The sequence below is a fragment of the Tardiphaga sp. 709 genome, assembly GCF_032401055.1.
Classification (GTDB): domain Bacteria; phylum Pseudomonadota; class Alphaproteobacteria; order Rhizobiales; family Xanthobacteraceae; genus Tardiphaga.
Genome location: NZ_CP135529.1, coordinates 2612274 through 2668509, shown reverse-complemented (window position 1 = coordinate 2668509; position 56236 = coordinate 2612274). Strand labels below are relative to the sequence as shown.

Sequence of the window (56236 nt, the reverse complement as noted above, 5' to 3'; positions counted from 1 at the left end):
ACCGTCTTCAACTCTTCGGGATAGACAAAATAAGTGTCGAGTTGAATCGAGTCCGACTCGCTGAAGAGCTGAACCAGGCGATCGTTTTCTTCGACCAGGTAGTCCGGCAATGCTGCAATGCCCAAGCCCTGCTGGCAGGCGCGCATCAAGCCCAGAATGTTGTTGACCTTGAAGTAGGGTTCGCGCGGGCCGGAGCCGTTGCGCCCGGCATCGATCAGCCAGCTGCGATTTTGCAGGTGCGGGGACACCTGGGCGTCGCTGAGCATGATGATGCGGTGCCCGTCGAGTTCGTCGAGGGTGCGCGGGGTGCCGAAATGCTTGATATATTCCGGCGAGCAATAAGCGTGGAATCCCATGGCGAACAGCTTGCGCTGGATCAGGTCCGGCTGGGTCGGCTTGCGGGTGCGGATGGCCACATCGGCCTCGCGCATCGACAGGTCGAGTTCCTCGTCGGTGACGATCAGCGAAATGCGGATTTCCGGATAGAGCGCGGTGAACTCGCCAAGGCGTGGGATCAGCCAGTTGATGCCGACGCCCGGGGTTGTGGTCACCTTGAGGTCGCCGCTCGGCCGCTCGCGGCTGTCGGTCAGCTTCGCGCGGGCCGCCTGGAGCTGCATGAACACATCATGGGCGGTGCGGAACAGCAGGTCGCCCTGTTCGGTAAGGATCAGGCCGCGGGCGTGGCGATGGAACAGCGAGACCGCCAGCTCCTGCTCCAGCGCGCTCACCTGTCGTGAGACTGCCGATTGCGACAGGCCCAGTTGCTCGCCTGCATGCGTGAAGCTCCCCGCTTCCGCTGCCGCGTGAAACACCTTCAGCTTGTCCCAGTCCATATCTGTAAATCCGTCGCGGGTTCGTTTGATCATCATTCGGCCGCTGCGCGGTCATGAGCATGCGCGGCGAGATAGCGCTCAGCTTCGAGGGCGGCCATGCAGCCCATGCCCGCGGCGGTGACCGCCTGCCGATAGGTTTCGTCCGCCACGTCGCCGGCGGCGAAGACGCCGGGCATCGAGGTTGCGGTGGAATTCGGAGCCACTTCGACATAGCCCGAGGGCTTCAGCTTGATCTGGCCCTTGATGAGTTCGGTCGCGGGCGCGTGGCCGATGGCAATGAAGACGCCGTCGGCTGGCACCTGGGTGATGGCGCCGGTCTTGACGTTCTTCAGGCGAACATGGGTGACCTTGGCCGGGCCTTCGGTGCCGCAGATCTCGTCGAGCGCCGAGTCCCAGACCACCTTGATCTTCGGGTGCTTGAACAATCGCTCCTGCAGGATGCGTTCGGCACGGAAATGGTCGCGGCGATGCACGATGGTGACCTGCGAGGCGAAATTGGTCAGGAACAAAGCTTCCTCGACGGCCGTGTTGCCGCCGCCGACCACGATCACTTCCTTGTTGCGATAGAAGAATCCGTCGCAGGTGGCGCAGGCGGATACGCCGCCGCCCTGGAATTTCTCTTCCGACGGGATGCCGAGCCAGCGCGCCTGCGCGCCGGTGGCCAGGATCACGGTTTCGGCGAGATAGACATCGCCGCTGTCGCAGGTCAGGCGGAACGGACGCTGGCTCAGATCCATGTCACTGACCAGATCGGTGACGATCTTGGTGCCGACATGATGCGCCTGTTTCTCCATCTGCTCCATCAGCCAGGGACCCTGGATGACGTCGGCGAAGCCCGGATAGTTTTCGACATCCGTGGTGATGGTGAGCTGGCCGCCGGGCTGGATCCCCTGGATCAGGACGGGCTCGAGCATCGCGCGTGCGGCGTAGATAGCGGCAGTGTAGCCAGCCGGGCCTGAGCCGATGATGACGACTTTGGCATGGATGGGGGCGGCCATGGTCGAGTCCCTTTCTGAAGGGAAATTGGTCATTGCTGAGGCGAAATGTGCCGGCGAACGCATCGCTGCGGCGTCGAAACTGTTGTCTGCTAGTCTAGAATATCTGGCGAGCCATGCAAGAATTGCAATTCGTCCCGGCAATTTTTCCCCCGGAGACACTTAATTTCTGCGATGCACGCGCAATAAAATTGCGCAGGTTGCGGCTCCTGCGCTAAGAGAGTCCAAACGGTTTCTTTGAATACCAGCCAGGATCCGCGCCGCGTGCCGAAAAGCCTAGACGACATCGACCTCAAAATTCTCAGCGAAATCCAGGCCGACGGCCGAATCACCAATGTGGAACTTGCCAAGCGCGTTGGCATCTCGCCGCCGCCTTGCCTGCGCCGGGTCCGGACCCTGGAAGAGGCCGGGTACATCCAGGGCTACCGCGGGTTGCTGGATCCCCGATTGCTCGGTTTCGACGTTACGGTGTTCGCCTCGGTCCACCTGTCGAGCCAGGCCGATGCCGATCTCAAGGCGTTCGAGGATTTCGTCCGCAAGGAGCCGTTGGTGCGGGAATGCTGGATGCTGTCGGGCGAGATCGACTTCATCCTGAAATGTGTGGCGCCTGATATGGCGACTTTTCAGGATTTCGTCGGTCATCTCACGGCTGCACCGCATGTCCGCAACGTCCGCACGTCCTTGGTCTTGCAGAACTCGAAATACGCTGCCGCGGTGCCGCTGGAATTGAAGACCGCGGACTAGACCGCGTTGCTAAAAGCGAAGGGCGCCCACCTTGCGGTGAGCGCCCTTTTTTATTGCCGTGATGTCGAGCTTAGCTCTTCTTGCGCATTATCGCGTCGAGGCTGATCGGGCCTCCGCCTGACGTCGCAAGATAGAGGCAGGAGAAGCAGAACAGGATGGCAGCGGTGCCGCCGTTCAGCAGCGGCAGGAAAACTGGATCCGCGCCTTTAAACATGTGGCCGAGGAAGTAAGCGAAAGCCATTTCACCGGCGAGGATGAACGCAACCGGGCGCGTGAACAGGCCGAGCAGCAGCAGCGCACCGCCGACGAGCTCAAGCCATGCCGCGACCTGGATCAACGGCGGAATATTCGCGAAATAGGGCAGAACCGGAAATTTGAAGATCTTGGCGATGCCATACTGCAGCAGCAGCAGGCCGGTGATGAAGCGGAAAAGGCTTAGTGCAGCAGGCTGAAATTTAGCGAAGGCTTGGTCCATGTCATTAGTCCCCCTGTGATGACCATCGTTTCTAGCATTACTGCAATGCAAAATGCTGGTCACTCTCGTGTGAAAACACGTGAGCTGTGGAAGTATTCCAGAAGTTTCCGTGAGTAGCGATGGCTGGATACCGCAATCAGGGGACAATAAAAAAAGCCGCGCATCATGCGCGGCTTTCTTGTTTCGCGTTGAGCGCTGTCGATCAGCGCCACTCGACCTTTGTGATCTCATACGCCTTGGCCCCGCCGGGAGCGACGACTTCGACCGATGCGCCCTTGCTCTTGCCGATCAGCGCACGCGCCAGTGGCGAGGTAATCGAGATACGACCTTTCTTGGCATCAGCCTCGGGCTCGCCGACGATCTGCCAGACCGCCTTCTTCTCGGTGTCCTCATCGATCAGCGTCACGGTCGCGCCGAACTTGATGGTGTCGCCGGACAGCTTCGAGATATCAATGATATCGGCGCGGGCGAGCTTGTCTTCGATATCGCTGATGCGGCCTTCATTATGCGACTGCTCTTCCTTGGCGGCGTGATACTCGGCATTTTCCGAGAGGTCGCCATGGGAGCGCGCTTCAGCGATCTGCTCGATGATCCGCGGACGGTGCACCGACTGACGTTCCTTCAGCTCGACCTCCAGCGCAGCGTAGCCACCTGCTGTCATCGGGACCTTCTCAACCATTCTCTTCGTCCTTTAACATCATGCGGCACGCGGCGGCGCGCGCATGAAACCATTTCGTTCTGCAAGATGTCGGCTTGGCTGCGCTTGCAGCCAGTTCAGACGCCGGCTTCGAGTGCCGAAACAAAACAAGACGCGACCGGTGAGTTCCGGTCGTGCCTTGCCCAGCTGATCTCGTCGGACCTGCAGTCCGCCCGAATTCAGGCTTCGGAAAAGTAACTCTGCAATGTGCGGACCTCAAGGTCCCCGCCCAGATAGGCCCGGACGCCCTGCGCGGCCGCCACGGCACCCGAAAGAGTGGTGTAATACGGTACTTTATGCAAGAGGGCAGCCCGCCGCAGTGAGCGGCTGTCGGCCAGGGCCTGCGGCCCGTCGGTGGTGTTCAGAACCAGCTGAATCTCGCCATTGGTGATGGCATCGACGATGTGCGGCCGGCCTTCCAGCACCTTGTTGATCTTCTCGGCGGGGACGCCGTTGTCGACCAGGAAGCGCTGGGTTCCCGACGTCGCAAGCACCTTGAAGCCGTTCGACGAGAGCAGCTTCACGGCATCGAGAATGCGCGTCTTGTCGCTTTCGCGCACGGACACGAACACGGTGCCACTGCGCGGCACGCGGGTGCCGCCGCCGAGCTGGCTCTTGGCGAAGGCGATTTCGAACGAGCGATCGATACCCATCACTTCGCCGGTGGAGCGCATCTCCGGGCCGAGCACCGTATCGACGCCGGGGAAGCGCGCGAACGGGAAGACCGATTCCTTGACGCCGACATGATCGAGCTTGCGCTTCTTGAGTTTGAAGTCGGCGAGCTTCTCGCCGGCCATGATACGCGCGGCGATCTTGGCCACCGGCATGCCCATCACCTTGGCAACGAAAGGCACGGTGCGCGACGCGCGCGGATTGACTTCAAGCACGTAGATGTCGCGATCCTTGACCGCGAACTGCACGTTCATCAGTCCGACCACGTCGAGGCCGAGCGCCATGTCGCGGGTCTGGCGTTCGAGTTCGGCGATCATGTCGTCGTCGAGCGAATGCGGCGGCAGCGAGCAGGCCGAGTCGCCGGAGTGAATGCCGGCTTCCTCGATATGCTCCATGATGCCGACGATGAAGGTATCCTTGCCATCGCACAGGCAGTCGACGTCGACTTCGATGGCATCCGACAGATAGCGATCGAACAGCAGCGGATTGGTGCCGAGCACCGTATTGATCTGGCCGGTCTTGTCGTTCGGATAGCGCGCCTTGACGTCGCCGGGCACCAGCTCTGGCAGCGTGCCGAGCAGGTAATCGCCGAGCTGGCTTTCCTCGCGAATGATCTGCATCGCGCGACCGCCGAGCACATAGGACGGACGCACCACCAGCGGCAGGCCGAGATCGGCTGCGACGAGGCGGGCCTGTTCGACCGAATAGGCGATGCCGTTCTTTGGCTGCTTCAGCTTGAGCTTGTCGAGGATGCGCTTGAAGCGATCGCGATCTTCGGCAAGATCGATGGCATCCGGCGAGGTACCGAGGATCGGCACGTCGGCGGCTTCCAACGCGCGCGCGAGCTTCAGCGGGGTCTGGCCGCCGAACTGCACGATCACGCCATGCAGCGTGCCGTTCTGACGTTCGGTGTCGATGATCTCGAGCACGTCTTCGGCAGTCAGGGGCTCGAAATACAGGCGATCCGCCGTGTCGTAGTCGGTCGACACGGTTTCCGGATTGCAGTTGACCATGATGGTCTCGTAGCCGGCGTCGGCGAGCGCGAAGCAGGCGTGACAGCAGCAATAGTCGAACTCGATGCCTTGGCCGATACGGTTCGGGCCGCCGCCAAGAATGATGACCTTGTTCTTGTCGGATGGCTGACTCTCGTCTGCGAAGGCGCCTGCGAAGGACGACTCATAGGTCGAATACATGTAAGCGGTCGGCGAGGCGAATTCGGCAGCGCAGGTGTCGATGCGCTTGAACACCGGGCGCACATCGAGCGAGCGGCGCAGTGCCTTGACGTCGGCCTCGGTCTTGCCGGCGAGCACGGCGAGGCGCGCGTCGGAGAAGCCCATGGCCTTCAGCGTCCGCATGCCGAAGGCGTTGGCGGGCAGGCCATTGGCCTTCACCTTGGCTTCCATTTCGACGATGCCACGCATCTCGGCGAGGAACCACGGATCGATCTTGCAGGAGTTGAAAATCTCCTCATCGGTCCAGCCCAGACGCATGGCCTGGCCGACTTGCAACAGACGGTCCGGCGTCGGTGTACCCAGGGCAGCGCGGATCGCGTTCTTGTCGTCGCCGCGGCCGAGATCCTCGATCTCGATTTCGTCGAGACCGGTCAGGCCGGTTTCAAGTCCGCGCAGCGCCTTCTGCAGCGACTCCTGGAATGTACGGCCGATGGCCATCACTTCGCCGACCGACTTCATCGATGTCGTCAGCGTGCGCGATGCGCCCGGGAATTTCTCGAAGGCGAAGCGGGGAATCTTGGTGACGACATAGTCGATGGTCGGCTCGAATGACGCAGGAGTTGCGCCGCCGGTGATGTCGTTGGCGATTTCATCGAGTGTGTAGCCGACGGCAAGCTTTGCCGCGACCTTGGCGATCGGGAAGCCGGTGGCCTTCGAGGCCAGCGCCGACGAGCGCGACACGCGCGGATTCATTTCGATCACGACCATGCGGCCGTCGGCAGGATTGACGCCGAACTGCACGTTGGAGCCGCCGGTCTCGACGCCGATCTCGCGCAGCACCGCCAGCGAGGCGTCGCGCATGATCTGGTATTCCTTGTCGGTCAACGTCAGCGCCGGCGCGACGGTGATGGAGTCACCGGTATGCACGCCCATCGGATCGAGATTCTCGATCGAGCAGATGATGATGCAGTTGTCCTTCTTGTCGCGGACGACTTCCATCTCGTACTCTTTCCAGCCGAGCACTGACTCTTCGATCAGCACTTCGTTGGTCGGAGACGCGTCGAGGCCGCGCTCGATGATGTCGAGGAATTCTTCGCGGTTATAGGCAATGCCGCCGCCGGTGCCGCCCATGGTGAAGGACGGGCGGATGATCGCGGGCAAACCAATTTCAGACAGCGCCATCAGCGCCTGGCCGAGAGCGTGCTCCTGATAACGCTTGCGGCGGTCGCCTTCATGCAACACCCACTGGCGCTCGTGCTCGGCCAGCGCGTCGCCCGTCAGCTTGGCTTTTTCGGCCTGGTGCTGCTCGCGATACTGCTTCTTCAGCGCGGATGCGTTGGCGAGCCGCGACTTCGGCGTCTCCAGGCCAATCTTCGTCATCGCCTCGCGGAACAGCTGGCGGTCTTCCGCCTTGTCGATGGCTTCTGCGGTGGCGCCGATCATCTCGACGTCGAACTTCTCCAGCGTGCCCTGCTGGCGCAGCGACAGCGCGCAGTTCAGCGCGGTCTGGCCGCCCATGGTCGGCAGCAGCGCAAAACCCTTGGAGCGGTCACCGCGCTCCTTCTCAATGATCTTGGCGACGATCTCGGGTGTGATCGGCTCGATATAGGTCGCGTCCGCCAGTTCCGGGTCCGTCATGATGGTGGCCGGATTGGAATTGACCAGAACGATCCGGTAGCCCTCTTCCTTGAGCGTCTTGACGGCTTGTGTGCCCGAATAGTCGAACTCGCAGGCCTGGCCGATCACGATAGGACCGGCGCCGATGATCAGGATGGTGGATATGTCGGTGCGTTTTGGCATTTAAACTCGCGGTGGTGACAAATCGGCACAAAAAAAGGGCGCGCATACGCGCGTCCCTCGGGCCCGGGCGCCAAACCAGCCATTGACCCCTCAGGGAGCCATAGGCCGATCCTCGCGCGCGGCTGTCTTTAGACCACTATAACGGGGCGGGGAAGGCTTTTGAAGGTGCCATCAACCGGCAATTTGGGCCGGTTTCGGGCGCTTCAGAAGGTGTCCGGCGAGGACGAGCGCGAGGGCTGCCGCCTCGGCGCAGCCGCCGATCCAGCCGAGGTGGTTGGAGCTCAAGGTCGACAGCACCACGCCGCCCAACGCGCTGCCGGCGGCAAAGCCGATATACATGGCGGAGGCGTTCAGCGAGAGCGCGATGACCGAGGCTTCCGGCGTGACGCGCACGAGATGCGCGACCTGTCCGGGATAGAACATCCAGCCGGCAATGCCCTGGGTAAAAATGAAGACCAGAAACAGCACACCCGCAGTGGCGGGCGGCGCGAATATCAGGGCCACCGATTGCAGCGTCAGTGACAGCATCATGCCGATCAGGCCCAGCGTCGAGGTTCGGAGCGGCCCGATACGGTCGGACATCGCGCCGCCCAGGGTGTTTCCGATGGCCGCGGCGACGCCGAAGACCAGCAGTGCCAGACTGATTCCGTTGGCGTCAAAGCCAAGTCGGTGCAGCGGCACAGCCAGATAGGTGAATGAGGTAAAGCCTCCGAGGCCCCACATGCAGGTCACAGCAAGGGTTTTCAGCACTTCGGGATGGCGCGCGACGGCAAGCCTCTGACCGAGTGTGGCAGCAGTGCGTGGCAAACCGCGGGGCAATCCCAGCAGCAGCCCGGCCAATGCGACGGCGCCGAGCGCGGCGACCATCACGAACGTCGACCGCCAGCCAAAATGACTGCCGACCCAGGTTCCGAGCGGCACGCCCAGAACCGTCGCCACCGTCAGGCCGGAGATCACCAGCGACGCGGCGCGGCCACGGCGTTCCGGTGCAGCGATCGCAATTGCGACGGCCATGGCGGTCGGCATGCACAGTCCGGCGCCGACGGCCATCAGCATGCGCGATAGCAGGAGAATGCCGAATGTGGTCGCGACGGCCGCCAAAAGGTTTCCGACGATGAAGCAGACCAGCGCCAGCGAGACGACGGTGCGACGGTCAAAATTGCTGAACAGCACGGCCAGGATCGGCGAGCCGATGGCATAGGTGATGGCGTAAACGGTGACCAATTGTCCCGTGGCCGCCAACGTGACATTCAGGTCCGCTGCCATGATTGGAAGAAGTCCAGCAATTACAAATGCTTCGGTTCCAATCGCAAATGCCGCCACGGCCAGCCAGAAGACGCTCATCGCCAAATCCTTAGTTCAATCTTCGTTGAACTATTGATGCGGCGGTGCAAAATGTCAAATGGTTCAAGAAATATTGAACATTGCGGCAACCGGTCGGAATCACTATTGAGGAGTCATGAGCCGCATTCTTCCGCATCCCACGCGCGAACAGATCGAATTGCCTGGCGTGATGGATTGCCTGAGCGATCCGATCCGGCTGGCGATCGTCTACAATCTGGCCAAACGCGAGAAAGAGGTCGGTGAATTGCGCTGCGGCGATTTCTACGGCCTCAGTGGCAAGTCCAATCTCGCCTATCATTTTGCGAAACTGCGCGAGTCCGGCCTGATGGAAACGCGCGCGGTTGGGACGGCGAGGTTGATGAAACTGCGCCGCGAAGATCTTGAGAGCAGATTTCCGGGTTTGCTGGATGCGGTGCTCGCATCGGCCGAGCGCGATGCCGAGCGCCTGCAACTGCCGGTGCTGGAATTCACCGAAGCCTGACAGCGCCGACCCACGGGTGGCCGACGCACTGGTGAATGTCTGAAAGGTTGGAGGCCCAGCCTGGACTTGAACCAGGATAAAGAGCGATGCATCGCCCCCGCGTAGACATTTCCGCCACCGGGCCGAGCACAATGTTACCGATCACGGCGTGGCGATCCACCTCAAGTTTTGTAAACCGTCTGTTAACCTTAACCGTCCGTTTGCCCGAGCCGATGCCTCAGAATGCGTGGTGGGCGACGAAGGTCATGCGCGACGAATTATGGCCGATATTGACCGGCGCCCGCGACGCGCGGAAACCGGCCGCGGTCAGCTTGGCCAGCATCTCCGCCTCGCTATAGCGCTGCAGGCCAACCTTGGTGCGCAACTGGCGATAGTCGGAGAGGGCCGTGCGCACGAGGCCGACGAAAGCATCCCAGAGAAAGCCGTGTTCCCGGGCGAGCTTCAACAGCGCCATGACATCGGTCGCCATGCCGACATCGGGCTGCAGGATGTCGCCGACCACCAGCTTGCCGCCAGGCGCCAGCAGCCGCTTGATGATTGCGAAGGCATCGTCGAGTTCGGGGCCGCTCATATACTGAGCCACCGAATTCATGACAGCCAGGTCGATCGACTGCGCCGTCATGTTGCGCAACTCTTCCAGCGACCGGACCCGAATTTTGGTGTTGGGCGCGAAGCGGGCGACCAGCCGGCCGCGAACGCCAGGCGCGGGCTCTGCCAGGATCAGCTTGCTGCAGGCATTGGCCACTTTGGCGGCCGAGAGTGCTTCGCCGCAGGCATAGTCGAGCACGACGGCATCCTGAGAGGCGATGTAGCCAATGATATCGCGGGCGATGACCTCAAAATGCACGTCACGATGCAGCTTGCTCGCATAAATCGTATGCGTGGAATCGTAATAATCGATCCAATCTTCCATCGTCTACCCGGCCCGATTGTTGTTCCCGTCGCGGGAACCCCTATATTTGTGATGCGTTGGAGACGGTCTAGAGCGTTTTCAGGCGCGTGGGAAACCGCCTTTCCTCAAGAACCGCAGTTTTCGGAAATTTGCAGTGCTTTCCGTCAAGACCACTCCGATTTTTCCTGAAATCTTCCGCCCTGACGACAATCCCCTCCAGCCATCACATCATCCGACACGGGAAGGTAAGTAACGTGAGCACCAAGACATCGAAAATCGCCGCCGAAATGAATACCCCGACTGACCTCTCAGCCGACGCCGTGGAGAAGGTGGCCAAGGCGCTGAACGGGTTGCTCGCCGACGCCTTCGCGCTCTACCTGAAGACCAAGAACTTTCATTGGCATCTCAGCGGGCGCCATTTCCGCGACTATCACCTGATGCTTGACGAGCAGTCCGACCAGATTTTTGCGACGACAGACCCGTTGGCGGAGCGCGTGCGCAAGATCGGCGGTCGCACGCTGCGTTCGATCGGCGAAGTCGCCAAGCTGCAGACCATCAAGGACAACGACGAAGCCTATGTGCCGCCGGTGGAGATGCTGCGCGAGCTGATGAACGACAACAAGAAGATGGCAGCGGCGATGCGCAAGGCCCACGATATTTGCGACGACGCCAAGGACGTCGCCAGCGCCAGCCTGCTGGAAAACTATATCGACGACACCGAGCGCCGCACCTGGTTCCTGTTCGAAGCGTCGCGTCAGGAAGGCGGCAACGAGGCGTAAGCCTCGTTCCCGATTGAATATGTCAAAGCGCCCGCTTCACAGCGGGCGTTTTCATGTGGAGATGTTGCCGTTGTTCGGCACCAAGCGCGGGGCCGCGGTTATTCAGGCTGAATGCCGAGTTCCTGAATCGTCTTGCCTGTGGCCACGAGCTCGGCGTCGAAAAAGCGCTTCGCGCCCGCAGGCGTCACCACGTCACCGGAGGCGACGTCGAAGCCGAGCACGGGCGCACGCTCCTGTACATCCGGCGATTTCAGTGCCTGCGCAATCTCGGCACTGAGCTTGTCGACGATCTCGGCAGGTGTCCCGGTCGGGGCCATCATCATGAACCAGCCTTGCAGATCCGCGCCCTTCAACGTCTCGGCAATCGCGGGCACATCCGACAGTGAATCGACGCGCTTGTTGCCGGCGATAGCGAGCGCGCGCAGCGTACCGGCCTTGATGAAGGACTCTGCCACCGATGCGGACTGGATTGTCACCTGGGTGCGTCCGGTCAGGCTGTCCTGGATCGCGTTGGTGATGGTGTTGTAGGGGACCAATACGAAACTGGTGCCCGCCTGTTTGTTGATGGTCTGTGCGATCAGGCCGGAAATGTTACGCGCGCCGTCGACCGCCATGCTCAGGGAGCCGGGAGTGGATTTTTCGAGCGCGATCAATTCCGCCAGCGTCTTTGCTTTCACGTCGGGATTGACGAGCAGGACGTGATTGCTTCGCGCTACCATCGCCACCGGCACGAAATCCTTCACGGGATCGTAGGGCAGTTTCTTGAACGTATAGGGATTGGTGACCAGCGCCGCCGACGTCGCGAACAGGAAGGTGTAGCCGTCGGGCGCGGCGCGCGCGACGGTCTGCGCGCCGACGAGGTTCGCGGCGCCCGGGCGGTTCTCAACGATGAACTGTTGTCCGAGCGCGCGGGAGAGTTTTTCGGCGACGATGCGGCACAGCACATCCGGGCTGTTGCCCGCCGCCTGCGGCACCACGATCGTCACCGGCTTTTGCGGCCATGATTGCGCATAGGCGGGCAGCGAGAGGCAAAGAATGGCGCCGGTCAACAAGATACGACGGGACAATGTGAGCATGGACTTCCTCCTGAAATGGTTGGCCTGCGATTTCTGATCGCTTGTTGAGGCGCGCTTTTTGAACGAGCGGGTCTTTGTCGTGAGAAGCAGCCCGCGGCGCTGGCGGCGCGGGCTGCCACTTGCATCAGGCTTCGTCGGCCACGCCGTTACGCAGCACGCCGAGCCGGTCGATCTCGACTTCGACGATATCGCCCGGCTTCAGCCAGAGCGGAGGCGTGCGCTTGGCGCCGACGCCGCCCGGCGTGCCGGTGGCGATCACATCGCCCGGCTCAAGGCGGGTAAAGGACGAGCAGTATTCAATCTGACGCGGGATATCGAAGATCATCTGATCGATGGTGGCGTCCTGCACGACCTGGCCGTTGACGCGGGTCTGCAGCCGCAGCGGCGCGACATCGCCGAGTTCGTCCGGCGTCATCATCCAGGGGCCGAAGCCGCCGGTCTCCGGAAAATTCTTGCCGGGCGTGAACTGATGGGTGTGACGTTGGAAATCACGCACGCTGCCTTCGTTGTAGCAGGCATAGCCGGCAATGTGGCTCCACGCATCAGCCTGCGTGATGTGGCGTCCAGGCTTGCCGATAATGATCGCGATTTCGCCTTCGAAGTCGAGATGGGTCGATACTTTCGGTCGGATGATATTGGTCAGATGTCCGGTCTGGCTGTTGGCAAAGCGGCCGAACACCGTGGGATTGTCGACCTCGGCGCGGCCGGTCTCCTTGCGGTGCATTTCGTAGTTCAGGCCGATGCAGAGGATCTTGTCCGGATTTGGAATCACCGGCAACCAGGTGATGTCGGCGGTCGGGATGCGCTTGGCCTTGCCGGCGGCGTCGCGTACGGCAGACAATGCGTCTGCCGCGATGACGGATTTGAGGTCGGGGAAACGATCGCCAAGCAGTGCGCCGACATCGAGCGCGTCATCGCCCTCGATCACGCCCCAGGTGGGTTTTCCGCCGATCTGAAAACTTGCCAATTTCATCGTGATGTCCTCGCTGTGGAAGCTGCATGTCCGTGGGGAATGCTGGTGTGGTGACGCTGTGCGGCCGGCGTGATCATTGGAGCCGCTCCGCAAGATCGGTGAGCAGCGCGTCGAGTGCGCTAACGTCGCTGGCGACACCGAAGACGTAGTGGTCGGGCCGCACGATTGCGGCGCGGCAGTCGTGACGGTCGAACCAGGCGGCGAGAACGCCGTCCTCTTCAGTAAGTACGCCATCGGCAGCGGGGCCGATGCGAATTGGCCTGATGTCCAGCCCAGTCATGATCGCTTGCAGATCGGGACCGGGCTCCAGTTCGTTGCGCATATCGAGCACAAGCCGCCATCCGGTGCCGGCAACGCTATCGAGACGGCGCTGTCCTTCTGCAGTCTTGATCCATGGCTGGGGGAACAGCGTGCCGTGTGCCGGGTGGAGGGGAAATGCCAGTAGTCCCGTCTGCAATGGCGGCACGATTTCCTGACGGGTGATGGTGCGGGGTTGGCCGCCACCCTCCGCAAGAATGCGCTCGTCGCGTGCTGCTGCGGCGTCGGGATCGCGCTCGCAGATCACATGGCCGATCGCCTTGATGCGCGAGGTGAGCTGGCGGACATGCTCGCTGCGTTCCTCGCCATAGGTGTCGAGCAGCGTCGCGCCGGATTGCCCCTTGAGAACGCGGTCGAGCTTCCAGATCAGGTTGCCGACATCGCGGATACCCTGGCACATGCCCTGACCGATGAAGGGCGGTTGCTGGTGCGCGGCATCGCCGGCAAGGAAGATGCGGCCACGTCGCCACTCCTGCGCGACCAGCGCGTGAAACCGGTAGCTTGCCGCACGCCACAACACGGCATCGTCAGGCGTGATCCAGTGCGCCAGCAACTGCCAGACCTGTGCCGCCGTCTCCATCTCGCGCGGATCTTCGCCGGGCAGCAGCATGATTTCGAAGCGGCGATGGTTGCCGGGACCGATGATGAAGGTCGTGGGCCGCGACGGATCGCAGAATTGCGCCGCGGTCTGCGGCAGCTTGCCGAGGGCCGCCTCGCTGACCTGGAGATCGACGACAAGCCAAGGCTCATCGAAGACGAGATCCTCGAACGCGATGCCAAGCTGTTGCCGCGTCCCGCTCGACGCGCCGTCGCAGGCGATCACATAGTCGGCCGTGACATCGCGCGTCACGCCGCGGTCGTTCCGCAACTGCAGCGTCACACGATCCGTCGATTGCGTGAAGCCAAGGAGCTCGGTGCCGAGTTCAACCGCGACACTGTCATAGGCTGCAGCATGTTCGCGCAGCGCGGCTTCCACCGGCGGCTGCGTGAATACCATGGTGGGCGTGTAACCGAGCGGATAGGGCTCCGCGACCATGTCGATGCGGCGGATCAACTGGCCCTTGGCACCAAAATGCTGCGAGGCCGGGAACGGCGCGATATAGGGTAGCACGCGTTCCGCGGCGCCGAGATTGTCGAGCAGGCGCAGGATCTCGTGATCGATCGCGATGGCGCGCGGCTTGTCATAGACCTCGCGCTGACGGTCGATGGCCAGTGTGCGGATGCCGCGGTCGCCGAGAAGGCTGGCGGCGATGGCGCCCGACGGGCCATGGCCGACCACGACGACCTGAAAGTCATTCTGCTGCTGTCCGGATGAAAGCGTCACGCGGCACTCTCGTCGGCATAGCCAATCGCGGTCTGTGCTGCCTTGACGTGATCGGCCTTGGGCGGGGCGATGCCCCAGTGATCGGTGCGGCCGGGTGGCCAGACCCATTCCGACGGGCCGCGCACCACATAGCTGTCATCGACCTGCAGAACTTCGGCGGTGTATTCGATGACGATCCCGACCGGATCGATGAAATAGGCAAACACATTGTCGCCGGGGCCGTGACGGCCGACGCCCCAGGCAATGGGAAATCCGGCATCGATCATGCGGCCCGAGCCCCGCATCACCGCTTCGAGATCCGGCATCAGGAAGGCGACATGATTGAGCCCGTTCACGGCAGCGTCGGCGATGACGATAGCGTGGTGGTCGCTGTTGCAGCGGACGAAGGCCATGATCTTCGAGCGGTCCGTCAGGCGAAAGCCGAGTACCTGTTCGTAGAACGCGGCGAGATCATCGACACCGGTGCTGTTGATGTTGACATGCGCGAGGCGTGTCGGACGGTTGGCCGATGACGGAGCTTCGGTATGTTGCAGGTCGCCATGAACGAAGCGCAGCACGCCGCCGTCCGGAGCGCGGATGGTCATCAGTGTGCCCCCATCTGGCGCCGGATTTGGTGCCGGGCCGGAGAGCAGCGTGGCCCCGTGTTTCACCGATGCTGCGGCGATCGTTTCGAATTCCGCATCCGAATGCAGTCGGAACGTGATGGCCCTCAGCGCGGGGCGATCGCCCTGCCGCAAGGCGACGACATGGTGATCGCTGCCGCTGGCCCGCAAGTAAGTGACGCCTTCGTGGCGTGTCACGAGGTCGAGTCCCCACACAGATGTGTAGAACTGCTCGGATCGCTGCAGATCGGGCGTGTCGAGATCGACGCTGCGCAGGGCGGAGATCGGGAAATGGGTCATTGCGAAGCCTGCTCGTCAAGGCCGAGGAAACGTCTTGCATTGGCATGAAGGACGAGATTGCGCGTGGCCTCGTCGCTGATAGCCGATGCGGCGCGCGCCGCCGGAGTGCGATCGTGGAACGCGAAGGGATAGTCGGTGCCGAGCATGAGCTGCGTTGCGCCGAACTTGCCGATCAGGTGCAGCAGCGTCGGGTCGTCATAGACCAGCGCATCGTAATAGAGCCGGCGTGCCTGCAGGGTCGGTGATTCCTGGATGCTCTCCTGCAATACAGGGAACACCTGATAGCCCTCCTGCAGCCGCGGCAGCAGCGACGCGAGCGTGCCGCCGCCGTGGCTGAACGCCATGCGCAAGCGCGGATGGCGCAGCAGGAGATTCGAGGTGATCACTGATGCTGCGGCAAGGCCGACATCGGTCGGATAGGCCAGCACCTGCTGCAATTGCGCCGGGCCGACGAGGCGATCCATGCCGCTCGGCCGCAGAGCATGGACGAACACCGCCATGTCGAGCTTCTCAACCTCGGCGAAGAATCCATCGAAGTCGGGAGACCCGATCGGCTTGCCGTTGATGTTGCTGCCGATCTCGATGCCGGCAAAGCCGAGTTCGTGCTTCAGCCGATGCAACTCGGCGATGGCGCGGTCGATGTCCTGCAGCGGTACCGCGCCGAGGGCGATCAGTCGGCCCCCGGAATGCGCGATCATCTCGGCCATCTGGTCGTTGATGTAGCGCAGCAGGTCAGTGGCCGGTTCGGGCGCCATCCAGTAGGACAGCAGCTCCGGCATCGGCGAGATCGCCTGCACGCCGAGCTCCATCTCCGCCATATCCGTGACGCGCTTGGCGACATCCCAGCAGCGATCCGACACCGTGCGATAGACGCGGCCGGCCATCATCACATGCTTGTGGCAGGGTTTGGCATCCGCCATCGACGGCCAGTCGGCCGGCACCGCTGCACCCATATAGGACGGGAAGGAGGCGGGCACGACATGCGCGTGGATATCGATCCCGCAGCCGCATCTGGCGATGGCACTCACGGCCGGGAACATCCCGCAAGGCGGGAGCCGTCCGTCGAAAGACCCGATGTCCCGGATATCTGGACTGTTTCGCCGAACATCGTCTCGCTCCCATGGCGGCATCTTGCCGTGCCACCGGGACCTCATAACCTATATAAACTTCCAATCGCAACGATAATTTATAGATTTTTTCATCCGCGCAAAAAGTGTATAGAAAAGAAAACCTTCTGGCGGGCGATTCCCGCGACCCAGATTCCTGAGACCCAGATTCCTGACCCATGAGCTTGGACACGATATCAGTGCTGGACCTGGCTTCTCCGCCGTCCTCGTCGACCCAGGCGAGCACGGTCTATGACCGGCTGCGCGAGGATTTGCTTTCCGGGCGGCTCGAGCCGGGCAGGAAATTGCAGATGCGGTTCCTGACCGACCTGTACCAGACCAGCCAGACGCCGCTGCGCGAGGCGCTGAATCGTCTGAGCGCCGATGGTCTGGTCGATTGCCGCGAGCAGCGCGGCTTTTATGTCGCGGAGATCAGCCGGAGCGAGCTCGCCGAACTCACCAAGACCCGTTGCTGGGTCGAGAGTCTGGCGCTGCGCGAATCCATGGCAGCGTCAACGCCGCAATGGGAGGAGCAGCTTCTCCTCGCGCAGCATCGCCTCGGGCGAACGCCGCGCTCGCTGAATGCCGAGCATTTCGAAGACAATCCGGAATGGGAGCGGCTGCACCGCATCTATCACCGCACCCTGATCGGCAATTGCGGGTCGCAGTCGCTGATCGCGTTCTGCGGACAACTTGCCGACCAGCTCTACCGCTATCGACGTCTGTCGATCCGCAAGGCCTTCCCGTCACGCCATGTGACCGACGAGCATCAGGCGATCATGACTGCAGTTCTGGGCGGGGACGCGGACCATGCAGTGGAACTGCTGACGGCGCATTACAGGCAGACGGCTGAAGTCATTCTCCAGGACAAGCAAATCTTCGCGGAACTGGACGGGGCCGAAGACGCTGCATCGTAGCGGACGCGGATACAGGCCGAGCCAACACCTCTGCTGGACATGAAAAGGGCCTCGCGACATGTGCAAGGCCTTGGAAGCGGTGTCTGCAGAAATCTGGCAGCCAGAAAATTTGGTAGCGGGAGAGGGACTCGAACCCCCGACCCCAGGATTATGATTCCCGTGCTCTAACCAGCTGAGCTACCCCGCCACAGGGCCGCGGCGGCCAAGATGCCGTGCCGCGAACGGGCCGCTTATAAGGAGGCGCGGGACTCCCTGTCAAGCAAACGACGCGTCGAAAATCCGCTTTTCCGCCATTCAGTTAGCGGATTTTCCGGCGGGCGCGGATTGCCGCGCTCCGCCAAGGGCTTGGGCCCGCAGGGGCCGCTTCTAGTTTCCGTCGAACGCCTTTTTCAGCGCGGCCATGTCCAGCTTGACCATGCCCATCATGGCCGTCATGGCACGCTTGGCGCCCTCGCCATTCTCGCTGGCAAGCATTTCAGTAAAGCCGTTCGGCACGATCTGCCAAGGCACGCCCCAGCGGTCGTTGATCCAGCCGCAGGCATTTGCCTTGCCGCCATTTGTCAAAATGGCGTCCCACACACGATCGACCTCGGCCTGGTCCTCGCAATGGATAGTGAAGGACACGGCCGTGCTGAATGTGGCGGGGCTGCCGCCATTGAGGCCAATGAAGCTTTGGCCGGCCAGCGTGAAGCCGACCACCAGCACGTTGCCTGCTTTGCCGCCGGGATAATCGATCGGGGCGCGCTGCACGCGATCGATGGAGGAATTGGGCACCAGCGAGCAGTAGAACCTGGCGGCTTCCTCGGCCTCGGTCTCGTACCAGATGCAGGGTGAGATCTTTGACATTGCTGCTATCCCTCTCTCGGTCAGGCCTGAGCCATCGCAGTCTGCGCCGCGGCCATGTCCATCCACATCACTTCCCAGATGTGACCGTCGGGGTCCTCATAGCTGCGGCCATACATGAAGCCGAAATCCTGCGTGGGTGTCGGATCTGGGTTGCCGCCCGCACCCACGGCCTTCTTCACAAGATCGTCGACCTCATCGCGGCTGTTGGCCGACATCGCGATCAGCACTTCGCTCGACGTCTTCGCGTCGACGATCTTCTTCGAGGTGAACTGGCGATATTTGTCGTGGGTTAGCAGCATCGCGTGGATGGTGTCGGAGAACACCATGCAGGCGGCGGTGTCGTCGGAGAATTGCGGGTTTTTGGTCGCGCCGACCGCCTCATAGAAGGCGACCGCGCGGGGCAGGTCGCTGACCGGCAGGTTGACGAAGATCATTTTGCTCATCGGATGGCTCCTGTGGGTACGCTCTGGGTGTTCTCTTTGGTGACTGTCCCGCATAGGACGCGTGGGCCTGCCGCGATCCGACATCACCGACAAAATTTTCTCAGTTATTTTTGCAGGCGGAATTTCCTGTCCGCCGCGATCAATATGTCAGCCCGGCGATCTCCGCGTGCAGACGGAATGTCGCATGGCTCATCCTGATTGCGAATTGCGGCGGCGGTGAAATCATCGTTGATTGCCAGAGACGCAAGACGCGTTCGTAGTCCGGTTCGAAACATGTCCTTTTCCTGGGTTTGTTCCGGGCTAGACTGAACGACAATAAAAAATACAGCCGGTCCGGGCATCACCCCCGGAATCGCAGAGGGAGAAACAACACATGTTGCAACGCAATCGCTTTGCTATGTCCGCTGCCGTCGCGCTCGCCGCGGCCGCCACCATGTTCGGCGGCGCAGCCCGGGCGCAGGACTATCCGACCAAGCCGATCACATTGATCGTGCCATGGCCTGCCGGTGGCTCCACCGACATCTCGATGCGCGCGATTGCGGACGCGGCGTCGAAACACCTCGGTCAGCCGATAGCCGTCGACAACAAGGGTGGCGGTGGCGGCACGGTCGGCCCGGCCACTATGGCAGCGGCGGCGAAGCCGGACGGCTACACCATCTCGCAGATTCCGATCACCGTGTTCCGTCTGCCGCTGATGCAGGACGTGTCGTGGAATCCGGACAAGGATTTCTCCTACATCATCCATCTCACCGGCTACACCTTCGGCATCACCACCAATGCGGAGTCGCAGTTCAAGACCTGGAAGGACGTGGTCGATTTCGCCAAGGCCAATCCCGGCAAGGTGACCTATGCGACGCCGGGTACCGGCACCTCGCTGCATGTGGGCATGGAGCAGATCGCGGCAATGGCCGGCATCAAGCTCACGCAGGTGCCGTTCAAGGGCGGCGCTGAAACCAACGCTGCGGTACTCGGCAATCACACCATGCTGCAGGCGGATTCCACCGGCTGGCGGCCGCTGGTCGATGCCGGCAAGCTGCGTCTGCTGATGGTGTGGACCGACAAGCGGTCGCCGAATTTCCCGGATGCGCCGACGCTGAAGGAAAGCGGCTATCCGATGGTCTATGACTCCCCGTTCGGCATCGCCGGTCCGAAAGGCATGGATCCGAAGATCGTCGCCAAGCTGCACGATGCGTTCAAGAAAGCCATCGAGGACCCCGCCGTCATCGCGACGCTGGCGAAATACGACATGGTGCCGAACTACAAGAACACCGAGGACTACAAGAAATTCGTTGTCGAGGTCACCAATTCCGAGCGCAAGGTGATCGAGGGAATCGGGTTGGGCAAGAAGCCGAATTGATCGTCGAATAACGACGTCAGGCGCATGCGATGGGGTCCATCGCATGCGCCTTCATTTCATGTCGATGTCCCGGGACAGAAACGATGACTGATCAAACCCGCCCGCCATTCCGGCTCAACAATTCAGAACTCTGGACCGGCGTGCTCGGCATCGCGCTTGGCGTGTTCGTCATTCGGTCCGGCCTGAAGCTCAAGCTCGGTACCATCAACGATCCCGGCTCCGGCTTCATGCTGTTCTATATTGGCCTGCTGATGTGCGCTTTCGCTGCCACCATCATTCTCGCTTCGGTCACCGAAGGCGGACCGACCTTCGGCTCGCGATGGGAAGGTGCAAGCTGGGGCAAGCCGGGCGCCATCATCGTCATCCTCTCGGCTTACGCTTTCGCGCTCGAACCGCTCGGCTTCCTGATCTCGACCATCCCGCTGATGCTGGTGCTGTTGCGCGTGATCGATCCCGTGCGCTGGACGCTGGCGATTCCGCTCGCGGTGCTGGCGCCTGTTGGTGTGTGGTGGGTGCTGAAACGGGGCCTGCTGATCCAGTTGCCTTCGGGCATTTTTGAAATCGGCTGACGGGAAACACGGATCATGGATGTTCTCGTCAATGTCATGCACGGCTTCGGCGTCGCGCTGCAGCCCGTCAATATTCTCTACTGCTTCATCGGCGTCTTTATCGGCACGCTGGTCGGCGTGCTGCCTGGCATCGGGCCGATCTCGGCGATGTCGCTGCTGCTGCCGGTGACGCTGTCCGGCACGCCGGAGTCCGGCATCATCATGATGGCTGGCATCTATTACGGCTCGATGTATGGCGGCTCGACCACGTCGATCCTGGTCAACATCCCCGGCGAAGCGGCGTCCGTCGTCACCTGTATCGACGGCCATCAGATGGCCAAGAAAGGCCGCGCCGGTCCGGCGCTCGGCATCTCCGCGCTTGGCTCCTTCATCGCCGGCACTTTCGCGCTGGTGATGCTGATGCTGGTGGCGCCGTCACTGGCCTCGGTCGCCATTGCGTTCGGTCCCGCAGAATATGCCAGCCTGATGGTGCTCGGTCTCGTGGTGCTGACCTTCCTGACACAAGGCTCGATGGCCAAGGCGCTGCTGATGGCCTGTATCGGCATCGTGCTTGGCCTCATCGGCCTCGACAGCATCACCGCGCAGCCGCGGCTGACCTTCGGCCGTATCGAGCTGATCGATGGCATCGGTCTCGTGCCCGTGGTGATGGGTCTGTTCGGGCTCGGCGAGGTGCTGCTCAACACCGAGCAAGTCATCAAGCGCGACATCATCAATGCCAAGATCACGCAGCTCCTGCCCAACAAGGAGGACTGGAAAGCCAGCGCCGGGCCGATCGGGCGCGGCACCATCCTCGGCTTCTTCCTCGGTATCCTGCCGGGCGGTGGCGCGGTTGTCGCGTCCTTCGCGTCCTATGCGCTGGAGAAGCGGCTGTCGAAACATCCGGAACGCTTCGGTCATGGCGCGATCGAAGGCGTTGCCGGACCTGAGGCCGCGAACAACGCGGCCGCCGGTGGCGCCTTCATTCCGCTCATGACCCTCGGCATTCCGCCGAATGTTGTGATGGCGCTGCTGCTCGGCGCTTTCGTCATTCATGGGCTGCAGCCCGGCCCGCTGCTGATCACCCAGAACCCCGGACTGTTCTGGGGCATCGTTGCCAGCATGTATATTGGCAACCTCATGCTGCTGGTGCTGAACCTGCCGCTGATCGGCATGTGGGTGAAGCTGCTGAAGCTGCCTTACAACGTGCTGTTCCCGCTGATCATCCTGTTCACGATCATCGGCGTCTATTGCAGCAGCAACAATGTGTTCGACGTCTATGTCATGATCGGCTTCGGCGTGATCGGCTACTTCATGCGCAAGTTCGGCTACGAGCCCGCGCCTTTGGTGCTGGCCTTCGTGCTCGGTCCGCTGCTGGAGAACAATCTGCGGAAGTCATTGATCCTGTCACAGGGCAATCTCATGACCTTCATCGAGCGGCCGATCTCGGCAGCCTGTCTGCTGCTGGCAGTGGTGTTGCTGATCGCGCCGCTGTTGCCTGCACTGCGTAAGAAGCGCGAGATGGTCGCACTCGACGAGGGCGCGTAGCCGGGGAGCGTTCGCATGGACACCGAACTGGCCAGGACATTCCTTGCAGTTGTGAGCGCCGGCAATTTCGTGACTGCGGCGGAGAAGCTGCATGTCACGCAGTCCACGGTCAGTGCGCGGATTCAGACGCTGGAGCAGTTGCTGCGCGTAACGCTGTTCGTCCGCAACAAGGCCGGTGCGACGCTGACGCCAGCCGGCCGCCAGTTCCAGAAACACGCGTCCACGCTGGTACGAACGGTGGAACACGCGCGACAGGATGTCGGCATTGCGAAAGGCTTCAGCGGTACGCTGACCGTCGGCGGTCGCATCGGGCTGTGGGAGGAGCATCTGCTGCACTGGCTGCCGCTGATGCGCGCGAAACATCCTGATATTGCGATCCGCGCCGAGAGTGCCCTCGAAGCCGAATTGATGCAGGGCCTCGTCGAAGGCCGGATCGATATCGGCGTCATGTATACGCCGCAGAGCCGGCCCGGCCTCAAGGTCGAGCAGTTGTTCGATGAACAGCTCATTCTGGTCTCGACCAGCACGCACAGTGCGCCGGAGCCGCAGTCGGGTTACGTCTATATCGACTGGGGCCCGGAATTCTATGCGCGCCACATGGCGCTGTTTCCGGATTTCGCAGGACCATCGCTTACGGCCAATATTGGCTGGCTCGGGCTGCAGCATGTGCTGGAGAATGGCGGCTCCGGATATTTCCCGCGCCGCATCGTTGCACCCCAGCTAAAGGCTGGGCGGCTGCATGCCGTCGCCGATGCGCCGGAATTTTCGATGCCGGCCTATGTCGTCTATCCCGGCGATCGCGACGATGCGATCATCGCCGAAGCGGTCGCACTCATGCATCGCCTCGCGCGTGACGCAGCCAACAAAAAGCCCGCGCCTGCAGGGCAGGCGAGGGCGCCGAAACGTCCGGTAAGGCGGACGTGATGCGGGGCTGAGGCGCGCCTAGGCGCCGGACGGATATCCCGATGTCGCAACGATGGCCGCGATCTGATCGGCGCTGTGCCGGGAACGCTTGGTGACTGTCAGGCGTGCGATGATCGCCGCAGCAAAGGCGAACAGCGCGAGAGCGACCGATACGTCGGGGTGGATGATCGTTTTCATGGTCGGCTCCTGCATCATCGAGGGGCGGCATAGCTCCTCGGTTCCTTCAAACCTAGGACTGCCATGAATTTTGACAAACGAATATTATTGACGCTTGCAATCGATATTATCGATTTTAAATCGACCCGAGCAGAATGACGCGGCGATCGTCGGAACGCGGCGTTCTGCACTTTGCCGAATGCAAAGATTCCGAGGCAGACACCGCGGCCACTGCAGGAAGGATGTGACCACGCGTGTGCGGCCATCGGCGCCGTGCATGAATCGATTTGCGTGTGGGAAACAGGATGTCGCGATGTGCGATGAGACGGAGCGAGCCGTCGACGTGATTGCAAGCGTGCGCGTTGCATTGGGACAAGGCGGCCGCGCCGAACTTATGCGATGGGATGCAATTGATTCAATGCGAGGACGAACAACGCGCGCTCGACAAATATCAGCCGCAGATTCGTCCGATTGAAGATTCACGCTCCGGCGACATGAGTTGGGGGCTGCATCATGGCGTTTGTCGGACCTGAATTTCCTATCAATTCCACGACCGCCAACGATCAGGCGGGAGCAACTCAAACGCTGTTGTCCGACGGACGTATTCTTGTCACATGGACTGCGACGGATGTCAGCGGTCATCAGCCGCATACAATTCAGGGCCACTACCTGTCGGCGGACGGTACGCCTCAAGGACCTGATTTTCAGATCACGATCGATCGGAGCGGAGATCCGGGAGCGCCTTCCGTCACCGCGCTTTCCGACGGCCGCGCCTTTGTCGCATGGCAATCCTATATCGCCGCCGACAATGTCACCGAAGTTCGCGGCACCCTCGTCGATGCACAGGGGCATCCCGTTGCCGATATGGTCGTCAATTCATCGACGGCAATTTCGCCGCAGATGCCTTCCGTCACGACGCTTGCCGATGGCCAGATCTTGCTGACCTACGTGTCCGCGGATGGCGGGGATCCGAAATATCTTGGCGATATCCGCGGAAGGATCCTCCACGACGACGGCACCGTTGCTGTCGACGACTTCACCGTGAATACGACCACCTGGGGTACGCAATATGATCCGAAGGTGACAGCGCTGCCCGACGGTCGGGCGTTCGTCACATGGAGGTCGTACGATCCGGACGAAGGGCGCTACAACGTCTCCGGCCAGTTCGTGAATCCCGATGGCAGCGCGAGCGGGCCGGACTTTCGCGTCCTGCCCGGAGCCCAATTCAATCAGAGCGACGCCTCCGCCGCGGTTCTCGCGGATGGCCGCATTCTCGTGGCCTGGACCGCACAGGAACCGGATGGTGATAGCAACATTCATGCGCGCCTGCTGAACCCGGACGGATCCGTGGTTGTGTCCGATAATATCGTCAATGCAAATTTTGACGGCAGTCAGGATTCCCCGTCGATCGCCGCACTGCCGGATGGCCGCGCCGTCATCATCTGGCACGCCACCGATCCCGCCACCGGCGCCAGTGATCTTTACGGTCGCCTGCTGATTCCGGGCGCTTTCCCGATCGGCAACGATTTCCTCGTTAATTCGACAGGTGGCCTGGCGGAAACCGGACCGCATCTCCTGACATTATCCGATGGGCGTATTCTCGCGACCTGGACCTCGTTTGAGCAAGGACCGGCTGCAGATGACATCCATGGCCGCATCATGTCGTTCAACACGATCACCAATGGCACGCCGGGCGATGACGTGCTCCCCGGCACGGTGGACAACGACATCATTCACGGCGGTGAGGGTCGCGACACAATACATGGTGCGGCGGGAAACGACGTCCTGCATGGCGACGGCGGCAACGACTTTCTCTACGGCGATGCCGGAAATGATTTTCTGTTCGGCGGCGATGGCGACGACCGCATGTGGGGCGGTGACGGCAATGACATCTTCGTCGGCGGCAAGGGCGCCGATGCTTTCGCAGGCGCGTCCGGGATCGATACGGTGCGTTACGAGACATCGTCGTCTGGTGTTCACATCGATCTGACGCTTGGCACGGGCAGCGGAGGCGATGCCGCCGGTGACAGTTTCAGTTCGATCGAGACGGTGATCGGCAGCCGATTTGACGACATGCTGATCGGCGACGATGCCGCCAACACGTTATCAGGCAGCAGCGGCAAGGACATCCTGGACGGTCGCGACGGCAATGACGTGCTGGATGGCGGCGAAGGCAACGATGCCCTGACCGGCGGCGCGGGCAATGACATTCTGCACGGCGGTGCCGGTAGCGATCAGCTTTGGGGCAATGCGGGTGACGATATCCTGGCCGGCGGCGCGGGTGCCGATATGCTTGCCGGCGGCGCCGGCAACGATACGGCGGACTACAGCACGTCGATCGCCCAGGTGAATATCAATCTCGCGACTGGCGTCATTCAATGGGGAGATGCTGGGGGCGACAAACTCAGTTCGATCGAAAATCTGATCGGGAGCGGGACCATGGACCTGCTGACCGGTGACGCAGGTGACAATCGCATTTCCGGTGGCGGCGGTAACGATCTGATCGATGGTGGCGGCGGTAACGATAGTCTTGATGGCGGCACCGGCAACGACACGCTCACAGGCGGGCTTGGAGCCGACGTGCTGACCGGTGGAGCCGGCGCGGACAGTTTTGTATTCAAGGCTGTGCAGGACAGTCTGCCCGGAGCTGCCGATCAGATCACCGACTTTTCGTCGATCGCCGCAGACACGGCCGATTGGATCGATCTGTCGGCAATCGATGCCAACAGCAAGGCCGCCGGTGATCAAGCGTTCGCCTTCGTCGGAAGCGCCGCTTTCACACATATCGCCGGTGAATTGCGCTTCGTCGATCATCTTCTTCAGGGCGATGTCGATGGCGATGGCGCGGCCGACTTCGCGGTTCAGGTGAACACCGCCGTCTTGAAGGCAGGTGACTTCGTCTTGTGATTTGCGCGATGTGAGTGTTGTCGCGCAGCCACCGGCGTCGCGGGTCGCCTTGGCGTCACGCGGCTGTGGAGGTCCGCGTCGTCGCGCCCGGCATCAGTTGGAACGGCTGCTCGATCACGATGCTCGGACAGCCCAGTGACGCCGCGACATGGCTGGTCGAGGCGACCACGGCATGGTCGATCTGCGAGCCGGGAATCTGGGCGACGATCAGCTGCGCGATACAGAGCTGTTTGGTGCCGCGCAGGTCGAGATCGACCCGGTAGGCAAACAGCGCATGGACGATATCGCGCCGGTCGCGGATCACGATCAGCCCGTTGTCGCCGCCGTCGGCATCGGTTCGCCGGCGCACGAAATCCAGCCATGCATCCAGCGTAACGCTGGCATCGTGCAGATAGACGAGCGGATAGGCTGCGCGAGCGTCCGCCCAAGTCACTGGTTGCGCCTGATATTCCTCATTCATCGCCGGATTCCCGCATGGCCTGCGAAATTGGCGGGGATGGGCTGGTTCGGCATTGATATGGGTCAAAGCGTCCACGATTGATCCATGTCAAATGGTGTAGAGTGATTTTCAAGACCTGCCACATATGACCAAACCGAAGATGGACAGTGCCATGACCTTCGCGGAACCAGCGGCCGAGACCTGTGCCGGAGAGCGCGACTGCAAGCACGGCCGTAGCACCAACGGCTGCGACGATTGCAAGGTGCGCCTGTTCAGCGTCTGCGGCGCATTGGAACCGGCGGAACTCGACGAGCTCGATCGCCTCAGCCAGGTCAAGAATTTCCCGGCCAAGGCCATGCTGTTCGATCAGGGCGCGCTGGCCGGTAGCGTGTTCAACGTGACCGAAGGCATCGTCCGGCTCTACAAGTCGCTACCCGATGGCCGTCGCCAGATCGTCGGCTTCGCGCTGCCCGGTGATTTCCTCGGACTTGCGCTGATGGACCGCTACGGCGTCGCCGCCGAAGCCGTGACGCAGGTGCGCGTCTGCCGCTTCAGCCGTGCGGCCTTCCTCACCTATGTCGACGGCAAGCCGCATCTGCTGCGTCGGCTGCATGAATTTGCCGGCCATGAGCTCTCGCTCGCGCAGGACCAGATGCTGCTGCTCGGCCGTCGTACCGCCGACGAGAAGGTGGCCGCCTTCCTGCTGAACCTGCAGGCGCGCTATGGCCGCATCGGCGCGATGTCGGTCAACGTGCCGCTGCCCATGAGCCGCCAGGACATCGCCGACTATCTCGGCCTGACCATCGAAACCGTCAGCCGCACCCTGACCAAGCTCGCCAAGGAAAAGACCGTAGTCGTGGTGCCCGATGGTGTGCGGCTGCTGTCCACCGACCGGCTGGATCAGCTCGCCGCGGCCTAGCTTCGTTTTCTTACCTCGCCCCGCCTAGCGAAGCTTTGCTTCGCGCGGCGGGGCGAGGGCAGCGCCGCATCTCCCACCGCAATCTTGACCCACCTCAAGGCGCAGTCATCGCGCGAGGCGCAAGCTCTTCTCCGTCACTCAAGGAGAAGAGATATGCCTCTCGACAGTATGCTGGTTGCCGCCGCCGTGGTCGCGATGTTCGTCTGCTTCGCGCTGCCGCTGGCCTGGGTCTCGCGCCGGACCTTTGGGCAGTCCTGAGCCCCTTCGGAGGCCACACGGCGCCTCGCAAACAGCTGATTTGTTCTCCAAAACATGCCATGAGTTCTGACTCCCGGTCGCGGCTGCGCCGCTTCAGGGCTCTTGGTGTGCGAAGGAGAACAAATGGCTGCTCATGTGAGCCCGCTGGCCGGCAAAACCATCGATCCGTCCCTGCTGGTCAACGTGCCTCGGCTGGTGTCGGCCTATTTCGCCGGCAAGCCGGATCCGTCCATCCCCGCCCAGCGCGTCGCTTTCGGCACCTCCGGCCATCGCGGCTCCGCGCTCCACAATTCCTTCAACGAGAACCACATCCTCGCGGTCAGCCAGGCGATCTGCGATTACCGCAAGGGCGCCGGCATCGATGGCCCGCTGTTCATCGGCATCGACACCCATGCGCTGGCTGAACCGGCGCTGGTCAGCGCGCTGGAAGTCTTCGCCGCCAATGGCGTGCATGTGCGGATTGACCAGGACGACGGTTATACGCCGACGCCGGTGATCTCCCACGCCATCCTCACCTACAACAAGGGCCGCTCGTCCGGTCTGGCCGATGGCGTCGTGGTCACGCCGTCGCACAACCCGCCGGAAGACGGCGGCTTCAAATATAATCCGCCGAACGGTGGCCCGGCCGATACCGACATCACCGGCATCATGGAGAAAGCTGCCAACGGCTTCCTCGAGAACGACATGGCCGGCGTCAAGCGCATCCCGATCGCGCGTGCCCGCAAATCCGAATTCGTGAAGCGCTACGATTTCATCACGCCCTATGTGACCGACCTCGCCGATGTCGTCGACATGGAGGCGATCCGCGCATCAGGCGTCAAGATCGGCATCGATCCGCTCGGCGGCGCCGGCGTGCATTACTGGCAGCCGATCATCGAGCGCTACAAGCTCGATGCAACCATCGTGAACACAACGATCGATCCGACCTTCCGCTTCATGACGCTGGACTGGGACGGCAAGATCCGCATGGACTGCTCGTCGCCCTATGCGATGGCCAAGCTCATCGGCATGCGCGACCGGTTCGACGTCGCTTTCGCCAACGACACCGATGCCGACCGCCACGGCATCGTCACCCGCACCGGCGGCTTGATGAATCCGAACCATTATCTGGCGGCGTCCATCGACTATCTGTTCGCGCACCGGCCGCACTGGCGCAAGGATGCGGCGGTGGGCAAGACCATCGTCTCCAGCGCCATCATCGACCGCGTGGTGAACAAGCTCGGCCGCCAACTGGTCGAGACGCCGGTCGGCTTCAAATGGTTCGTGAACGGTCTCGTCGACGGCTCGTTCGGCTTCGGCGGCGAGGAAAGCGCCGGCGCGTCGTTCCTGCGCAAGGACGGCACGGTGTGGACCACCGACAAGGATGGCCTGATCCTCGGTCTGCTTGCTGCAGAGATCACCGCGGTGACGAAGGAAAATCCGAGCCAGCGCTTCGAGAAGCTGACCGCCGAATTCGGCACGCCCTATTACGAGCGCATCGACGCCACGGCCACGCCCGAGCAGAAAAACGTGCTGAAGAAGGTCACGCCGGAGCAGATCGGCATGACCGAACTCGCCGGCGATGCGGTGACCAAGACCGAGAGCAAGGCGGCCGGCAATGACCAGTCGTTCGGTGGCATCAAGGTGTCGACCGCGAATGGCTGGTTCGCCGCGCGGCCGTCCGGCACCGAGGACGTTTACAAGATCTATGCGGAGAGTTTCCGCAGCGAGGATCATCTCAAGCAGATTCAAAGCGACGCGCAGGCGGCGATCTCGAAGGTGTTTGCCAAGTAATTCCACACGCAATCACAAACTCGTCGTTCCGGGGCGCGCGCTTCTCCGCGCGCGAACCCGGAACCTCGTGGTGTTTGGCGCGATCAGAGATTCACAGAATGAGGTTCCGGGTTCGCTCGCAAGAGCGAGCGCCCCGGAACGACGAGTATGTTTCTCAATGCCCGCTCGTCCGCCACCGCAGCAGTCGCTGCTCGACCATCGACATCGCCAGCGCGGTCACATAGCCGATCACGCCGAGCAGGATCACGCCGGCGAACAGATCCGGCGAACGAAACGCGCGCGCCGAGAGCAGCACCCAGTGGCCTAATCCGTCGAGGCCCGCGAGGATTTCGCAGACCACCGCCAGGATCAGCGACACGGTCAGGCTGAGCCGCATGCCGGAGATGATATCGGGACTGGCAGATGGCAGAGCTATCTTGAAGATCACCGCGAGGCGCGACATGTGCAGCGAGCGCGCGACCTCATAGAGACGCGGCTCTACTGCGCCGAAGCCGTGAACGGTCGCAAGCAGCATCGGCCAGATCGCGCCGAAAGCGATGACGAAAAGGGCCATGCCCTGGGTTAGCCCGAACAGGGCGATGGCGACGGGAATGATCGCCGATACGGGCAGTGGCCGCAGGAATTCCAGCGACGGGGCGACATAGCTGCGCATCGCCTTGGACGAACCGATCATAGCGCCGAGTGCGATGCCGACGACGGATGCGACTAGCCAGCCATAGAACATGTGTTCGAGGGTGCCGATTGTCTTGTCCAGTAATGTGCCATTGCTGAAGCCGCGCATCAGCGCGGCCCAGGCGCGGTCGGGGCCGGGAAGGAATACCGGCGAGACCAGTTTCAGATTGGCGATCAGCTGCCACAGCGCGATCAGGCCTGCAGCCACGGCGAAGCTGGCAAGGCGCCAGAGGGTGAGTGCCCAGTTCATCGGACCTCTCCCGCCAGCGCTGCGGGGCCAAACAGATGCTGCTGCGCGGCCAGCAATCCGGCATTGAGCGCGTAGCCGATGAGACCGATCCACAGCAGATAAGCGAGCATCAGATCGGGACGTAATGCCTGCTGCGCAATCATGATACCGGCGCCGAGCCCGATGGGATTGATCGCGATCTCCACGGTAACGGCGACGATCAGCGCGATGCCGGCCGCGAGGCGAAAGGCGAGGAAGATGCGCGGCAGTGCGGCAGGAATGATGATCTTGCGGATACGGTCGCCTGGCGATAGCCGCAGCGCGCGGGAGACTTCGATCAGCCGTGGCTCGATACTGCGCACCGCCGCGCGGCTGAGGATCAGGATCGGCCACACACAGGCAAAGGCGACGATCACAATTTCCATGCGATAGCCGAAGCCGAGCGCGATCAGCGCGATCGGCAGCAGCGCGATGGAGGGAATCGGCCGCAGGGATTCGATGGTCACTTCCATCAACCGGTCGAGCGGCTGGAAGATGCCGAGTGCAATTCCGAAGAACAATCCGATGGCGCCGCCGACCACGAGGCCGGCAAAGGCCGAAGCCAGCGTGTCGCGCGTGGCCGACAGGATCGAACCATCGCCGAACGCATTGAACAGCGCCAGCACCACCGCGCTCGGCGGCGCCAGCGCGTCGCTATGGATCTCGACGGAGCGCGCCCAGATTTCCAGCATGATGAGCAGGCTCATCGGAAGGATCGCCGCTTTCAGGCGCTCGGATCTCATGCTTCCGATGCCTTGATGAAGTCGAACAATTCGCGGCGTAGCCGCAGGAATTCCGGGTTCTCGCGCGTGGTCAATTGATCGCGCGGGCGCGGCAGGTTGATCGGAAGATCGATGCCGATGCGGCCGGGATGCGGCAGCAGGCCGACCACGCGGTCGCCGAGATAAATGGCTTCTTCGAGATCGTGGGTGACGAAGATCACCGTGGCCTTGCTGGCATCGAGCAGCGACAGGACCTCGTCCTGCAGACCCTGCCGCGTCATGGCGTCGAGTGCGCCGAACGGCTCGTCCATCAGCAGCGCTTTCGGTTCCTGCGCCAGACATCGCGCGATCTGCAGCCGCTGCTGCATGCCGCCGGACATCTCGGCGGGATATTTCGCGGCGTGATGGGGCAGGCCAACTTTTTTCAACAGCTCGTCGATGCGCGCCGGCCGCTGGGCCTTGGACATGCCGATGGTTTCCAGCGCCAGCGCGACATTTCCGGCGGCGGTGCGCCATGGCAGCAATGCCTTGCCGTAATCCTGAAACACGATGGCGATGTCGCGCCGGGGCGTGCGCATCGGCTCGCCGTCGAAGCTGACATGTCCCGATGTCGGCTGGTACAGGCCGGCGGCGAGGCGCAGCGCCGTGGTCTTGCCGCAGCCGGAGGCGCCGATGATGCAGAGGAACTCGCCGGGCTTTACGTCGAGGCTGACGTTTTCGATGATCGTCTTGCCGCCGAGATCCAGCGTGACATGGGAAAACGCGATCTGCGACTTTTCGAGTTGGGCCGCCGGCATGTCTTTGCGAAGGGCAATGGATGTCATCGCGCTCAATCTCCCTGTCCGGGCGGATAGACGAAAGCGAGCGTCGAATGCAGATGCGACGTCAGCATGGCCTGCGCAGGACCGGTTTCGCGCGCAAGCACGCGATCGGCCAGAAGCTGATGGGCTGCGACAAAGCGGCTGCCGCTGTCGAAGCCGCGCATCATCACCCTGCGATAGCGATAGGCCTGATCGTAAAGTTCCGAATGCGCCGAGAGCAGGCGCTTCGAATTGCAGGCCGCCAGCAATGCGGTGTGAAATCCCTTATGGAGCTTGTCGAAATCCGGCGCCCCTTCGCGGAATTCATCGCCGGTCCGGTCGATATGCCGGCGCATCTGGTGAAGCGCGCCGAGGATGCCGGCCTCCCAGGCATCGTCGCCGTGTTCGATGGCCAGCCGCAGCGCTTCCATCTCCACCACGCTGCGCATCCGTGTGATGTCGGCCAGATCCTCCCGGCTGATGTCGGCGACGCGAAAACCGCGCTGGCCGATGCCGATAATCAGGCCGCGTGAGATCAGGCGTGACAGTCCTTCGCGCATCGGCGTGGCGCCGATCTCGTAACGTTGCACGAGATCGACGATGCCAAGCCGCGTGCCTGGCGCGAGATTGCCGGCAATGATGTCATGCTGAAGCAGTGTCGCTGCACGCTCGCTCAGCGTATCCGAGCCGGATACATCGATTGGACTGCTAAGGGGCTGGCCCGCCATTCAGTTCGCCCTATTTCAGAATCAGTTTGTTGAGATCGAGTTTGGTCTCCAGCATTTTCTGCGAGGACATGACGTCGATCCACCATGCCAGTTGCTCGGGCTTCAGCACCGGCTCCGACTTGTTCGGCGGCGATGCCTTCACCAGTTCGATGGTCTGTTTGGTGAATTTGGCAATCGCGGCCGAGGTCTTGTCCTTGTCGCTGTTCACGATCGCCGCGCCTTCGGCGATGGCAGCGCGGAATTTCCTGACGGTGTCGGGATTCTTCTCGGCCCATTCACGCGAGGCGGCATAGAAGATGATCGGCTCCGTGCGCTCGAGCTCCGACGCGTAGCGCGCGCCAATGCTGCCGCTGCCCGCGGCCAGCATGCGCGATACCGTCGGCTCGGCGGTCAGCACGGCGTCGACACCGCCGGACTTGATGATGTCCGGCATGGTCGGGAAGGTCACTTCGACGAAATTGACCTTCCTGGGATCGACACCCTTGTCGACCAGCCATTTGACGAACAGCACGTGAAGGAACGCACCGAGGCCCGGCGCGCCGACCTTCTTGCCGATGAAGTCCTTCGGCTCCTTGATGGTGATGCCGTTACGCACGAAGGCGGTGATATTGGCGTTGGATATCGGGCTCATCACCGTTGCGCCGGCGACCGCGACGAGATCCAGGCCGCCATCGGCAGCCTGCAGGAAGACGGTGGAGGTCGGGCCGCCGATCTGGATCGAGCCGGACAGAATGGCCGCCGGGATATTGGAATTGATGCCGATGGGGATCATCTCGGCATCGAGGCCGTGCTTCTTGAAGATGCCTTCATCGACCGCGACCATTGCCGAGGCGCAGTCCGTTGTTGCGGTGCAACCGATCTGGAGCTTGGTCTGGGCATGCGCGGTGCCCGTCACAGCGAGCGTGGCCAATAGGGCTGTCACCATCCATTTGGTCATCGTCGTCTCCCTCACCCGAGCATTTTTCGATCGTGAAGCAATCTTTGCGATCGCCTCTTGTTTATCGATATTTTTTTTGATCATATATATTATCGAAGAACAAGCAAGAGGGAGAAGCCTGTGAAACTCGCGACATTTCGAGCCAGCGGCCAGCAGGATGGCCAAGCCAAGGTCGGTATCGTTGACGCCAATGACGGCAGGCTGTTCGATCTCGCCAGCGCCGCGGGGCGCGATGGTGGCAATCCCGCTTTTGACTCGATGCTGGCGCTGATCGATGCAGGTGAAGGCGCGCTCGATGCCGCGCGAAAGGTTTTCGAGAAACATGGCAGCGACGCTTCGCTGTCGGTGAATGTCGCCGGTGCCGATGTTCTGGCGCCGGTTCCGGAGCCGCGCCAGTGCCGCGACGGCATGTCGTTTCCGCTGCATATCCTGCAGGCGCCGCGCGGCCAGCTCAAGCTCGCTGCGCGGGCCAAGAACGATATGGCCGAATTGGCCCGGCTGGAAGCCGAGCCGCTCGGTGAGTTGCCTGAAGTGTATCGCCGCCAGCCGATCTACTACATCACCAATCGCTTCAGCGTGCGCGGTACCAACACCACGGTGAAGTGGCCGCGCTACAGCAAGGTGATGGATTACGAACTCGAATTCGGCATCATCACCAAGAACAAGGGCGCGAATATCTCCGCGGCCAAGGCGAAAGATCACATCTTCGGCTACACCATCTTCAACGATTTCTCCGCGCGCGACGCCCAGCGGCTGGAGATGGAAGGCCGACTTGGCCCGGCCAAGGGCAAGAGCTTCGATGGCGGCAATGTGCTGGGGCCGTGGATTGTCACGCCCGAGGAGATCGGCGATCCCTACAGGCTGAAGATGGAATGCCGCGTCAACGGCAAGGTGCGCTCGTCCTCGACCAGTGAGGGCATGCTGTTCTCCTTCGAGGAGATCATCGCGCATGTGACCAAGGACGAGACGCTGATGCCTGGCGAATTCATCGGCTCCGGCACCGTCGGTAATGGCTGCGGCCTCGAACTGGGCTGGTATCTCGAACACAATGACGAGATCGAACTCGAGGTCGAGAAGATCGGCGTGTTGAAGAACAAGGTGGTGCGGCAGGACGTGTGAGGCGCAGCGCTCTCCACCGTCATTGCGACCACACTGTCATTCCGGGGCGCGCGCGCCTCTTGCGCGCGTGAACCCGGAATCCCCGCATGTTTTGCGCTGAACATTTCGAGATTCCGGGCTTGGCCCCGTCGCCTCCGGCGCCGGTCCCGCCCCGGAATGACAATCAAAAACACAAACGCACTGAGGAAATCCCATGTCCCGTCGCCTCATCGACATCTCCGTTCCCCTGCAGAACGACGTTCCCGCCGATCCGCCGGGCAATCATCCCACCATCAATTATGTCGATCACCAGCAGGGCCTGCCGCGGATGCTGCAGTTCTTCGACGGGCTGAAGAAGGAAGACCTGCCGGACGGCGAGGGCTGGGCAGTCGAGCTGGTGCAGCTCTCGACCCATAACGGCACGCATCTCGATGCGCCCTATCATTTCCATCCCACCATGAATCGCGGTGAGCGTTCATGGACCATCGACGAAGTGCCGCTGGACTGGTGTTTGCAGCCCGGCGTGAAGCTCGACTTCCGGCATTTTCCGGACGGCTATGTCGCGACGGCCAAGGACGTTGAAGAAGAACTCAAGCGCATCGGCCATACGTTGAGCCCGCTGGAGATCGTCGTCGTCAACACATCTGCCGGCGTCAAATACGGTCAGCAGGACTATGTCATCTCCGGCTGCGGCATGGGCTATGAGGCCACCATGTATCTGCTGGAGCGCGGCGTACGCCTCACCGGCATCGATGGCTGGAGCTGGGACGCGCCGTTCGTCCACACCGCGAAGAAATATGCCGAGACGAAAGATGCGAGCCTGATCTGGGAAGGCCATAAGGCCGGCCGCCATATCGGCTATTGCCATCTCGAGAAGCTGCACAATCTCGAACAGCTGCCGTCCACCGGTTTCATGGTGTCGTGCTTCCCGGTGAAAATCGAGAAGGCGTCGGCGGGCTGGACAAGGGCGGTAGCGATTATCGAGGGGTGAACCACACACTGTCATTCCGGGGCGTGGGCGCCTCTTGGCGCACACGAACCCCGGAATCCCGAGATGTTCAGCGTTGAACACATCGAGATTCCGGGTCTGCACTCCAGCCTGCTCCGCAGTCTTGCGTGCATCCCGGAATGACGAGTGTGTGGGGCCAGCGCAGTAAGCACCGCCGCCGCTACACCGCCACCGCGTCCTCATGCCCGAAATAGGCCCGCTCCAGCCGCTGCGGCAGGTTCGCTTCCGTTGTCTCCGCCTCCAGCACGATGCGCCCTTGCGACAGCGCATAGACACGGTTGGCCGCAGCCAGCGCCTTTTCCACCAGTTGCTCCACCAGCAGCACGGCGGTTCCCTGCCTCTGCAGTTGCGCGATCACCGTCAGCACGCGGTCGACCAGCACCGGCGAGAGGCCCGCAGAAGGCTCGTCGAGCATCAGCAGCCGCGGGCGCCGCACAAGGCCCTGTGCCACCACAAGCATCTGCTGCTGTCCGCCCGAAAGTGACGCCCCGCGCTCATGGCGCTTCTCGGCGATCTCTGGAAAGAACGACAGCGCCTCGTCGACGCGCGCATGGCGCTCGCCGCGTGGCAGGTCGTAGGCCGCGAGCAGCAGGTTTTCGGTCACGGTCTGCTGCGTGAACACGCGATGGCCCTCGATCACATGCACCAGGCCGGCGCGCGCCGCCTCGCGGGGCGTGCCGTTGCTGATATCACGTCCGTCGAAGCGAACGCTCGCCGCATTGACCGGCAGCAGGCCGGAGATCGCGCGCAGAAGTGTTGATTTCCCGGCGCCGTTGGGGCCGAGCAGTGTCACCACTTCGCCCGCGGCGATATGCAGGTCGATACCATGGAGCACGCGGATCTTGCCGTAGCCGGATTCCAGCGCGGTGACCTTGAGCAGCGGTTCAGCCTCCGAGGTAAGCACTGACGACCTCCTTGTGAACGCGGATTTCGGCGGGGGTGCCGGCGGCGAGGATCTTGCCGAGATTGAGCACGGTGACCTGATCGCAGATGTCGAAGATCAGGTCGGCGTGGTGCTCGACCAGGAGTACGCCGGTGCCGCGGCGGCTGATCGCCTTGATCAGCGCGCCCAGCCGTGTGATCTCGTCGCTGGAGAGGCCTGCGGCGGGCTCGTCCAGCAGCAGGAAGTCCGGCTGCAGCATCAAGGCGCGGGCGATCTCGATGAAGCGCAATTCGCTGTGCTGCAGGCGATCGGCGCGAACATCCGCCAGCGCCTCCAGCCCGACGACGCCGAGCATCGCGCGGGCCTGTGCGGTGAGCTTGCGTTCGTCGCGATGATGTCGCGGCAGCGACAGCAGCGCCTCGGCAAATGTCGCTTCGCCTTCGATGGTGCCGCCGACCATCACATTCTCAAGCACCGAGGCTTCGCCGATCACGCGCGGCGTCTGGAAGGTGCGGGCGATGCCCTTGCCCGCGCGCAGCTCGGGCATGCCCGGCGGCAGCGCGTCGTCGCCGAGGGTGATCGTGCCGCCCTTGGCGGCGTAGTAGCCGGAGATCACGTTCAGCGTCGTGGTCTTGCCGGAGCCGTTGGGGCCGATCAGGCCGTGGATCTGGCCAGGCTTCACATCGAGATCGAGGCCGTCGATGGCCCGCACATTGCCGAAGGTGAGCACAACATCGCGCAGTATCAGCGTCTTGGTGGTGGCCGTCTTGCGCAGCACCTCGGAGAGTCCCGCGATGCGCGGCACGATGGCACGGTTGCTGGCGAGCGGACGGCGGCTCTTGAAATCCAGCAGCGCCGCGATGCCGCCGGGCATTACGAGCACGATCAGCAACAGCAGCACCGCATAGAGGAAGGTCGACCACGCGGCCAGAGGCGCTGCGATTTCCGGCAAGATGGTGAGGATGATGGTGCCGAGCATCGGGCCGAGGATCGAGCCGCGGCCGCCGATCAGGATGGCGATGAAGAACAAGACCGAGAGATCGAAGGTGAAGGCATCCGGGGTGATATAGGTCTGCAGGCTGGCGAACAGCCCGCCGGCGAAGGCGGCCATGGCGCCGGCGAGCAGGAAGATCGACACCAGCAGCTTCGGCTTGGAGATGCCGGTGGCTTCCGCCGCCACATCCGCATCGCGGATCGCGATCAGCGCGCGGCCGAACCGGCTATAGGCGATATTGGCACTGAGCCAGGTGGCCACCGCCGCGAAGCCGATGCACAGATAATAGAAACCCCATGGCGTATTGAACGGCGCGGAGAATTCCGGCCCGACGATTCCGATGCCACCGCCGGTGACGCTCTGCCAGGCCAGTGCGATTTGCGTGACGATGGTGGCGAATCCGAGCGTGGTCATGGCGAAGTAGAAGGTACGCAGCCGCATGGCTGGCAGGCCGACGATCACACCGAACACGGCGCCGACGCAGCTTGCGATGATCAGTGCGCCGTAGATCGGCACCGGCGGCAGCACATTGCCGGCGGCAAGCACGCTGGTCGTGTAGGCGCCGAGCGTCAGCAGCGCCACATAGCCGATGGCGAGATGGCCGGCGAAGCCGACCACGAGATTGAGCCCGGCGACCAGTACCCAGTAGATCGCGGCGCGGGTGCCGATCAGCGCCCAGTAGTCATTGCTGACAAAGGGCAGGATCATCGCCAGCGCGAACACGCCGAGAAACGGCAGCAGTGCCGGCAGCACGGAATGTCTGATCGTGCCCTCGCGCGATGTCGGAATATCGGTGATCGCCGTCATCACACCCTCCGCGCCGTTGCGGAGCCGAACAGGCCCTGCGGCGCTGCCAGCAGCACGATGATGAAGATCGCGAACACCGCGACCGACGAGAAGATGCCGCCGACCAGGAAATTTGCTGCCTGCTGGAACAGGCCGAGCGCGAGGCCGCCGATCAGCGCACCGCGATTGTTGCCGAGGCCGCCGAGCGCCACCGGCACGAAGCCGTAGAAGTTCAGCAGCGCGCCATTGGCGAAGAAGGCCAGCATCAATTCACCGCCGGCGAAGCCCGCGACGCCGCCGATCACGCCGGCGAGCGCATAGCTTGCGACGCGCAGATTGCGCTCGGGCAGGCCAAGTGCACGCGCCGCGAAATTATCCTCGGCGATGGCCATGAAGGCATGGCCCACCAGCGTGCGGCGATAGAGATATTCGAGGCCGAGAATGGTGAGGCCGCAGGCCACCACCGGCAGCCAGAATTTCTCGTCCCAGACACCGGTGCCGAGACCGACGATGCGCGGGAAGGGCTGCGGCTCGGTGCCCCATTTGATCGCGGTGACCTGCTGGATCATCAGTGCCAGCGCCAGCGTCGACAGCACATAGAGATGCTGTTCGAGGCTTTTGAGCACCGGCCGCACCGCGACGAATTCGGTGATGACGCCGATGATGGCGCAGGCGATCAGAGTGAGGGCGAAGCCGACCAGGGTCGGCATCCCCATTTTCAGCATGAACAGCGAGCCGAACACCCCGCCGAGCATCGCGAGCTGTCCGGCGGTGAAGCTCATCACCCGCGAGGTCGAGAACATCGTGTTGTAGGTGATGCCAACGAGCGCATAGATTGCGCCCGCCGCGAGGCCTGAAGCTATGATCGAGCCGAGCATGTGTGTCGTCCTCGCGCCGGCTTACGAGTAGCCGGGGGCGAGGGCGAAGGTGCCGTTCTTGGCGGAACGCGCTTCCGACATGACGATCTCGTCGGTCGGATAGCCGTTATGCTGGGTGGGTGAGAACGAATAGTTGCCGAAATAGCCGGGATATTTGGTCAGCGAGTTCCAGTATTTGACAATGCCTTCGCTGTCGGTCGATCCGCTGGCCTCGACGGCTTTAGCGATCAGCTCGACGGCATCGATGCCGCCGGCAATCCACCACAGCAGCGTATCGTTGAGCGGCACCTTGGCCTTGTTCAGGCGATCGACGAGATCCTGGCTCTTCGCAGGCAGCTTGCCGGCGGAGTCATAACTGCAGCTCTTGTAGCCGATGGCGTAGACCTTCTCCCAGTTGGCGGGTTTCTCGATCAGGCTGGCGAGTTCGCCGGATGCCAGCGAGGGATGGCCGACAAAGGCAACGTCCCAGTTCATGGACGCGCGGGTGTTGAACATGCGCGCTTCCATGCCGGTGGACACGCTCCACACCACGATGACCTGCGCAGCGGCATTCTTGGCGCGCAGCATGTCCGGCGTCATGTCGGGCTGGGTCGCGTCGATATTGGCGCTGTAGACCACGTCCGCGCCGTCTTTCTTGAAGGCCTCGACCGAGGCTTTCACGGCGGTGACGCCGTAGCCGGTGGTGTCGCCGATCACGGCGATCTTGCTGACTTTCAGCACCTTGAGGCAGTAGTTGCGGACGGCGTCGTCCCACTGGCCGTTGGACGGCGCGATGCGAAACGCGGCGGGGAATTTCGCGGGGTCGATCAGCGTATCGACGACGCAGGGGTGCAGGTCGGGCATCTTGGCGCGTGCCATCAGCGGCGTCGTGGCCAGGGCTTCGCCGGAATTCACCGGTCCCCAGATCGCATGGACCTTGGCTTGGCTGATCAATTCCTGCGTGGCGTTGACGGCCTTGGTGGGATCGCCTTGCGTGTCGCGCGTGATGATCTCGATCTTGCGGCCCTTGACGCCGCCGGCGGCATTGATGGCTTCCGTGGCAAATGTGACGCCGCGGTTGAAGCCGACGGTCGGCGCCGAACTCGGTCCGGTCATGGCGGCGAGCCAGCCGATCTTGATCGGTTCGGACGATTGCGCAATGGCGGGACGTGCGAGTGGAAAGGTTGCTGCGCCGAGCGCGCCGGCGCCGCCCAATAGAATACCACGACGAGAAATGCTCATCTTGACTTCCTCCCTGTGTTTTCCCCTTTGCGGTGCCTGTCATTGATGCAGGCATCCGTTTCGTCCGCCCGGTCACCGCCGGATTATGTGTGTGATGTCGTTGGTCGGTCAGATACTCCGGATCGTCATGACATGCGTCGATGTCGCGCGGTGGCAGAGCGCGACGCGCAGATCCATCTCCATCGCCTCAGGCTGACCTGTCGCGGTGGCTTTGGCAATCGGCTTGTGATCTTTGACGATGGCAGGGACGTTGCCAAGGGCCTGGCCGTTGCAAGTCACACGGTGCTGCTCTGCAGTCGCGGTCGTCTGTTGCAACGCAATGATGCGTGAATGTTGTCAGGTCGCGCTGAAGCCGCCATCTGCCGATAACACATGACCGACGATATAGCCGGCATCGTCGGAGGCGAGCCACACCACCGCTTCCGCGACTTCATGTGGCTGGCCCATACGCCGGATCGGCAGGCCTGCTGCGACGGCTGACATGTCGGCGATCCCCGAAGCGAGCATCATGTCGGTGACCACGCGGCCCGGCGCCACTGCATTGATGCGGATGCCGCGCGGCCCGCATTCCATCGCCGCCGAACGCATCAGCGAGATCACCGCCGCTTTCGATGCGGAATATAGCGCAAGGCCGGGATTGGGATTGCGGATGCCGCTCACCGACGCATTGATGACGATGCGGCCGCCGCCATTCAGTTCCATGGCCTGGATCTGATGCTTCAGGCCAAGAAACACCGAGCGGACATTGGCGTCGAACACGGTGTCGTAGACCGCGCTGGCCTGCTGCTCGATCGGCGCGCGCCGTTCCTGATAGCCGGCATTGTTGAAGGCCACATCGAGCCGCCCGAAACGGGACATCACGGCCTGCACCAGACTGGCGACCTCGGCCTCCTCGGTCACATCGGTGCGGACGAACAGCGTCTTGGCGCCGAACCGGCCGCAGTCGTCGGCGGCGGCCTGTCCCTCGGCCTCGCGACGGCCTGCGATCACCACTGCAGCTGCGCCTTCCTGCGCCATCAGCAGCGCAGCCGCCCGGCCGATGCCGGTGCCGCCGCCGGTCACGAGGCAGATGCGTCCGGCCATGCGGTCGCGGGGGCGGAACTGGGCAGCACTGGTTGTCATGGTCATTCCTTGCACGGACCGTGCTAACACGGTCATTATTCGTCGCCCAGCAATATAGTTGTATCATGCAACTATCGTCAAGGAGCCTGCGATTGTCCGATATTGACGCCGATTTGATTGATCACATCCGCGCCGCGTCGCGTCTGATGGTGCGCGAACTCGGTTTCATGCAGGCAACGGTTGCAGCGACCGACTATCCGCCATCGGCGGTGCATACGCTGCTGGAGATCGGCGCGCGCGAGGCGATGACCGCCGTCGAATTATCGGCGTTTCTCGGCCTGGAGAAATCCAGTGTCAGCCGGATGATCCGCAAGCTGATCGACGCCGGTGAGCTGAAGGAAGCCGCCAGTGCCGGCGACGGCCGCGTCAAGCGGCTGTTGCTCACGGCCAAGGGGCGGCGCACCCGCGAGGCGATCGAGGCCTATGGGCAGCGGCAGGTCACCAATGCCTTGCAGCAACTGGCTCCGGCCCAGCGTCAGAAGGTGGCCGAAGGTCTCGCGCTGTATGCCGAGGCGCTGGAAGCGCATCGGCTGGCAGATGCGGAGATGCCGGACGGGACATTGGCCAGGCGGTCTTGAACCGCTACAGTCGAATCCGGCACACTCGACCGGCTTGACTGGTTCGCATCGTGCAAAAGTAAGTCGTGCCAAAGCAAAAAGAAACAGGGATGGAATTATGCCGGGCCACAAGAAGACCCCCGATCAACTCCGCAGCGCACGCTGGTTCGCGCCGGACGACCTGCGTGCCTTCGGCCATCGCTCGCGCGCGATGCAGCAGGGCTATGCACCGGTCGAGTGGAAGGGGCGGCCTGTCATTGCGATCCTCAACACCTGGTCGGAAGCGCAGCCGTGCCACATGCATTTCAAGACCCGCGTCGACGATGTGAAGCGCGGCATCCTGATGGCTGGCGGCTTCCCGATGGAGCTGCCGGCGCTGTCGCTGTCGGAGAGCTTCCTGAAGCCGACGACGATGCTCTATCGCAACATGCTGGCGATGGACGCCGAGGAATTGCTGCGCGGCCATCCCGTCGATGGCGTGGTGCTGATGGGCGGCTGCGACAAGACCACGCCGGGGCTTCTGCTCGGCGCCACCAGCGCGGGCTATCCCGCGATCTATCTGCCGGCCGGGCCGATGCTGCGCGGTAACTGGAAGGGCAAGACGCTGGGCTCCGGCTCCGATGCCTGGAAATACTGGGACGAGCGCCGTGCGGGAAAAATCTCCGACAAGGAATGGGTCGAGGTCGAGGGCGGCATCGCCAGGAGCTACGGCACCTGCATGACCATGGGCACGGCGTCGACCATGACCGCGATCGCGGAGTCGATCGGCATGACGCTGCCTGGTGCCTCGTCGATCCCTGCCGCGGACGCCGGCCACATCCGCATGGCCTCGGAATGCGGTCGCCGTATCGTCGAGATGGTGTGGGAAGATCTGACGCCGCAGAAGATCCAGACGCGCAAGGCCTTCGAGAATGCGATCACCGTGGCGATGGCGATGGGCTGCTCGACCAATGCGATCATCCATCTGATCGCGCAGGCGCGCCGCGCCGGTCAGGACATCGGCCTCGACGATTTCGAGATCGCCAGCCGCAAGGTGCCTGTGATCGCGAATGTGCGCCCGTCCGGCGACAAATATCTGATGGAGGACTTCTTCTATGCCGGCGGCCTGCCGGGACTGATGAGCCGCATCAAGGACCATCTCCATCTCGATGTGATGACGGTCACCGGCAAGACGCTGGGCGAGAACATCGCCGGCGCCGAAGTCTATAACGACGACGTCATCCGAACCGTCAAAGATCCCATCTACGCCGAGGGCGCGCTGGCTGTGCTCAAGGGCAACCTTGCGCCCGACGGCTGCGTCATCAAGCCCAGTGCCTGCGAGCCGCGCTTCCTCAAGCATACCGGCCCGGCCATGGTGTTCGACGACTACCCGTCAATGAAGAAGGCGATCGACGACGAAAGCCTCGACGTGACAGCCGATCACGTGCTGATCCTGCGCAATGCAGGACCGCAGGGCGGGCCGGGCATGCCGGAATGGGGCATGCTGCCGATTCCGAAGAAGCTGGTGAAGCAGGGCGTGCGCGACATGGTGCGTCTGAGCGATGCACGCATGAGCGGCACCAGCTACGGCGCCTGCATCCTGCATGTGGCGCCGGAATCCTTTATCGGCGGTCCGCTGGCGCTGGTCGAGAATGGCGACATGATCACCCTCGACGTCGATGCACGCACGATCAATCTCGACATCTCGGATGCGGAGATGGAGAAGCGTCGCGCCGCATGGAAAGCCCCGGAGCGCAATTACGAGCGCGGCTATGGCTGGATGTTCACCAAACATATCCAGCAGGCCAATGAAGGCTGCGACTTCGACTTCCTGCGCACCGACTTCGGCGCGCCGGTCAAAGAACCCGTGATTTATTGAGTGAGTGATCCCATGACCAAGCTCAGCGACGCGACCCGCGCCAAACTCAAGACCATCTCCACCGCCACCGTGGCCACCGCGCTCTACAAGCGCGGCTTCCGCACGCAATGCATCCAGGACGTTCATCCGCTCGGACCGGACCAGCCGACGCTGGTCGGCGAGGCCTTCACGCTGCGCTACATGCCGGCGCGCGAGGATCTCAACAAGCTCGACGTGTTCAGGGATCGCTCGCATCCGCAGCGCAAGGCTGTGGAGGATTGCCCGCCCGGTGCAGTGCTCGTCATGGACAGCCGCAAGGATGCGCGTGCGGCTTCCGCCGGCGCGATCCTGATCAACCGACTGGCGCAGCGCGGCGTTGCCGGTGTCATCACCGATGGCGGCTTCCGCGATTCCGCCGAGATCGCCAAACTCGGCTTCCCGGCCTATCACCATCGTCCGAGCGCCCCGACCAACCTGACGCTGCATCAGGCCATCGAGATCAACGGCCCGATCGGCTGCGGCGATGCGCCGGTGTTTCCCGGCGACGTGATCCTCGGCGACAGCGATGGCGTCATCGTCATCCCCGCGCATCTCGCAGACGAGATCGCCAATGAAGCTTTCGAGATGACGGCCTTCGAGGATTTCGTCACCGAACAGGTGCAGAAGGGCAAGGGCATCTTCGGGCTCTATCCCGCGACCGACGAGCAAACGCTGGTGGATTTCGCAGCGTGGCGGAAAGAGAAGGGGCGGTAGGGCGCGATCACGGCGTGCATCGCGTCAGGATGGAACCAGAGGCGGTTCTTGGCTTTGTCTTGGAGCGGTGCGCCGGTGCGCATCATCCATCACTCAGCCGGAAAGGGACGCTATGCGCAGCCTCATCGTCGCGGTCGGACTGTCGCTGCTGGCGCAGGGCGCAGCCCTCGCCAAGGATTCCGACAAGCCGTCCAGGGCTTTCAATGCCGAGACGATCAACGCCGCCAATTTCACCGGCAAGCTGCCGCCCGACGAAAAGCTCAGCTCGCTGGCGGTGAAGCTCCAGGTGCTGCTCGACCGCGCGCATTTCTCGCCGGGCGAGATCGATGGATTGTTTGGCGACAATGTCGAGAAGGCGCTTCTGGCTTTCGCCGAGGCTAACAGCCTGCCGCCCGGCAAGGTGCTGACACCGGAGATCTGGACCAAGTTACAGGCCGCGTCCTCCGAACCAGTCATGACCGGTTACGTGCTGACCGAGAAAGACGTGAAGGGTCCGTATCTCGACAAGCTGCCGGTCAAGATGGAAGAGATGAAATCCCTGAAAAAGCTCGACTTCACCAATGCTGTGGAAGCGCTCGGTGAGCGCTTCCACATGAGCCAGGATTTGCTTGAGACGCTCAATCCCAAAGCAAAGTTCGACAAGGCCGGTGAGACCATCACCATCGTCAAGCTGTCGGATCGCAAGCCGGACAAGGTCGACCGTCTCGAGGTCGACAAGGTTCGCCAGACCGTGAAGGCCTTCGCCAAGGATGGCGCGCTGCTCGCCTTCTATCCCGCCAGCGTCGGCAGCGAGGAGAAGCCGACGCCGTCAGGTAAGCTGAAAGTGACGTCGGTTCACGCCAACCCGGTCTATCGTTACGATCCGAAATACAAGTTCAAGGGCGTGGAATCGTCGAAGCCCTTCACCATCAATGGCGGCCCCAACAATCCCGTCGGCGCGATGTGGATCGGCCTGTCGGAGAAGAGCTACGGTATCCACGGCACGTCGGATCCATCGCGTGTCAGCAAGAGCGATTCCCACGGCTGCGTGCGTCTCACCAACTGGGACGTGGAGCGCCTCGGTGCGTCCGTGAAGAAGGGCGTGGAGGTCAGCTTTGTCGATGGCAAGCAGGCGGCGAAGTAGGTTTGCCGGCACAGCGCAAGTTTCCTGCGGTCATTCCGGGCTCGGTCCCGTCGCCTACGGCGCCGGTCCCGCCCTCAGGCAAACCAATTGGTTTGCCGGGGAATGACAGTTTGGCGCACCGAAACATTTTTTCCTACCCTCCGTTGACAATGCGCCAACATGGATTATATTCCCCTTCGTCCTGCCCCACCGAGAGGGGCGATCGCGATCGTCACGTTCGCGGGGTGGGATGCGGTGGACGCCGGAGATGCGGCGTTACGCGGTTCATGGGGGACGTCTGTCTTCGGGCAGGACGGATCTGCGCCAGCACTGCCACTGGCAAGGAGACGGCCGACCTTGGGATGGAAAGACCCCTGGACAGTGTGACGGACGACCAAGTCAAAACGCGTCCGGCTTACTCGCTTGAGGCACCCTGTCCCATTCGCCTTGGGACTGTAATTTTGGTGATGGGATCGTTCGCCATGGCAACGCGCAAGCAACCGAAAAAACACCGTATGCGGAACGTCGGGCACTCGCTCGGCGAATCCGAAAGTCCTGATGCACTCACACTTGCGGAAGACCGCATTCGCATCAGGCCCAAGGGTGCAACGGGCACCCGGCGTTCCGCACGCCCTCTCACAAGGGGGCGGGAATGCAAACCACGACGGCGCCCCCGCGCCGCAAATAATGGGGGTGATGACGCATGTCTGAAGCGCAGTGGCTGTTTGACATTCACATCGGCGATGGCGCGCAGGCGCCAGACCCCACGTCGCTCGACTGTGTCGCGCTAGGGGGAGGGATAAAGGAGCAAAGCTATCCCCTGAAATCCCGCACCCGCTTCACCATCTGCTCCACATGGGCGATTGGCGTTTCCGGCTGGATGCCGTGGCCGAGATTGAAGATGAAGCGTCCGCTGGCATAATTCGCCAGCACGTCATCGACAGCGCGATCGAGCGCGGCGCCACCGGCGATCAGCACCAGCGGATCGAGATTGCCCTGCACGGCGACGTGGCTCTGCACCCGCTCGCGCACGAATGACGGTTCGGCGGCCCAGTCGATGCTCACGGCATCGACACCGGTGGCGCCGACATAACTCGGCAGCAGCGCGCCGGCGCCGCGCGGGAAGCCGATGATCTTCGCATTCGGCACCTTTGCACGCACACCTGCGATGATGCGCTTGGTCGGCTCCACCGACCAGCACTGGAATTCCGCTGCGGGCAGTATGCCGGCCCAGGTATCGAAGATCTGCAGTACATCGGCGCCGGCGTTGAGCTGGCTGAGCAAGTAAGTGATCGAGTTCTCGACGATGGTGTCGATGATTTTGGCGAAGGCCTCCGGATGCCGATAGGCCATCATCCGCGCCGGCGCCTGATCCGGCGTGCCCTTGCCGGCGACCATGTAGGTCGCAACGGTCCAGGCGCGCCGCAGAAGCCGATCAGTGTAATCTTCGGATTGAGCTCGGCGCGCACGCGGCGCAGTGCTTCGAACACCGGTTCGAGCTTGGTGAAATCCGCCTCGGGTGAGAGCGTCGCGACCTTTTCCGGCGTGTCCAATGGATCGAGCCGCGGGCCTTCGCCGACCTCGAAGCGGACCGAGCGGCCGAGCGCATAGGGGATCACCAGGATATCCGAGAAGATGATCGCGGCATCGAAACCAAAACGCCGGATCGGCTGCAGCGTCACTTCGGTGGCGAAATCCGGATTGAAACACAGGTCGAGGAAACCACCGGCCCGCGCGCGAACCTCGCGATATTCAGGCAGATAACGCCCGGCCTGTCGCATCATCCAGAGCGGCGGCACCGCCTGGCGCTGGCCGGCGAGGACATCGAGGAACGGCTTGCGGGGCGTGGACTGGGTCAAATGCTTGGGTTCCGGAAACTGGTGCCGAAAGGCATGATTTTGCCGCCTCTGATACACCGCCGCTTCGCTCTTGGCGAGGCGCGGCAATTCCGCAAAACCGGCGATTCACCTCACGTTTTGACGCATCTCAAGGTGTCATCGCGCCGCAGGCGGCATATAGACTGTACGAACATCATGAGCGAAAAGACCATGAACATCATGACCCCGATCGTCAGTCCAGAAATCGAACAGAACCGCACCCGCGCCAAGGTCTGGTTCGAATCCCTCCGCGACCGCATCTGCGCCGAGATCGAGGCGCTGGAGCGCGAGGCGCCGCAGGCGCTGTTTTCGGGCGCGCCGGCCACCTTCACCTACAAGCCGTGGACCCGCGCGACAGGCATCGGCGGCGGCGTCGGTGGTTTCCTCTCGGGCGGTCGCCTGTTCGAGAAGATCGGCATCCACACCTCATCCGCGAATGGCAAGCTGTCGCCGGAGATGGCGCGGCAAATGCCCGGCGGCGGATCGCAGCTCGACTACGTCTCCAGCAGCATCAGCCTGATCATGCATCCGCGCAGCCCGCGCGTGCCGACCGTGCACATGAACACGCGCTTCCTGTCGACGGCCGTGGGCTGGTTCGGCGGCGGCGCGGATCTGACGCCGATGCTGCCCGAGCAGCGCAAGGTCGACGCGCCGGATACGATCACGTTTCACGATGCGATGCGCGGCGCCTGCGATGCGCATGATCCCGCTTACTACAAGAAGTTCAAGGCCTGGGCCGACGACTATTTCTTTCTGCCGCATCGCGGCGTGGCGCGCGGCGTCGGCGGCATCTTCTTCGATCAGCTCAACACCGGCGATTTCGAGAAGGACTTCGCCTTCACGCGTGACGTCGGCTCGGCCTTCCTCGATGTCTATCCGCGCATCGTGCGTGCACGGATGCAGGAAGCCTGGACCGAGGAAGAGCGCGCGCAGCAGCTCGAAACGCGCGGGCTCTATGTCGAGTTCAATCTACTCTACGACAAGGGCACGATGTTCGGCCTGCAGACCGGCGGCAACGTCGAGAATATTCTGAGCTCGATGCCGCCGCTGGTCAGCTGGAAGTAAGGTCGATCAGGCTGCGCTCGGCGCCTGTTCGATCGCACCCTGCACGGCCCAGGACAGATCCGTGTTGAGCTGGAACGCGACCGAGCCTTCATCGATGATCGCCTGCGGATTCTTGGCAAGCTTGCCGGCTTCATCGAGCGCGGTGCGATAGTCCGACTTCAGCGCTGCCAAATCGGCATAGGCCGGGAAGTCGTAGAACGACAATTCCTCCGGCGCGAGGCCGGGCTTCTTGGCGAGCAGACGCTTGAGAATCTGGCCGCCGGAGAGATCGCCGAGATAGCGCGTATAGGCATGGGCAATCAGCAATTCGCCGTCGCCCTTGGCGGCATCCACGATGCGCTTGGCATAGGCTTCGCCAGCAGGCAGCATCGGCACAGCAGAAAAATCGCCATCGCACAGCACATTGAGATCGGCTTGCATCGCCGATGCGCGATCGAGCCGATACTGGGCGAGTGCGGCGAGCACAGGCGTGTCGCGATGGCTCTCAAGTCCGGCTTCCAGCGCCTGATAGGCGGCCAGCAGGTTTCGTTGCAGCAGGACATAGCCCTTGCGGCTGACGTCACCGCGCAACATGTCCTTGATGATGCCGGAGCGCTCGGCTTCGGTGTGAAGCACCTTGGTGCCGAGATAAAGGGCGGTCACGACGCTGACGGGCGCAGTGCTATCTGCCGAGACAGCAGGCATTGAATTCTCCGATGATTGGTAAAGGGATGTGTTGGCGCTCGGGCTGGCGACACCATATCACCCTCGCCGGATGCTACAAGGTGAGGCCAGGTCGGTCGCTATAGCGCTGCGCGGCTACGAGACTTGCGGCGCGCCGGCGCAGATTTGCCGGCTTCCGTCGCAGGCAGGAACTGCGCGCCCTGAGCGGCGAGGAATGCGCGCATTGCCTGCGCCGGCGGCAGCAGCACCTTGTCCTTGCGGTTGAGCACGAACCATTGCCGGATGATCGGCAGGCCGATCACATCCAGCATCACCAGTCGCCGCTGCTCCAGTTCGGTGGCCACCGTATGCGCGGAGATGAAGGCGATGCCGAGCCCGGCCATCACGGCCTGTTTGATGGTCTCATTGCTGTCCATCTCCATACCGATCGTGGCACGCAAGCCTGCGCTCTCGAACAATTGCTCCATCAACCCGCGCGTGCCCGAGCCGGGCTCACGCGTCAGGAAAGTCTCGCCTGCAAGATCGCTCATAGAGAGGCGCGCCTTGCTCGCGAGGCGATGATCGCTCGGTGCGATGATCACATGCGGATGATCGCCGATCAGGTTCACATCCATGTCGATCCCGACGGGCGGCCGGCCCATGATCGCGATATCGAGATCGTAGCTGCGCAGACCTGCGATGGTCTCCTCGCGATTGCCGACCGTCAGCAAGATCTCGATCTTGGGATGGAGCTTCGCGAAGGCGGAGATGGCGAAGGGCACGAAGTATTTCGCGGTGCTGACGGCGCCGATGGAAATGCGCCCGCCGGTCTTGCCGGCCATCATGTCCAGCGATGTTGCGCAGGCGGCCATCGCCGCCTCGATCCGTTCCGACAGCGCCAACACCTCGCGGCCGGCATCGGTCAGGACCATTCCGTCGCCGGTGCGCTGGATCAGCGGCAGGCCGGCGAGGCCTTGCAGGTTGCGCAGTTGCAAGGTGACAGCCGGCTGTGTCAGGCGCATCTTCAAAGCTGCCGCCGTAATGCTGCCGCTGGCGGCGACGGCGGCCAGTGCACGCAGCTGGCGGATCGAGATGTCGCGGAAGCGCTTCGTCATATAAGGAAAACTTTCGCCGCCTAATTTTTACGAAAGTTCCTTTATTTGGCCCCGAGGGTCAATATCTGTGGGCAAAATGACCCATTTCTGCCATTCCCGGGCCTTCCGGACACGGCCATGTGCCAGAAGGAGCCCAGTATTTTGCGGAGATTGCGATGACCGACCACATGCCCCTGTCCCGATATACGGCTGACTATGCCGGACAGGACCCGCTGCGGCTGGCCGTCGCTGCTGCGGTCGATGCCTTCGCCAAGGCCTCCATCGAAATCTCCGACCTGATCGGCTGCGGCGCGCTGGCCGGAATTACCGGCGAGGCGCAGGGCGCGCAGAACGCCGATGGCGACGTGCAGAAGGATCTCGATGTCCGCGCCGACGAGATCGTTCGCGCGGCGCTGAAGCCGGTGTCCTGGGCAGCGCTGGCCTCCGAGGAAGCCGAGACAGCGGATATCAGTGATAGCGGCGGGTTGCTCGACATCGCCTATGACCCGCTCGATGGTTCGTCGAATATCGAAACCAATATGACGGTGGGCACGATCTTCTCGATCATGCCGACCTCGAAGGGCGCGATCCCATTCACGCAAAAAGGCAGCGCACAGATTGCTGCCGGCTTCGTTGTCTACGGCCCGCAGACATCGCTGGTCCTCACGCTCGGTGATGGCGTCGATATCTTCACGCTCGATCGCACAGCAAGAAGCTACAAGCGCATTCGCCAGCGCGTGCAGATCCCGGCCGAGTGCGCGGAATATGCGATCAACGCGTCCAACCATCGCCACTGGGAAGCGCCGGTGCGCGACTTTGTCGAGGAGTGCCTCGCCGGCGTCGATGGCCCGCGTGGCAAGAATTTCAACATGCGCTGGATTGCAGCCCTGGTCGCCGAGGCCTATCGCATCCTGATCCGCGGCGGCGTGTTTCTCTATCCGTCCGATGCGCGCAAGGGCTATGCCGATGGCCGGCTGCGTCTCGTCTATGAAGCGCATCCCATGGCCTTCATCGTCGAACAGGCCGGCGGCGGCGCGACCACGGGCCGTACCCGTATTCTCGATCTTGCGCCGACGGCAATCCATCAGCGCGTGCCGTTGATCATGGGTTCGATCAGCAAGGTGAGACGTATCGAGACCATGCATCTCGATGCCAGCGCGGGACAAGCGCAAGCTGCAGCAGAATAAAGCAAAGCGCAGCCGAACAAAGAATGTGCGCACGACACATCCTGTTTTGACCAATTCAAAACATGACAGGCTTGAGGGCTTCTAAGGCCAGCCGGCCCGAAACGGGTTGAGCATGACGTGACCGCGGCCTAGACAAACGCAGGGGTCGCAAAGGATACGCGCATGCTTCCGCAGCAGGTCAAGGTCTCTGATATCACCGACGAGAATTCGGCACAGACCTATCTCAACCAGGCCATCATGACGACGTTCTGCCGCGTGCTCGACAGTTCACGTCTGGCGCCCGATGTGGTCATGCGTCTTCTGGCAACCGCGATCGGCTCGACCTATCGCGAAGTTGCTGCTGCCCATCAGGACGGCCAGTGCCCCTGCGGGTGGCGCCCCGTGCCGGATGCCGATATCGAGGCCCTGCGATCGTCGCTCGAAGACGCGGCTGCGCCAAAGATGGCCGACGACCTGCACAGCATGGTGATCGCCGGACGGGCGTAATCGCCGACCGATCTGCCCTGAATTAAGGCGCATCTGCGCGGAATTGGCCACTGCGGATCACCGCAGATGGCAATTCTGGGCCTGTTCCGCTCTCCCGATCACGTGATTGGGCCAGCGTGATCGACATATGGCAATTCCTTTAGACCTAAACTACTTTGGCCCGATCCTTGAATGTCGAGGAGATCGCGATCGGTGCAAAGTGACCTCATGACATCCTCATCCGCTGCAGTTCTCGACCACACCCCGGCCAGTTCGACCGTCTGGCGCGAGGTCGCACGTGCGATCGCCGATATTGGCGCCAAGCGCTGTTTCGGTCTCGTTGGCGGCGCAAACTTCAAGGTGACGCTCGGCCTCACCGAGTTCGGTGTCGAATTCGTTGCTGCACGCCATGAGGGCGGCGCGGTGAGCATGGCCGATGTGGCGGCGCGTCTGACGCATGACCTGACCATCGTCAGTGTGACGGCGGGGCCGGGTTTGACCAATGCGATCACCGGCATCGGCGAAGCGGCCAAGAGCGACACGCCGTTGCTCGTTCTCGCAGGCGATGTGGTGCTGGGCGACAAGCAGTCGGCATTTGCCTTTAATCAATCCGAACTCGTTCACGCGGTCGGCGGCGAATGGCGGCAGATCGCCGATGCACAGAGCGCTTATGCCGACACCTGGAAGGCGGCGTCGCTGGCGCTGCGCGAGCGCAAGCCGGTCGTGCTCAGCCTGCCGATCAATGTGCAGGAAATGCAGGTCGCGGCGACAATGGGCAAGAAGCATTTGCCGATCATGCCGCGGGTCACGATTAATCCGGCAAAGCTGGACGAACTCGTGGCAACGATCCGGACATCGAAGCGACCGCTGATCCTGGCGGGTCATGGCGCTGTCGTGGCCGATGCGCAGCCGTTACTGGTGCAACTGGCCGACAAACTCGGCGCGCTGCTGGCGACGTCATTGCAGGCGCACGGGATGTTTTCCGGCCATCCGTGGAATCTCGGCGTGGCCGGCGGTTTCTCGTCGAAGGCCACGGCCGAACTGATTGCGCAGAGCGATATGATCCTGGCATTCGGCATGTCGCTGAACATGTGGACCACGAAGAAGGGCAAGCTGATTTCGGATTATGCCCAGCTCGTGCAGATCGACGTCGAGAAGGGCCGCATCGGCGTCCATCGTCCGGTCGATCTCGAACTTGAAGGCGATGCCTCCGCTGTGGCCACTGCCGTGTTGCAGGCGTTTGACAAGACGCCGCCCAGCGAGGCCGGCTGGCGCACGCCAGAGGTTGCCGCGGTGATGACTGCCAGGGGCAATCACAATCTGGCCTATGACGACACCAGCACTGCCGAACACATCGATCCGCGCACGCTGAGCAAGGCGATGGACGATATCCTGCCGAAGGATCGCACCGTCGTTGTCGACGGCGGGCATTTCGTCGGCTGGGTGACGCGTTATATTTCCGCGCCCGACCATAAAGGCTGGTGCATTCCGATCGCGTTCCAGTCGATCGGCCTCGGCCTTGCCGGTGCGATCGGTGCGGCAGTGACGCAGCCGGAGCGGCTGACCGTGCTCGCGGTCGGTGACGGCGGCTTCCTGATGTCGATTGCGGAGCTTGAAACCGCGGTGCGGCTGAAGAAGCGCATCTGCATCTTCATCTATAACGACAGCGCCTACAGCGCTGAAGTGCATCACTTCGGGCCAGAAGGCTACAATGCCGGAATGGCGCAATTCCCGGTCACCGATTTTGCCGCTATCGCGCGCGGCTACGGCGCCGATGGCGTGGTGGTGCGGACGCTCGCCGATCTCGATGCCGTGAAGACTTGGGTCGCCGATGGTGCGCAGGGCGTGTTCATCGTCGACGGCCGGATCAATCCGAAGCTGATTGCGGATTGGTACAGCGAGATGTTCAGCGGCGCGAACCTCTAACGAATTTCCTGCGCAGATCTCTCCCCACGTCGTGGCCGGGCTTGTCCCGGCCACCCACGCCTTGTTGCGCGTGAACGAAGACGTGGATGCCCGGGACAAGCCCGGGCATGACGAGTGTATGGGGCGATGAAAAGTTAAACGGCCACGCTCGTTGGCTGTCTCGCCACCTCAACATTCCCGAACCATTCTTTCGCAATGGTCAGATCCGCCTGCGAGAGCTGATGGCCAACGGGCAGCGTGCGGTGCTGTACATGGGCGCCCGCTTTCGTCAGCATCACGGCGAGTCGCTGCGAATTGCTCGGCGGGATGATCGGATCGGATTGGCCTGATACGATCAGGACCGGTTTGCCGGCAAGATCCGCCGCCGGCGCCTCACGCAACGGCACCATCGCCCGCAGCAAGATGCCGCCCGCCAGCACGTCCGGCCGCAACAGCATCATCGCGGCCGCGATATTGGCGCCGTTGGAATAGCCGAGCGCGATGGGTGCTTTGAGCCCGTAACGCTTGCGTGCTTCGGTGAGGAAGTCCGCGAGCTCGTTGGCGCGACTGACCACGTCGTCCTCGTCGAACACGCCTTCGGCGAGCCGGCGAAAGAAGCGTGGCATGCCATGCTCCAGCACCTGGCCGCGCGGTGAGAGTAGGGCCGCGCCCGGCGCAATCGCCTCGCCGAGCGGCAGCAGATCGCTTTCGTCACCGCCGGTGCCGTGCAGCAGCAGGAGCGGTGTTGCCTCGTGCCGGTTGCCCGGCACGAAGCGATGGATGTGGGACAGGTCATTGCTCATGACGCCACCTTTTCGATATCGAGCACCGGCAACACGCGTTCGATCTCGCTGCGATGCTTTTCGAGGAACGCGGGCAGCTTCAGATGCTCGCCGAGGGATTCGACGGGCTCGTCCACGGCGAAGCCGGGGATGTCGGTGGCGATCTCGAACAGCACGCCGCCGGGTTCGCGGAAATAGACCGAGCGGAAGTAGTTACGGTCCTTCTGCTCCGTCGGCTGCTGGCCATGAGTCTTCACCAGCTTGTTGGCCATCACCTGCTGATCGGCATCATCGATGGCGCGGAAGGCGACGTGATGCACCGAACCGCGGCCCTGACGTCCCGGCAGGAAACCACCGGCTTCGTAGATGTCGACAATGCCACCTTCGACGCTGTCGGCGCTCAGGCGGATGATTGAGCCTTCACGCGCGGTTTCCCTGAAGCCGAACACGTCGGTGAGGATCGCGCTGGTCTTTTCGGCCTTCTCCAGCAGCAGCGTCACGCCATGGAAGCCGCGGATCGCATGCTCCGCCGGAACGTCGCCATTGCTCCAGCCGGGCTCGTTCTCCGCGCCGGCAACGCCGACCAGAGCAAGGCTCATGCCGTCCGGATCGGTGAAGGGCAGTACGGCTTCGCCGAAGCGCTTTTCGAGCGCCTCATGGGCAATACCCTTCTCGATGAAGCGATGCGTCCAGTAGCCGAGCGAGCGGGCAGGGACCCGGAACGAGGTCTGCTGGGTCTGGCCGACACCGCCGCGGCCGGGCGCGGCATGCTCCCACGGGAAGAAGGTCAGGATGGTGCCCGGCTTGCCGGTCTCATCGCCGTAATAGAAGTGGTAGGTGCCCGGATCGTCAAAATTGACGGTCTTCTTGACGAAGCGCATGCCCAGCGCGCGGGTGTAAAAGTCGAAATTCCGCAAGGCGTTACCGGCGATTGCGGTCACATGGTGGATGCCTGACATGGTCTGTCTCCTGGTTGGGAAGGCGTCTCGTCTTCCGTTGCCTGGATAATTGGGCGATCCCCAATCAAAGACAATCTGGCTATTTGTGACATGACTGTCTATGAATTGGTGACAGTCAGGAATGCCCATGGACAAGCTCAACAGCCTGCGCGCCTTCGTCAAAGTCGTCGAACTCGGCAGTTTCTCCGAGGCTGGGCGGCAACTGCGGCTGTCGCGTTCGGCGATCTCCAAATATGTCGGCGAGCTCGAACAGGACCTTGGCGTGCAATTGCTCAACC

53 protein-coding genes, 1 tRNA gene and 1 pseudogene (2 of these 55 only partly in view) are annotated in these 56236 nt (G+C 62.5%); 22 read left to right on the top strand and 33 right to left on the bottom strand.

Going from position 1 to position 56236, the window contains the following annotated elements; translation table 11 throughout:
* Positions 1 to 833, bottom strand: partial view of a LysR family transcriptional regulator gene (locus RSO67_RS13155; RefSeq protein WP_089266250.1) — the 5' portion only. 61 nt of this gene lie to the left of the window's left edge; the window shows 833 of its 894 coding nt (coding positions 1–833); the start codon lies at positions 831 to 833; its stop codon lies beyond the left edge, outside the window.
* 32 nt (positions 834 to 865) lie between these two features.
* Complete coding sequence (gene trxB, locus RSO67_RS13150; protein ID WP_315843819.1) at positions 866 to 1831, bottom strand: thioredoxin-disulfide reductase; 966 nt, start codon at positions 1829 to 1831, stop codon at positions 866 to 868.
* A gap of 261 nt (positions 1832 to 2092) precedes the next feature.
* Here trxB and RSO67_RS13145 point away from each other — a divergent pair, with 261 nt between their 5' ends.
* Positions 2093 to 2572, top strand: coding sequence for an Lrp/AsnC family transcriptional regulator (locus RSO67_RS13145; RefSeq protein WP_315843818.1), 480 nt, complete (start codon positions 2093 to 2095; stop codon positions 2570 to 2572).
* Positions 2573 to 2642: 70 nt separating this feature from the next.
* On the opposite strand, the gene RSO67_RS13140 is transcribed toward RSO67_RS13145, so the two are convergent.
* The 4 genes from RSO67_RS13140 to RSO67_RS13125 all read right to left on the bottom strand — a co-directional run bounded on the left by RSO67_RS13140 (position 2643) and on the right by RSO67_RS13125 (position 8732).
* Positions 2643 to 3047 carry a DoxX family protein gene (locus RSO67_RS13140; RefSeq protein WP_315843817.1) on the bottom strand — a complete coding sequence of 135 codons (405 nt, stop codon included), beginning with the start codon at positions 3045 to 3047 and terminating at the stop codon, positions 2643 to 2645.
* A 202-nt stretch (positions 3048 to 3249) separates the two neighbouring features.
* Positions 3250 to 3726, bottom strand: coding sequence for a transcription elongation factor GreA (gene greA, locus RSO67_RS13135; RefSeq protein ID WP_068728727.1), 477 nt, complete (start codon positions 3724 to 3726; stop codon positions 3250 to 3252).
* A 197-nt stretch (positions 3727 to 3923) separates the two neighbouring features.
* Positions 3924 to 7388: a carbamoyl-phosphate synthase large subunit gene (gene carB / locus RSO67_RS13130; RefSeq protein ID WP_315843816.1), complete on the bottom strand. Its 3465-nt coding sequence runs from the start codon at positions 7386 to 7388 to the stop codon at positions 3924 to 3926.
* Positions 7389 to 7559: 171 nt separating this feature from the next.
* Positions 7560 to 8732, bottom strand: a complete 1173-nt coding sequence (locus RSO67_RS13125; protein ID WP_315843815.1) for an MFS transporter — start codon at positions 8730 to 8732, stop codon at positions 7560 to 7562.
* A gap of 115 nt (positions 8733 to 8847) precedes the next feature.
* On the opposite strand from RSO67_RS13125, the gene RSO67_RS13120 reads away from it, so the two are divergent.
* Positions 8848 to 9213: a transcriptional regulator gene (locus RSO67_RS13120; protein ID WP_315843814.1), complete on the top strand. Its 366-nt coding sequence runs from the start codon at positions 8848 to 8850 to the stop codon at positions 9211 to 9213.
* Between the two features lie 217 nt (positions 9214 to 9430).
* Here the strand turns inward: RSO67_RS13120 and RSO67_RS13115 are convergent, their stop codons facing one another.
* The gene (locus tag RSO67_RS13115; protein ID WP_315843813.1) at positions 9431 to 10126 is read right to left on the bottom strand and encodes a class I SAM-dependent methyltransferase; all 696 of its coding nucleotides are present in this window, start codon (positions 10124 to 10126) and stop codon (positions 9431 to 9433) included.
* Positions 10127 to 10392: 266 nt separating this feature from the next.
* On the opposite strand from RSO67_RS13115, the gene RSO67_RS13110 reads away from it, so the two are divergent.
* Positions 10393 to 10884: a DNA starvation/stationary phase protection protein gene (locus tag RSO67_RS13110; protein ID WP_315844242.1), complete on the top strand. Its 492-nt coding sequence runs from the start codon at positions 10393 to 10395 to the stop codon at positions 10882 to 10884.
* Between the two features lie 98 nt (positions 10885 to 10982).
* Here the strand turns inward: RSO67_RS13110 and RSO67_RS13105 are convergent, their stop codons facing one another.
* The 5 genes from RSO67_RS13105 to RSO67_RS13085 all read right to left on the bottom strand — a co-directional run bounded on the left by RSO67_RS13105 (position 10983) and on the right by RSO67_RS13085 (position 16505).
* Positions 10983 to 11960 (bottom strand): tripartite tricarboxylate transporter substrate binding protein, encoded by a 978-nt coding sequence (locus tag RSO67_RS13105; protein WP_315843812.1) that lies wholly within the window; start codon positions 11958 to 11960, stop codon positions 10983 to 10985.
* A gap of 124 nt (positions 11961 to 12084) precedes the next feature.
* Positions 12085 to 12933: a fumarylacetoacetate hydrolase family protein gene (locus tag RSO67_RS13100; protein WP_315843811.1), complete on the bottom strand. Its 849-nt coding sequence runs from the start codon at positions 12931 to 12933 to the stop codon at positions 12085 to 12087.
* 73 nt (positions 12934 to 13006) lie between these two features.
* Positions 13007 to 14575 carry a bifunctional 3-(3-hydroxy-phenyl)propionate/3-hydroxycinnamic acid hydroxylase gene (locus RSO67_RS13095; protein ID WP_315843810.1) on the bottom strand — a complete coding sequence of 523 codons (1569 nt, stop codon included), beginning with the start codon at positions 14573 to 14575 and terminating at the stop codon, positions 13007 to 13009.
* Complete coding sequence (locus RSO67_RS13090) at positions 14572 to 15477, bottom strand: VOC family protein (protein WP_315843809.1); 906 nt, start codon at positions 15475 to 15477, stop codon at positions 14572 to 14574. The genes RSO67_RS13095 and RSO67_RS13090 overlap by 4 nt, the downstream gene beginning before the upstream one ends.
* Entirely contained in the window at positions 15474 to 16505 is a 1032-nt protein-coding gene (locus RSO67_RS13085) for an amidohydrolase family protein (RefSeq protein ID WP_315843808.1), read from the bottom strand. Before RSO67_RS13085 ends, RSO67_RS13090 begins: the two co-directional genes overlap by 4 nt.
* Before the next feature lie 278 nt (positions 16506 to 16783).
* Here RSO67_RS13085 and RSO67_RS13080 point away from each other — a divergent pair, with 278 nt between their 5' ends.
* Positions 16784 to 17500 carry a GntR family transcriptional regulator gene (locus tag RSO67_RS13080; protein WP_410001850.1) on the top strand — a complete coding sequence of 239 codons (717 nt, stop codon included), beginning with the start codon at positions 16784 to 16786 and terminating at the stop codon, positions 17498 to 17500.
* A 110-nt stretch (positions 17501 to 17610) separates the two neighbouring features.
* On the opposite strand, the gene RSO67_RS13075 is transcribed toward RSO67_RS13080, so the two are convergent.
* From RSO67_RS13075 to RSO67_RS13065, 3 genes are all read right to left on the bottom strand, one after another.
* A tRNA-Met gene (locus tag RSO67_RS13075) sits at positions 17611 to 17687 on the bottom strand.
* A gap of 179 nt (positions 17688 to 17866) precedes the next feature.
* Entirely contained in the window at positions 17867 to 18346 is a 480-nt protein-coding gene (locus RSO67_RS13070) for a VOC family protein (protein WP_115033049.1), read from the bottom strand.
* A gap of 20 nt (positions 18347 to 18366) precedes the next feature.
* Positions 18367 to 18789, bottom strand: a complete 423-nt coding sequence (locus tag RSO67_RS13065) for a VOC family protein (protein WP_315843806.1) — start codon at positions 18787 to 18789, stop codon at positions 18367 to 18369.
* Between the two features lie 397 nt (positions 18790 to 19186).
* On the opposite strand from RSO67_RS13065, the gene RSO67_RS13060 reads away from it, so the two are divergent.
* The 4 genes from RSO67_RS13060 to RSO67_RS13045 all read left to right on the top strand — a co-directional run bounded on the left by RSO67_RS13060 (position 19187) and on the right by RSO67_RS13045 (position 23163).
* Positions 19187 to 20146, top strand: coding sequence for a tripartite tricarboxylate transporter substrate binding protein (locus tag RSO67_RS13060; RefSeq protein WP_315844241.1), 960 nt, complete (start codon positions 19187 to 19189; stop codon positions 20144 to 20146).
* A gap of 83 nt (positions 20147 to 20229) precedes the next feature.
* On the top strand, positions 20230 to 20715 hold the full coding sequence (locus RSO67_RS13055) for a tripartite tricarboxylate transporter TctB family protein (protein WP_315843805.1): 486 nt from the start codon (positions 20230 to 20232) through the stop codon (positions 20713 to 20715).
* 15 nt (positions 20716 to 20730) lie between these two features.
* Entirely contained in the window at positions 20731 to 22239 is a 1509-nt protein-coding gene (locus RSO67_RS13050) for a tripartite tricarboxylate transporter permease (protein ID WP_315843804.1), read from the top strand.
* 15 nt (positions 22240 to 22254) lie between these two features.
* Positions 22255 to 23163: a LysR family transcriptional regulator gene (locus RSO67_RS13045; protein ID WP_315843803.1), complete on the top strand. Its 909-nt coding sequence runs from the start codon at positions 22255 to 22257 to the stop codon at positions 23161 to 23163.
* An 18-nt stretch (positions 23164 to 23181) separates the two neighbouring features.
* On the opposite strand, the gene RSO67_RS13040 is transcribed toward RSO67_RS13045, so the two are convergent.
* The gene (locus tag RSO67_RS13040) at positions 23182 to 23340 is read right to left on the bottom strand and encodes a hypothetical protein (protein WP_158005626.1); all 159 of its coding nucleotides are present in this window, start codon (positions 23338 to 23340) and stop codon (positions 23182 to 23184) included.
* Positions 23341 to 23832: 492 nt separating this feature from the next.
* Between RSO67_RS13040 and RSO67_RS13035 the strand changes: the two genes are divergently transcribed.
* Entirely contained in the window at positions 23833 to 26226 is a 2394-nt protein-coding gene (locus RSO67_RS13035; protein WP_315843802.1) for a calcium-binding protein, read from the top strand.
* Between the two features lie 55 nt (positions 26227 to 26281).
* On the opposite strand, the gene RSO67_RS13030 is transcribed toward RSO67_RS13035, so the two are convergent.
* Positions 26282 to 26686, bottom strand: coding sequence for a hypothetical protein (locus RSO67_RS13030; protein WP_315843801.1), 405 nt, complete (start codon positions 26684 to 26686; stop codon positions 26282 to 26284).
* Between the two features lie 151 nt (positions 26687 to 26837).
* Here RSO67_RS13030 and RSO67_RS13025 point away from each other — a divergent pair, with 151 nt between their 5' ends.
* Complete coding sequence (locus RSO67_RS13025; RefSeq protein WP_315843800.1) at positions 26838 to 27584, top strand: Crp/Fnr family transcriptional regulator; 747 nt, start codon at positions 26838 to 26840, stop codon at positions 27582 to 27584.
* Positions 27585 to 27965: 381 nt separating this feature from the next.
* On the top strand, positions 27966 to 29615 hold the full coding sequence (gene pgm, locus RSO67_RS13020) for a phosphoglucomutase (alpha-D-glucose-1,6-bisphosphate-dependent) (protein WP_315843799.1): 1650 nt from the start codon (positions 27966 to 27968) through the stop codon (positions 29613 to 29615).
* Positions 29616 to 29769: 154 nt separating this feature from the next.
* On the opposite strand, the gene RSO67_RS13015 is transcribed toward pgm, so the two are convergent.
* From RSO67_RS13015 to RSO67_RS12995, 5 genes are read right to left on the bottom strand one after another with little or no spacing between them, the layout of a single operon-like run.
* The gene (locus RSO67_RS13015; protein ID WP_093757089.1) at positions 29770 to 30537 is read right to left on the bottom strand and encodes an ABC transporter permease; all 768 of its coding nucleotides are present in this window, start codon (positions 30535 to 30537) and stop codon (positions 29770 to 29772) included.
* Positions 30534 to 31298, bottom strand: coding sequence for an ABC transporter permease (locus tag RSO67_RS13010; RefSeq protein WP_315843798.1), 765 nt, complete (start codon positions 31296 to 31298; stop codon positions 30534 to 30536). The genes RSO67_RS13015 and RSO67_RS13010 overlap by 4 nt, the downstream gene beginning before the upstream one ends.
* Positions 31295 to 32101, bottom strand: coding sequence for an ABC transporter ATP-binding protein (locus tag RSO67_RS13005; protein WP_315843797.1), 807 nt, complete (start codon positions 32099 to 32101; stop codon positions 31295 to 31297). Before RSO67_RS13005 ends, RSO67_RS13010 begins: the two co-directional genes overlap by 4 nt.
* A 5-nt stretch (positions 32102 to 32106) precedes the next feature.
* On the bottom strand, positions 32107 to 32805 hold the full coding sequence (locus RSO67_RS13000; protein ID WP_120287089.1) for a GntR family transcriptional regulator: 699 nt from the start codon (positions 32803 to 32805) through the stop codon (positions 32107 to 32109).
* Between the two features lie 10 nt (positions 32806 to 32815).
* On the bottom strand, positions 32816 to 33742 hold the full coding sequence (locus RSO67_RS12995) for an ABC transporter substrate-binding protein (protein WP_315843796.1): 927 nt from the start codon (positions 33740 to 33742) through the stop codon (positions 32816 to 32818).
* 120 nt (positions 33743 to 33862) lie between these two features.
* Between RSO67_RS12995 and RSO67_RS12990 the strand changes: the two genes are divergently transcribed.
* Together RSO67_RS12990 and RSO67_RS12985 are read left to right on the top strand one after the other, a co-directional pair.
* Entirely contained in the window at positions 33863 to 34861 is a 999-nt protein-coding gene (locus RSO67_RS12990; protein WP_315843795.1) for a fumarylacetoacetate hydrolase family protein, read from the top strand.
* A 193-nt stretch (positions 34862 to 35054) separates the two neighbouring features.
* Positions 35055 to 35831: a cyclase family protein gene (locus RSO67_RS12985; RefSeq protein ID WP_315843794.1), complete on the top strand. Its 777-nt coding sequence runs from the start codon at positions 35055 to 35057 to the stop codon at positions 35829 to 35831.
* Between the two features lie 178 nt (positions 35832 to 36009).
* Here the strand turns inward: RSO67_RS12985 and RSO67_RS12980 are convergent, their stop codons facing one another.
* The 6 genes from RSO67_RS12980 to RSO67_RS12955 all read right to left on the bottom strand — a co-directional run bounded on the left by RSO67_RS12980 (position 36010) and on the right by RSO67_RS12955 (position 41733).
* Positions 36010 to 36753, bottom strand: a complete 744-nt coding sequence (locus RSO67_RS12980) for an ABC transporter ATP-binding protein (RefSeq protein ID WP_315843793.1) — start codon at positions 36751 to 36753, stop codon at positions 36010 to 36012.
* Positions 36734 to 38533, bottom strand: a complete 1800-nt coding sequence (locus RSO67_RS12975; protein WP_315843792.1) for a branched-chain amino acid ABC transporter ATP-binding protein/permease — start codon at positions 38531 to 38533, stop codon at positions 36734 to 36736. Before RSO67_RS12975 ends, RSO67_RS12980 begins: the two co-directional genes overlap by 20 nt.
* Entirely contained in the window at positions 38533 to 39390 is an 858-nt protein-coding gene (locus RSO67_RS12970; protein ID WP_175367867.1) for a branched-chain amino acid ABC transporter permease, read from the bottom strand. The genes RSO67_RS12975 and RSO67_RS12970 overlap by 1 nt, the downstream gene beginning before the upstream one ends.
* Before the next feature lie 21 nt (positions 39391 to 39411).
* Positions 39412 to 40611 (bottom strand): ABC transporter substrate-binding protein, encoded by a 1200-nt coding sequence (locus RSO67_RS12965; RefSeq protein WP_315843791.1) that lies wholly within the window; start codon positions 40609 to 40611, stop codon positions 39412 to 39414.
* A 108-nt stretch (positions 40612 to 40719) separates the two neighbouring features.
* Entirely contained in the window at positions 40720 to 40890 is a 171-nt protein-coding gene (locus RSO67_RS12960; protein ID WP_315843790.1) for a hypothetical protein, read from the bottom strand.
* 57 nt (positions 40891 to 40947) lie between these two features.
* Positions 40948 to 41733, bottom strand: coding sequence for an SDR family NAD(P)-dependent oxidoreductase (locus RSO67_RS12955; protein ID WP_315843789.1), 786 nt, complete (start codon positions 41731 to 41733; stop codon positions 40948 to 40950).
* 92 nt (positions 41734 to 41825) lie between these two features.
* Here RSO67_RS12955 and RSO67_RS12950 point away from each other — a divergent pair, with 92 nt between their 5' ends.
* The 4 genes from RSO67_RS12950 to RSO67_RS12935 all read left to right on the top strand — a co-directional run bounded on the left by RSO67_RS12950 (position 41826) and on the right by RSO67_RS12935 (position 46003).
* Complete coding sequence (locus tag RSO67_RS12950; RefSeq protein ID WP_315843788.1) at positions 41826 to 42311, top strand: MarR family winged helix-turn-helix transcriptional regulator; 486 nt, start codon at positions 41826 to 41828, stop codon at positions 42309 to 42311.
* 97 nt (positions 42312 to 42408) lie between these two features.
* Complete coding sequence (gene araD / locus RSO67_RS12945; RefSeq protein ID WP_315843787.1) at positions 42409 to 44148, top strand: L-arabinonate dehydratase; 1740 nt, start codon at positions 42409 to 42411, stop codon at positions 44146 to 44148.
* 12 nt (positions 44149 to 44160) lie between these two features.
* Positions 44161 to 44880: a ribonuclease activity regulator RraA gene (locus tag RSO67_RS12940; protein ID WP_315843786.1), complete on the top strand. Its 720-nt coding sequence runs from the start codon at positions 44161 to 44163 to the stop codon at positions 44878 to 44880.
* 112 nt (positions 44881 to 44992) lie between these two features.
* Positions 44993 to 46003 carry a L,D-transpeptidase gene (locus tag RSO67_RS12935; protein ID WP_315843785.1) on the top strand — a complete coding sequence of 337 codons (1011 nt, stop codon included), beginning with the start codon at positions 44993 to 44995 and terminating at the stop codon, positions 46001 to 46003.
* 792 nt (positions 46004 to 46795) lie between these two features.
* Here the strand turns inward: RSO67_RS12935 and hemE are convergent.
* Positions 46796 to 47841: pseudogene (hemE, locus tag RSO67_RS12930) on the bottom strand (uroporphyrinogen decarboxylase).
* 189 nt (positions 47842 to 48030) lie between these two features.
* Between hemE and hemF the strand changes: the two are divergent.
* Positions 48031 to 48924: an oxygen-dependent coproporphyrinogen oxidase gene (hemF, locus tag RSO67_RS12925; protein WP_315843784.1), complete on the top strand. Its 894-nt coding sequence runs from the start codon at positions 48031 to 48033 to the stop codon at positions 48922 to 48924.
* A gap of 6 nt (positions 48925 to 48930) precedes the next feature.
* Here the strand turns inward: hemF and RSO67_RS12920 are convergent, their stop codons facing one another.
* Together RSO67_RS12920 and RSO67_RS12915 are read right to left on the bottom strand one after the other, a co-directional pair.
* Positions 48931 to 49608, bottom strand: coding sequence for a biliverdin-producing heme oxygenase (locus RSO67_RS12920; RefSeq protein WP_315843783.1), 678 nt, complete (start codon positions 49606 to 49608; stop codon positions 48931 to 48933).
* Between the two features lie 98 nt (positions 49609 to 49706).
* Positions 49707 to 50681: a LysR family transcriptional regulator gene (locus tag RSO67_RS12915; protein WP_315843782.1), complete on the bottom strand. Its 975-nt coding sequence runs from the start codon at positions 50679 to 50681 to the stop codon at positions 49707 to 49709.
* A 155-nt stretch (positions 50682 to 50836) separates the two neighbouring features.
* On the opposite strand from RSO67_RS12915, the gene RSO67_RS12910 reads away from it, so the two are divergent.
* From RSO67_RS12910 to RSO67_RS12900, 3 genes are all read left to right on the top strand, one after another.
* Positions 50837 to 51847, top strand: a complete 1011-nt coding sequence (locus RSO67_RS12910; RefSeq protein ID WP_410001849.1) for a class 1 fructose-bisphosphatase — start codon at positions 50837 to 50839, stop codon at positions 51845 to 51847.
* 162 nt (positions 51848 to 52009) lie between these two features.
* Complete coding sequence (locus RSO67_RS12905) at positions 52010 to 52333, top strand: hypothetical protein (protein WP_315843781.1); 324 nt, start codon at positions 52010 to 52012, stop codon at positions 52331 to 52333.
* Between the two features lie 207 nt (positions 52334 to 52540).
* Entirely contained in the window at positions 52541 to 54238 is a 1698-nt protein-coding gene (locus RSO67_RS12900) for a thiamine pyrophosphate-binding protein (protein WP_315843780.1), read from the top strand.
* A 134-nt stretch (positions 54239 to 54372) separates the two neighbouring features.
* On the opposite strand, the gene RSO67_RS12895 is transcribed toward RSO67_RS12900, so the two are convergent.
* On the bottom strand, positions 54373 to 55020 hold the full coding sequence (locus RSO67_RS12895; protein ID WP_315843779.1) for an alpha/beta hydrolase: 648 nt from the start codon (positions 55018 to 55020) through the stop codon (positions 54373 to 54375).
* The gene (locus RSO67_RS12890) at positions 55017 to 55958 is read right to left on the bottom strand and encodes a ring-cleaving dioxygenase (RefSeq protein WP_315843778.1); all 942 of its coding nucleotides are present in this window, start codon (positions 55956 to 55958) and stop codon (positions 55017 to 55019) included. Before RSO67_RS12890 ends, RSO67_RS12895 begins: the two co-directional genes overlap by 4 nt.
* A gap of 127 nt (positions 55959 to 56085) precedes the next feature.
* Here RSO67_RS12890 and RSO67_RS12885 point away from each other — a divergent pair, with 127 nt between their 5' ends.
* On the top strand, positions 56086 to 56236 hold the 5' end (the start) of the coding sequence (locus RSO67_RS12885) for a LysR family transcriptional regulator (RefSeq protein WP_315843777.1). Its footprint extends 767 nt past the window's final position; only the first 151 of its 918 coding nucleotides appear in the window; its start codon is at positions 56086 to 56088; its stop codon lies off the right edge, out of view.

Bases quoted from the DNA above. Each gene is read 5' to 3' on its own strand.
- RSO67_RS13065 (WP_315843806.1), bottom strand. From the start codon at position 18,789: ATGAGCAAAATGATCTTCGTCAACCTGCCGGTCAGCGACCTGCCCCGC.
- RSO67_RS13090 (WP_315843809.1), bottom strand. From the start codon at position 15,477: ATGACCCATTTCCCGATCTCCGCCCTGCGCAGCGTCGATCTCGACACG.
- RSO67_RS12900 (WP_315843780.1), top strand. From the start codon at position 52,541: ATGACATCCTCATCCGCTGCAGTTCTCGACCACACCCCGGCCAGTTCG.
- RSO67_RS12955 (WP_315843789.1), bottom strand. From the start codon at position 41,733: ATGACAACCAGTGCTGCCCAGTTCCGCCCCCGCGACCGCATGGCCGGA.
- RSO67_RS13120 (WP_315843814.1), top strand. From the start codon at position 8,848: ATGAGCCGCATTCTTCCGCATCCCACGCGCGAACAGATCGAATTGCCT.
- RSO67_RS13040 (WP_158005626.1), bottom strand. From the start codon at position 23,340: ATGAAAACGATCATCCACCCCGACGTATCGGTCGCTCTCGCGCTGTTC.
- greA (WP_068728727.1), bottom strand. From the start codon at position 3,726: ATGGTTGAGAAGGTCCCGATGACAGCAGGTGGCTACGCTGCGCTGGAG.
- RSO67_RS12890 (WP_315843778.1), bottom strand. From the start codon at position 55,958: ATGTCAGGCATCCACCATGTGACCGCAATCGCCGGTAACGCCTTGCGG.
- RSO67_RS13070 (WP_115033049.1), bottom strand. From the start codon at position 18,346: ATGTCAAAGATCTCACCCTGCATCTGGTACGAGACCGAGGCCGAGGAA.
- RSO67_RS12905 (WP_315843781.1), top strand. From the start codon at position 52,010: ATGCTTCCGCAGCAGGTCAAGGTCTCTGATATCACCGACGAGAATTCG.
- RSO67_RS12995 (WP_315843796.1), bottom strand. From the start codon at position 33,742: ATGACCAAATGGATGGTGACAGCCCTATTGGCCACGCTCGCTGTGACG.
- RSO67_RS12915 (WP_315843782.1), bottom strand. From the start codon at position 50,681: ATGACGAAGCGCTTCCGCGACATCTCGATCCGCCAGCTGCGTGCACTG.
- RSO67_RS13140 (WP_315843817.1), bottom strand. From the start codon at position 3,047: ATGGACCAAGCCTTCGCTAAATTTCAGCCTGCTGCACTAAGCCTTTTC.
- RSO67_RS12940 (WP_315843786.1), top strand. From the start codon at position 44,161: ATGACCAAGCTCAGCGACGCGACCCGCGCCAAACTCAAGACCATCTCC.
- RSO67_RS12910 (WP_410001849.1), top strand. From the start codon at position 50,837: ATGACCGACCACATGCCCCTGTCCCGATATACGGCTGACTATGCCGGA.
- RSO67_RS13110 (WP_315844242.1), top strand. From the start codon at position 10,393: ATGAATACCCCGACTGACCTCTCAGCCGACGCCGTGGAGAAGGTGGCC.
- RSO67_RS13125 (WP_315843815.1), bottom strand. From the start codon at position 8,732: ATGAGCGTCTTCTGGCTGGCCGTGGCGGCATTTGCGATTGGAACCGAA.
- RSO67_RS13100 (WP_315843811.1), bottom strand. From the start codon at position 12,933: ATGAAATTGGCAAGTTTTCAGATCGGCGGAAAACCCACCTGGGGCGTG.
- RSO67_RS13000 (WP_120287089.1), bottom strand. From the start codon at position 32,805: ATGGCGGGCCAGCCCCTTAGCAGTCCAATCGATGTATCCGGCTCGGAT.
- carB (WP_315843816.1), bottom strand. From the start codon at position 7,388: ATGCCAAAACGCACCGACATATCCACCATCCTGATCATCGGCGCCGGT.
- pgm (WP_315843799.1), top strand. From the start codon at position 27,966: ATGGCTGCTCATGTGAGCCCGCTGGCCGGCAAAACCATCGATCCGTCC.
- RSO67_RS13030 (WP_315843801.1), bottom strand. From the start codon at position 26,686: ATGAATGAGGAATATCAGGCGCAACCAGTGACTTGGGCGGACGCTCGC.
- araD (WP_315843787.1), top strand. From the start codon at position 42,409: ATGCCGGGCCACAAGAAGACCCCCGATCAACTCCGCAGCGCACGCTGG.
- RSO67_RS13035 (WP_315843802.1), top strand. From the start codon at position 23,833: ATGGCGTTTGTCGGACCTGAATTTCCTATCAATTCCACGACCGCCAAC.
- RSO67_RS13060 (WP_315844241.1), top strand. From the start codon at position 19,187: ATGTCCGCTGCCGTCGCGCTCGCCGCGGCCGCCACCATGTTCGGCGGC.
- RSO67_RS12920 (WP_315843783.1), bottom strand. From the start codon at position 49,608: ATGCCTGCTGTCTCGGCAGATAGCACTGCGCCCGTCAGCGTCGTGACC.
- RSO67_RS12935 (WP_315843785.1), top strand. From the start codon at position 44,993: ATGCGCAGCCTCATCGTCGCGGTCGGACTGTCGCTGCTGGCGCAGGGC.
- RSO67_RS12895 (WP_315843779.1), bottom strand. From the start codon at position 55,020: ATGAGCAATGACCTGTCCCACATCCATCGCTTCGTGCCGGGCAACCGG.
- RSO67_RS13015 (WP_093757089.1), bottom strand. From the start codon at position 30,537: ATGAACTGGGCACTCACCCTCTGGCGCCTTGCCAGCTTCGCCGTGGCT.
- RSO67_RS12965 (WP_315843791.1), bottom strand. From the start codon at position 40,611: ATGAGCATTTCTCGTCGTGGTATTCTATTGGGCGGCGCCGGCGCGCTC.
- RSO67_RS12975 (WP_315843792.1), bottom strand. From the start codon at position 38,533: ATGACGGCGATCACCGATATTCCGACATCGCGCGAGGGCACGATCAGA.
- RSO67_RS13045 (WP_315843803.1), top strand. From the start codon at position 22,255: ATGGACACCGAACTGGCCAGGACATTCCTTGCAGTTGTGAGCGCCGGC.
- RSO67_RS13055 (WP_315843805.1), top strand. From the start codon at position 20,230: ATGACTGATCAAACCCGCCCGCCATTCCGGCTCAACAATTCAGAACTC.
- RSO67_RS13105 (WP_315843812.1), bottom strand. From the start codon at position 11,960: ATGCTCACATTGTCCCGTCGTATCTTGTTGACCGGCGCCATTCTTTGC.
- RSO67_RS12985 (WP_315843794.1), top strand. From the start codon at position 35,055: ATGTCCCGTCGCCTCATCGACATCTCCGTTCCCCTGCAGAACGACGTT.
- RSO67_RS13025 (WP_315843800.1), top strand. From the start codon at position 26,838: ATGACCTTCGCGGAACCAGCGGCCGAGACCTGTGCCGGAGAGCGCGAC.
- trxB (WP_315843819.1), bottom strand. From the start codon at position 1,831: ATGGCCGCCCCCATCCATGCCAAAGTCGTCATCATCGGCTCAGGCCCG.
- RSO67_RS13010 (WP_315843798.1), bottom strand. From the start codon at position 31,298: ATGAGATCCGAGCGCCTGAAAGCGGCGATCCTTCCGATGAGCCTGCTC.
- RSO67_RS13050 (WP_315843804.1), top strand. From the start codon at position 20,731: ATGGATGTTCTCGTCAATGTCATGCACGGCTTCGGCGTCGCGCTGCAG.
- RSO67_RS12970 (WP_175367867.1), bottom strand. From the start codon at position 39,390: ATGCTCGGCTCGATCATAGCTTCAGGCCTCGCGGCGGGCGCAATCTAT.
- RSO67_RS13115 (WP_315843813.1), bottom strand. From the start codon at position 10,126: ATGGAAGATTGGATCGATTATTACGATTCCACGCATACGATTTATGCG.
- RSO67_RS13005 (WP_315843797.1), bottom strand. From the start codon at position 32,101: ATGACATCCATTGCCCTTCGCAAAGACATGCCGGCGGCCCAACTCGAA.
- hemF (WP_315843784.1), top strand. From the start codon at position 48,031: ATGAACATCATGACCCCGATCGTCAGTCCAGAAATCGAACAGAACCGC.